Source organism: Ruegeria sp. YKSE079 (assembly GCF_059612845.1).
Window position 1 is genome coordinate 113,770 of sequence record NZ_JBXWRJ010000002.1, and the last position, 55,181, is coordinate 168,950.

The 55,181-nt window shown below is 59.6% G+C and carries 56 protein-coding genes, 1 tRNA gene and 1 pseudogene (2 of these 58 only partly in view); 24 read left to right on the plus strand and 34 right to left on the minus strand.

Features of this window, described 5'->3' with window-relative positions; translation table 11 throughout:
* On the minus strand, positions 1 to 151 hold the 5' portion of the coding sequence (gene fabD, locus AC2FMY_RS02145) for an ACP S-malonyltransferase (RefSeq protein ID WP_496744044.1). It extends 788 nt beyond the left edge of the window; the window shows 151 of its 939 coding nt (coding positions 1-151); the start codon lies at positions 149 to 151; its stop codon lies beyond the left edge, outside the window.
* A gap of 158 nt (positions 152 to 309) precedes the next feature.
* Here fabD and AC2FMY_RS02150 point away from each other — a divergent pair, with 158 nt between their 5' ends.
* A complete protein-coding gene (locus tag AC2FMY_RS02150; RefSeq protein ID WP_496806922.1) occupies positions 310 to 1,527 on the plus strand; it encodes a cytochrome b/b6 domain-containing protein in 1,218 nt (405 codons plus the stop codon).
* 79 nt (positions 1,528 to 1,606) lie between these two features.
* Here the strand turns inward: AC2FMY_RS02150 and AC2FMY_RS02155 are convergent, their stop codons facing one another.
* Together AC2FMY_RS02155 and AC2FMY_RS02160 are read right to left on the minus strand one after the other, a co-directional pair.
* Positions 1,607 to 2,179, minus strand: a complete 573-nt coding sequence (locus tag AC2FMY_RS02155) for a YceI family protein (RefSeq protein WP_480748282.1) — start codon at positions 2,177 to 2,179, stop codon at positions 1,607 to 1,609.
* Positions 2,180 to 2,306: 127 nt separating this feature from the next.
* Positions 2,307 to 2,825, minus strand: a complete 519-nt coding sequence (locus tag AC2FMY_RS02160; RefSeq protein ID WP_480748281.1) for a hypothetical protein — start codon at positions 2,823 to 2,825, stop codon at positions 2,307 to 2,309.
* Between the two features lie 272 nt (positions 2,826 to 3,097).
* Here AC2FMY_RS02160 and rpsF point away from each other — a divergent pair, with 272 nt between their 5' ends.
* From rpsF to AC2FMY_RS02190, 6 genes are all read left to right on the plus strand, one after another.
* Positions 3,098 to 3,451, plus strand: a complete 354-nt coding sequence (rpsF, locus tag AC2FMY_RS02165; RefSeq protein WP_480748280.1) for a 30S ribosomal protein S6 — start codon at positions 3,098 to 3,100, stop codon at positions 3,449 to 3,451.
* A gap of 28 nt (positions 3,452 to 3,479) precedes the next feature.
* Positions 3,480 to 3,707, plus strand: coding sequence for a 30S ribosomal protein S18 (gene rpsR / locus AC2FMY_RS02170; RefSeq protein WP_005608650.1), 228 nt, complete (start codon positions 3,480 to 3,482; stop codon positions 3,705 to 3,707).
* A 13-nt stretch (positions 3,708 to 3,720) separates the two neighbouring features.
* On the plus strand, positions 3,721 to 4,332 hold the full coding sequence (gene rplI / locus AC2FMY_RS02175) for a 50S ribosomal protein L9 (RefSeq protein ID WP_480748279.1): 612 nt from the start codon (positions 3,721 to 3,723) through the stop codon (positions 4,330 to 4,332).
* A gap of 162 nt (positions 4,333 to 4,494) precedes the next feature.
* Positions 4,495 to 4,986: a transglycosylase SLT domain-containing protein gene (locus AC2FMY_RS02180; RefSeq protein WP_496747290.1), complete on the plus strand. Its 492-nt coding sequence runs from the start codon at positions 4,495 to 4,497 to the stop codon at positions 4,984 to 4,986.
* A gap of 268 nt (positions 4,987 to 5,254) precedes the next feature.
* Positions 5,255 to 5,956, plus strand: coding sequence for a helix-turn-helix transcriptional regulator (locus tag AC2FMY_RS02185; RefSeq protein WP_480748277.1), 702 nt, complete (start codon positions 5,255 to 5,257; stop codon positions 5,954 to 5,956).
* Between the two features lie 95 nt (positions 5,957 to 6,051).
* Positions 6,052 to 6,915, plus strand: coding sequence for an acyl-homoserine-lactone synthase (locus AC2FMY_RS02190; RefSeq protein ID WP_496747288.1), 864 nt, complete (start codon positions 6,052 to 6,054; stop codon positions 6,913 to 6,915).
* 385 nt (positions 6,916 to 7,300) lie between these two features.
* On the opposite strand, the gene tig is transcribed toward AC2FMY_RS02190, so the two are convergent.
* From tig to AC2FMY_RS02205, 3 genes are all read right to left on the minus strand, one after another.
* Positions 7,301 to 8,632, minus strand: coding sequence for a trigger factor (gene tig, locus AC2FMY_RS02195; protein WP_496747285.1), 1,332 nt, complete (start codon positions 8,630 to 8,632; stop codon positions 7,301 to 7,303).
* Between the two features lie 190 nt (positions 8,633 to 8,822).
* Complete coding sequence (locus AC2FMY_RS02200) at positions 8,823 to 9,923, minus strand: porin (RefSeq protein WP_496747281.1); 1,101 nt, start codon at positions 9,921 to 9,923, stop codon at positions 8,823 to 8,825.
* 453 nt (positions 9,924 to 10,376) lie between these two features.
* Positions 10,377 to 10,463: transfer RNA gene (locus AC2FMY_RS02205), tRNA-Leu, on the minus strand.
* A gap of 127 nt (positions 10,464 to 10,590) precedes the next feature.
* Here AC2FMY_RS02205 and AC2FMY_RS02210 point away from each other — a divergent pair.
* On the plus strand, positions 10,591 to 11,262 hold the full coding sequence (locus AC2FMY_RS02210) for a DsbA family oxidoreductase (RefSeq protein ID WP_496747277.1): 672 nt from the start codon (positions 10,591 to 10,593) through the stop codon (positions 11,260 to 11,262).
* Between the two features lie 45 nt (positions 11,263 to 11,307).
* Positions 11,308 to 11,991 (plus strand): lipoyl(octanoyl) transferase LipB, encoded by a 684-nt coding sequence (gene lipB, locus AC2FMY_RS02215; protein WP_496747276.1) that lies wholly within the window; start codon positions 11,308 to 11,310, stop codon positions 11,989 to 11,991.
* Between the two features lie 352 nt (positions 11,992 to 12,343).
* Here lipB and AC2FMY_RS02220 read toward each other — a convergent pair whose 3' ends face one another.
* The 4 genes and pseudogenes from AC2FMY_RS02220 to AC2FMY_RS02235 all read right to left on the minus strand — a co-directional run.
* Positions 12,344 to 13,264, minus strand: a complete 921-nt coding sequence (locus AC2FMY_RS02220) for a cation diffusion facilitator family transporter (protein WP_496747274.1) — start codon at positions 13,262 to 13,264, stop codon at positions 12,344 to 12,346.
* Positions 13,265 to 13,344: 80 nt separating this feature from the next.
* On the minus strand, positions 13,345 to 13,761 hold the full coding sequence (locus AC2FMY_RS02225; protein ID WP_496747272.1) for an HIT family protein: 417 nt from the start codon (positions 13,759 to 13,761) through the stop codon (positions 13,345 to 13,347).
* A gap of 164 nt (positions 13,762 to 13,925) precedes the next feature.
* Entirely contained in the window at positions 13,926 to 15,374 is a 1,449-nt protein-coding gene (locus AC2FMY_RS02230; RefSeq protein WP_496806977.1) for a tetratricopeptide repeat protein, read from the minus strand.
* 21 nt (positions 15,375 to 15,395) lie between these two features.
* Positions 15,396 to 15,809 (minus strand): annotated as a pseudogene (locus tag AC2FMY_RS02235) (adenylate/guanylate cyclase domain-containing protein); the annotation flags it as partial.
* A 303-nt stretch (positions 15,810 to 16,112) separates the two neighbouring features.
* Between AC2FMY_RS02235 and ctaD the strand changes: the two are divergent.
* Complete coding sequence (gene ctaD, locus AC2FMY_RS02240) at positions 16,113 to 17,771, plus strand: cytochrome c oxidase subunit I (protein ID WP_496747268.1); 1,659 nt, start codon at positions 16,113 to 16,115, stop codon at positions 17,769 to 17,771.
* Positions 17,772 to 18,170: 399 nt separating this feature from the next.
* Here ctaD and AC2FMY_RS02245 read toward each other — a convergent pair whose 3' ends face one another.
* Positions 18,171 to 18,854: a TetR/AcrR family transcriptional regulator gene (locus AC2FMY_RS02245; protein WP_480748267.1), complete on the minus strand. Its 684-nt coding sequence runs from the start codon at positions 18,852 to 18,854 to the stop codon at positions 18,171 to 18,173.
* A 158-nt stretch (positions 18,855 to 19,012) separates the two neighbouring features.
* Between AC2FMY_RS02245 and AC2FMY_RS02250 the strand changes: the two genes are divergently transcribed.
* Positions 19,013 to 19,621, plus strand: a complete 609-nt coding sequence (locus AC2FMY_RS02250; RefSeq protein ID WP_496806923.1) for a sulfatase-like hydrolase/transferase — start codon at positions 19,013 to 19,015, stop codon at positions 19,619 to 19,621.
* A gap of 84 nt (positions 19,622 to 19,705) precedes the next feature.
* Here AC2FMY_RS02250 and AC2FMY_RS02255 read toward each other — a convergent pair whose 3' ends face one another.
* From AC2FMY_RS02255 to AC2FMY_RS02275, 5 genes are read right to left on the minus strand one after another with little or no spacing between them, the layout of a single operon-like run.
* On the minus strand, positions 19,706 to 20,080 hold the full coding sequence (locus tag AC2FMY_RS02255; protein WP_480748265.1) for a nuclear transport factor 2 family protein: 375 nt from the start codon (positions 20,078 to 20,080) through the stop codon (positions 19,706 to 19,708).
* A complete protein-coding gene (locus AC2FMY_RS02260) occupies positions 20,077 to 20,973 on the minus strand; it encodes an alpha/beta hydrolase (RefSeq protein ID WP_496806924.1) in 897 nt (298 codons plus the stop codon). The genes AC2FMY_RS02255 and AC2FMY_RS02260 overlap by 4 nt, the downstream gene beginning before the upstream one ends.
* Positions 20,970 to 21,452 carry a flavin reductase family protein gene (locus AC2FMY_RS02265; protein ID WP_480748263.1) on the minus strand — a complete coding sequence of 161 codons (483 nt, stop codon included), beginning with the start codon at positions 21,450 to 21,452 and terminating at the stop codon, positions 20,970 to 20,972. Before AC2FMY_RS02265 ends, AC2FMY_RS02260 begins: the two co-directional genes overlap by 4 nt.
* Positions 21,452 to 22,129 carry a glutathione S-transferase family protein gene (locus AC2FMY_RS02270; protein WP_496747255.1) on the minus strand — a complete coding sequence of 226 codons (678 nt, stop codon included), beginning with the start codon at positions 22,127 to 22,129 and terminating at the stop codon, positions 21,452 to 21,454. The genes AC2FMY_RS02265 and AC2FMY_RS02270 overlap by 1 nt, the downstream gene beginning before the upstream one ends.
* Positions 22,122 to 23,312 (minus strand): LLM class flavin-dependent oxidoreductase, encoded by a 1,191-nt coding sequence (locus AC2FMY_RS02275; RefSeq protein ID WP_496747252.1) that lies wholly within the window; start codon positions 23,310 to 23,312, stop codon positions 22,122 to 22,124. The genes AC2FMY_RS02270 and AC2FMY_RS02275 overlap by 8 nt, the downstream gene beginning before the upstream one ends.
* Positions 23,313 to 23,414: 102 nt before the next feature.
* On the opposite strand from AC2FMY_RS02275, the gene AC2FMY_RS02280 reads away from it, so the two are divergent.
* On the plus strand, positions 23,415 to 24,032 hold the full coding sequence (locus AC2FMY_RS02280; RefSeq protein WP_480748260.1) for a helix-turn-helix domain-containing protein: 618 nt from the start codon (positions 23,415 to 23,417) through the stop codon (positions 24,030 to 24,032).
* Positions 24,033 to 24,210: 178 nt separating this feature from the next.
* On the opposite strand, the gene AC2FMY_RS02285 is transcribed toward AC2FMY_RS02280, so the two are convergent.
* Positions 24,211 to 24,681 (minus strand): transposase, encoded by a 471-nt coding sequence (locus tag AC2FMY_RS02285; RefSeq protein WP_496806925.1) that lies wholly within the window; start codon positions 24,679 to 24,681, stop codon positions 24,211 to 24,213.
* Between the two features lie 62 nt (positions 24,682 to 24,743).
* Here AC2FMY_RS02285 and AC2FMY_RS02290 point away from each other — a divergent pair, with 62 nt between their 5' ends.
* Complete coding sequence (locus tag AC2FMY_RS02290; protein ID WP_496747248.1) at positions 24,744 to 25,202, plus strand: transposase; 459 nt, start codon at positions 24,744 to 24,746, stop codon at positions 25,200 to 25,202.
* Positions 25,203 to 25,783: 581 nt separating this feature from the next.
* On the opposite strand, the gene AC2FMY_RS02295 is transcribed toward AC2FMY_RS02290, so the two are convergent.
* The 7 genes from AC2FMY_RS02295 to AC2FMY_RS02325 all read right to left on the minus strand — a co-directional run bounded on the left by AC2FMY_RS02295 (position 25,784) and on the right by AC2FMY_RS02325 (position 34,193).
* Positions 25,784 to 27,136 carry an NAD(P)/FAD-dependent oxidoreductase gene (locus tag AC2FMY_RS02295; RefSeq protein ID WP_496747246.1) on the minus strand — a complete coding sequence of 451 codons (1,353 nt, stop codon included), beginning with the start codon at positions 27,134 to 27,136 and terminating at the stop codon, positions 25,784 to 25,786.
* 27 nt (positions 27,137 to 27,163) lie between these two features.
* Positions 27,164 to 28,579: an aldehyde dehydrogenase family protein gene (locus tag AC2FMY_RS02300; protein ID WP_480748257.1), complete on the minus strand. Its 1,416-nt coding sequence runs from the start codon at positions 28,577 to 28,579 to the stop codon at positions 27,164 to 27,166.
* A 41-nt stretch (positions 28,580 to 28,620) separates the two neighbouring features.
* A complete protein-coding gene (locus tag AC2FMY_RS02305) occupies positions 28,621 to 29,442 on the minus strand; it encodes an ABC transporter permease (RefSeq protein WP_496744656.1) in 822 nt (273 codons plus the stop codon).
* Complete coding sequence (locus AC2FMY_RS02310; RefSeq protein ID WP_480748255.1) at positions 29,439 to 30,335, minus strand: ABC transporter permease subunit; 897 nt, start codon at positions 30,333 to 30,335, stop codon at positions 29,439 to 29,441. The genes AC2FMY_RS02305 and AC2FMY_RS02310 overlap by 4 nt, the downstream gene beginning before the upstream one ends.
* A gap of 10 nt (positions 30,336 to 30,345) precedes the next feature.
* On the minus strand, positions 30,346 to 31,512 hold the full coding sequence (locus tag AC2FMY_RS02315) for an ABC transporter ATP-binding protein (RefSeq protein WP_496806926.1): 1,167 nt from the start codon (positions 31,510 to 31,512) through the stop codon (positions 30,346 to 30,348).
* Between the two features lie 124 nt (positions 31,513 to 31,636).
* Positions 31,637 to 32,728: a polyamine ABC transporter substrate-binding protein gene (locus AC2FMY_RS02320; RefSeq protein WP_496744660.1), complete on the minus strand. Its 1,092-nt coding sequence runs from the start codon at positions 32,726 to 32,728 to the stop codon at positions 31,637 to 31,639.
* A gap of 52 nt (positions 32,729 to 32,780) precedes the next feature.
* Positions 32,781 to 34,193: an aminotransferase gene (locus AC2FMY_RS02325; RefSeq protein WP_496744662.1), complete on the minus strand. Its 1,413-nt coding sequence runs from the start codon at positions 34,191 to 34,193 to the stop codon at positions 32,781 to 32,783.
* 158 nt (positions 34,194 to 34,351) lie between these two features.
* Here AC2FMY_RS02325 and AC2FMY_RS02330 point away from each other — a divergent pair, with 158 nt between their 5' ends.
* A complete protein-coding gene (locus tag AC2FMY_RS02330) occupies positions 34,352 to 34,993 on the plus strand; it encodes a TetR/AcrR family transcriptional regulator (RefSeq protein WP_496806927.1) in 642 nt (213 codons plus the stop codon).
* A 677-nt stretch (positions 34,994 to 35,670) separates the two neighbouring features.
* On the opposite strand, the gene AC2FMY_RS02335 is transcribed toward AC2FMY_RS02330, so the two are convergent.
* Positions 35,671 to 36,606 (minus strand): DMT family transporter, encoded by a 936-nt coding sequence (locus AC2FMY_RS02335; protein ID WP_496744665.1) that lies wholly within the window; start codon positions 36,604 to 36,606, stop codon positions 35,671 to 35,673.
* A 113-nt stretch (positions 36,607 to 36,719) separates the two neighbouring features.
* On the opposite strand from AC2FMY_RS02335, the gene AC2FMY_RS02340 reads away from it, so the two are divergent.
* Positions 36,720 to 37,643, plus strand: a complete 924-nt coding sequence (locus AC2FMY_RS02340; RefSeq protein WP_496744667.1) for a LysR substrate-binding domain-containing protein — start codon at positions 36,720 to 36,722, stop codon at positions 37,641 to 37,643.
* 154 nt (positions 37,644 to 37,797) lie between these two features.
* Here AC2FMY_RS02340 and AC2FMY_RS02345 read toward each other — a convergent pair whose 3' ends face one another.
* Positions 37,798 to 39,453, minus strand: a complete 1,656-nt coding sequence (locus AC2FMY_RS02345) for a BCCT family transporter (RefSeq protein WP_480748248.1) — start codon at positions 39,451 to 39,453, stop codon at positions 37,798 to 37,800.
* 46 nt (positions 39,454 to 39,499) lie between these two features.
* Positions 39,500 to 39,916, minus strand: coding sequence for a universal stress protein (locus AC2FMY_RS02350; RefSeq protein ID WP_480748247.1), 417 nt, complete (start codon positions 39,914 to 39,916; stop codon positions 39,500 to 39,502).
* A 475-nt stretch (positions 39,917 to 40,391) separates the two neighbouring features.
* Between AC2FMY_RS02350 and AC2FMY_RS02355 the strand changes: the two genes are divergently transcribed.
* Together AC2FMY_RS02355 and AC2FMY_RS02360 are read left to right on the plus strand one after the other, a co-directional pair.
* A complete protein-coding gene (locus AC2FMY_RS02355; protein WP_496744669.1) occupies positions 40,392 to 40,991 on the plus strand; it encodes a 2-hydroxychromene-2-carboxylate isomerase in 600 nt (199 codons plus the stop codon).
* Positions 40,992 to 41,047: 56 nt separating this feature from the next.
* Positions 41,048 to 41,536, plus strand: coding sequence for a DUF2244 domain-containing protein (locus AC2FMY_RS02360; RefSeq protein ID WP_480748245.1), 489 nt, complete (start codon positions 41,048 to 41,050; stop codon positions 41,534 to 41,536).
* Positions 41,537 to 41,560: 24 nt separating this feature from the next.
* Here AC2FMY_RS02360 and AC2FMY_RS02365 read toward each other — a convergent pair whose 3' ends face one another.
* Positions 41,561 to 42,043, minus strand: coding sequence for a GatB/YqeY domain-containing protein (locus AC2FMY_RS02365; RefSeq protein WP_496744671.1), 483 nt, complete (start codon positions 42,041 to 42,043; stop codon positions 41,561 to 41,563).
* A gap of 183 nt (positions 42,044 to 42,226) precedes the next feature.
* Here AC2FMY_RS02365 and carA point away from each other — a divergent pair, with 183 nt between their 5' ends.
* Positions 42,227 to 43,393 carry a glutamine-hydrolyzing carbamoyl-phosphate synthase small subunit gene (gene carA, locus AC2FMY_RS02370; RefSeq protein WP_480748243.1) on the plus strand — a complete coding sequence of 389 codons (1,167 nt, stop codon included), beginning with the start codon at positions 42,227 to 42,229 and terminating at the stop codon, positions 43,391 to 43,393.
* 81 nt (positions 43,394 to 43,474) lie between these two features.
* Entirely contained in the window at positions 43,475 to 45,361 is a 1,887-nt protein-coding gene (locus tag AC2FMY_RS02375; RefSeq protein WP_496806928.1) for a glycosyltransferase, read from the plus strand.
* Between the two features lie 3 nt (positions 45,362 to 45,364).
* On the opposite strand, the gene AC2FMY_RS02380 is transcribed toward AC2FMY_RS02375, so the two are convergent.
* Positions 45,365 to 46,015, minus strand: a complete 651-nt coding sequence (locus AC2FMY_RS02380; RefSeq protein ID WP_480748241.1) for a GntR family transcriptional regulator — start codon at positions 46,013 to 46,015, stop codon at positions 45,365 to 45,367.
* Positions 46,016 to 46,110: 95 nt separating this feature from the next.
* On the opposite strand from AC2FMY_RS02380, the gene AC2FMY_RS02385 reads away from it, so the two are divergent.
* Positions 46,111 to 46,755: a pyrimidine 5'-nucleotidase gene (locus AC2FMY_RS02385; protein ID WP_496744675.1), complete on the plus strand. Its 645-nt coding sequence runs from the start codon at positions 46,111 to 46,113 to the stop codon at positions 46,753 to 46,755.
* Between the two features lie 79 nt (positions 46,756 to 46,834).
* Positions 46,835 to 48,031 carry a UbiH/UbiF family hydroxylase gene (locus tag AC2FMY_RS02390; RefSeq protein ID WP_496806929.1) on the plus strand — a complete coding sequence of 399 codons (1,197 nt, stop codon included), beginning with the start codon at positions 46,835 to 46,837 and terminating at the stop codon, positions 48,029 to 48,031.
* A gap of 30 nt (positions 48,032 to 48,061) precedes the next feature.
* On the opposite strand, the gene AC2FMY_RS02395 is transcribed toward AC2FMY_RS02390, so the two are convergent.
* The gene (locus tag AC2FMY_RS02395) at positions 48,062 to 49,189 is read right to left on the minus strand and encodes an aminotransferase class V-fold PLP-dependent enzyme (protein ID WP_496744679.1); all 1,128 of its coding nucleotides are present in this window, start codon (positions 49,187 to 49,189) and stop codon (positions 48,062 to 48,064) included.
* Between the two features lie 233 nt (positions 49,190 to 49,422).
* Between AC2FMY_RS02395 and hutC the strand changes: the two genes are divergently transcribed.
* Positions 49,423 to 50,157 (plus strand): histidine utilization transcriptional repressor HutC, encoded by a 735-nt coding sequence (gene hutC, locus AC2FMY_RS02400; protein WP_496806930.1) that lies wholly within the window; start codon positions 49,423 to 49,425, stop codon positions 50,155 to 50,157.
* A 6-nt stretch (positions 50,158 to 50,163) separates the two neighbouring features.
* On the opposite strand, the gene AC2FMY_RS02405 is transcribed toward hutC, so the two are convergent.
* The gene (locus AC2FMY_RS02405) at positions 50,164 to 50,622 is read right to left on the minus strand and encodes an Lrp/AsnC family transcriptional regulator (protein WP_480748236.1); all 459 of its coding nucleotides are present in this window, start codon (positions 50,620 to 50,622) and stop codon (positions 50,164 to 50,166) included.
* Entirely contained in the window at positions 50,619 to 51,074 is a 456-nt protein-coding gene (locus AC2FMY_RS02410) for an Lrp/AsnC family transcriptional regulator (RefSeq protein WP_496744681.1), read from the minus strand. The genes AC2FMY_RS02405 and AC2FMY_RS02410 overlap by 4 nt, the downstream gene beginning before the upstream one ends.
* 131 nt (positions 51,075 to 51,205) lie before the next feature.
* Here AC2FMY_RS02410 and ilvC point away from each other — a divergent pair, with 131 nt between their 5' ends.
* Complete coding sequence (gene ilvC / locus AC2FMY_RS02415) at positions 51,206 to 52,228, plus strand: ketol-acid reductoisomerase (RefSeq protein WP_480748234.1); 1,023 nt, start codon at positions 51,206 to 51,208, stop codon at positions 52,226 to 52,228.
* A gap of 122 nt (positions 52,229 to 52,350) precedes the next feature.
* Entirely contained in the window at positions 52,351 to 53,274 is a 924-nt protein-coding gene (locus tag AC2FMY_RS02420) for a DMT family transporter (protein WP_496744682.1), read from the plus strand.
* Here AC2FMY_RS02420 and glmM read toward each other — a convergent pair.
* Both glmM and folP read right to left on the minus strand, forming a co-directional pair.
* A complete protein-coding gene (gene glmM / locus AC2FMY_RS02425) occupies positions 53,266 to 54,612 on the minus strand; it encodes a phosphoglucosamine mutase (protein WP_480748232.1) in 1,347 nt (448 codons plus the stop codon). The genes AC2FMY_RS02420 and glmM overlap by 9 nt on opposite strands.
* Positions 54,613 to 54,643: 31 nt before the next feature.
* Positions 54,644 to 55,181: the 3' portion of a dihydropteroate synthase gene (gene folP / locus AC2FMY_RS02430; protein ID WP_496744684.1), read on the minus strand. Its footprint extends 461 nt past the window's final position; 538 of the gene's 999 nt are visible here — the last part of the coding sequence; its start codon lies off the right edge, out of view; its stop codon occupies positions 54,644 to 54,646.

Here is a 55,181-nt window from a genome sequence, read left to right on the forward strand (position 1 = left end):
CGCCTTCCCAGATCAGCGTGCTCAGCTTTTCTCCCAAAGCCTCGTCCACTTCATCAAAGACGGCCCTTGCAGCCGGATAGGCATCAGCCAGCGCCTTGCCCATTCCGATCGTCTGGGCGCCCTGCCCCGGAAAAACGAATGCGATTGTCATTGCGACCTCTTACCTGACGTTGGGTTGCCGCGCGGTGTAAACTGCACAGGCGCGCGGCACAAGCTCTGCATAAAGACACGGAACCTGTGCGCTCTAAACAGTTGCACCTCGAGACGCGTCACATAGGTTTTCCACAAGACTAGCAGGAGAGCCGCACAGTGCCTTTTACCAACTCGTCGAGCCAATATGGAAGTATTGCCAAAACTTTCCACTGGTTGATCGCGTTGATGATTCTGACCGCCATTCCCTTGGGATGGGTCGCAAGCGAAATGGCCAAGGACATCTATGATCCGTCCGTTCAAACCACGATCGAGGACATTAGCCGTACCGTAACCGTGTTTTCCATCCACAAAACGCTGGGCGTATCAATCTTGTTCCTGGCACTCGCGCGAATCTTTTGGGCCTTGACCCAAACCAAGCCAGGCTTGCTGAACGCGGACAACAAGCCCGAAGCTTACGTTGCGGAACTCGTGCATTGGGTACTTTATGGGGCTTTGGTTCTGGTCCCGTTGACCGGCTGGATGCACCACGCCGCCACCGAGGGTTTTGCTCCGATCGTCTGGCCGTTTGGGCAAAACCTGCCATTTGTGCCCAAATCCGAATGGCTTTCCAGCTTGACTGACCGGCTGCATTGGATATTTCAGTGGGTTCTGGTTGTTGCCGTGGGGCTGCATGTGCTTGGCGCTTTCAAGCACCACGTGATCGACCGGGACGGCACATTGCGGCGCATGTTGCCCGGTCGGCCCATCGCCCCCGAACCGCCACAACAATCGCACAGCCTGCTGCCTGCCGCTACTGCTGTAGTCCTTTGGGCGACCGCACTGGGATATGGCGTCTGGAGTGGTGGTCAAGCCGCTGAACCGACGCCCGCCTCGAACCTCGCCCAGGTGCAATCGGACTGGCAGGTCGAAAGCGGGACACTCGGGTTCACGATCACACAGATGGGAAATGCCATCAAAGGCGGGTTCGCCGACTGGAACGCATCCATCACATTTGAAGATCCGGCGCAGTCTGGCCCGGCGGGGACCGTCAACGTGACGGTCTCGATCGCGTCCGTGACCATCGGTTCGGTTACCGACCAGGCAAAAGGCCCCGATTTCTTTGACGCCGCCAACTTCCCGACCGCGACATTCCAAGCCGAATTGTTCAAGACAGAGACTGGCTATGAGGCGCGCGGACCTCTGACAATCCGTGACCAGACTCACGACGTAGTATTGCCGTTCACACTTGATCTAAAGGGCGACCAGGCGACCATGTCCGGGAAACTGGCGCTTGACCGCATGCAGTACGGGGTCGGTTCGAACATCAAAGATGAAGCGTCCCTGAAATTCGAGGTTGATGTAGACATTGAATTGACCGCACACCGTTCGCAGTGACAACACGGCTGAGCCAAGATTGGTTACCTAAAAAACGGAGGCCATGCAGGCCGCCGTTTTTTTTGGAAAGGGTAGATCCTTACTCGACCTTCTGCGCCTCGACCGAAATTTTGATCTCGACTTCATCGCTCACGTAGGGCGCGAACATACCCAGGTTGAAATCCGAGCGCACAACTGTTGTGGTTGCATCGAACCCGGCCCAGGGCTTGCCAGCCACCGGATGCTCACCCAGCTGGTTCAGCGTGGCATCCAGTTCGACCGGTTTGGTGACCCCGTTCATAGTCAGCTCGCCCACAATCTTGGCCGAATTCTCGCCAGTGATTTCAATCCCTGTCGAGTTGAAGGCAATCATGTCACCCTCCTTGGCGCCAAAGAAATCGCCCGACATGAAATGTTCTTCGCGTTTTTCCCATCCAGTAAACATGGACAGGACCGGCATCGAGACCGAAACACTTGATGTTGCGGGGTTTTCGGGGTCGAACAAGATCTCGCCCTCGAACCCCGAGAACATGCCGGTCGTGGTCGAGAACCCCAGGTGGTTGTAAGTGAAAACCACTTGGCTGTGGCTTGCATCCAGAACATATTTGTCGGCAGTCGCCAGCGCCGATGTCGCGGTCAACGCCAAGACGGCGGCAAGAAGGGTCGTTTTCATAAAGTCTGCTCCACGTTAAGACGATGCGACCAATCGGGCCGCCCATCAAACGAAAATGTGCCGCCCCAGGGCGGCACACAATCTTCGAATTTTCACAGAACCTGTTAGAGAATGAACAGAGGCAGACTCACGCAGCGATTGCAATGGATCCGCTCAACTGTCCCTTGAGCGCATTCGCGACTTCTTTCGACGCCAATGGAAGTTTCATCAAAAGGCTACCATCGAGATCGAACAACTCCACCTGCTTGTCCGAAAAGCGGGCGCCGCCCAGTGTTTCATAACCGCGACGCAGCACGGTGTGCGGACGGCCGTTTTCGTTTTTCTGCAGAACCCGCACTTCGCGACGGATCGGATCGAAATATGCGTCGGGGCGATCGTTCACATGCTTCAGGGTCAGCAAGGCTGTTCCCATTGCCAGAACCAGCATCGATGGAACCGCCTTGAAGGGCAACATGTCGGCATCGAAAGTCGAACCCGGCATAAACCAAAGGGCTAGAACACTGACGATCATCAGCAAACCGATCGCCTTGAGCAGCACAATGCGCGCAGGCCAGTTCGGAGCGAATGTGATCTTGACCGGCACGGCTTTGTCAAAGGCCGACACGGTCATCGGCTGCGAGAATGTGTTGGTCTGGGTCGCGGTCATCGGTCTCAAGGTCCTTACAATGCGGTTACTCTTATGCGGTTCAACTCGCGGTAGTCAGAATTTCGACTGAAAAAGCGTCAGCAATTGGGCGCACGCAGGGTATTTGGGCGGCGGGGTGGTGACATTATTCGGGACTTGTCCCTGACGCTCAAACGTGTATATGGGGCCATCCTTTCGCAGTGATTTGTGAACCGCGCAGCCTCTCGTGGCAGGGTCGCGAAAGGGAAATGGCCCCGCCTATGAAATGCGCCTTGATATAAACAGGAGCACACATGCCGTTCTATGAGCATGTCATGATTGCGCGTCAGGACCTTTCCAACGCGCAGGCGGAAAGCCTCGTCGAACATTTCGGCACCGTCCTCGCGGACAACGGCGGCAAGATCGTCGACAGCGAGTACTGGGGCGTCAAGACGATGGCCTACAAGATCAACAAGAACCGCAAGGGGCACTATGCCTTCCTCAAGACCGATGCCCCCGCTGGAGCGGTCCAGGAAATGGAGCGCCTGATGCGCCTTCATGACGACGTCATGCGCGTTCTGACCATCAAGGTCGACGGTCACGAAGACGGCCCGTCGGTTCAGATGCAGAAGCGCGACGAACGCGGCGATCGCCGCGAACGCCGTTGATCAACGCCTGAGGAAAGGACATAAAACCATGGCCGCAAAACCGTTTTTCCGCCGCCGCAAGGTCTGCCCGTTCTCGGGTGAGAACGCGCCCAAGATCGACTACAAGGACACCCGTCTGCTTCAGCGCTACATTTCCGAGCGCGGCAAGATCGTCCCGTCCCGCATCACCGCCGTTTCGGCCAAGAAGCAGCGTGAACTGGCTCGCGCCATCAAGCGCGCCCGCTTCCTCGCCCTGCTGCCCTACGCCGTGAAGTAAGGAGAACAGGATCATGCAAGTTATCCTTCTCGAACGCGTTGCGAAACTGGGCCAGATGGGCGACGTCGTTGACGTCAAGCCCGGCTTTGCCCGCAACTTCCTGCTGCCGCAAGGCAAGGCGCTGACCGCGTCCGAAGCAAACGTTGCTTCTTTCGAATCCCAGAAAGCGCAACTGGAAGCCCGCAACCTTGAAACAAAGAAAGAAGCCGAAACGCTGGCTGAAAAGCTCGACGGCCAGCAGTTCGTCGTGATTCGCTCCGCATCGGATGCCGGTGCGCTTTATGGCTCTGTTACGCCGCGTGACGCGGCGGACGCTGCCACCGAAGCAGGTTTCTCGCTGGACAAGAAACAGGTTGCCCTGGTCGCTCCGATCAAGGAGCTGGGTCTTCACACCGTCGCGGTCATCCTGCACCCGGAGGTTGAAGTGGCAATCAAGCTCAACGTAGCGCGTTCGGCTGAAGAGGCCGAATTGCAGGCTTCGGGCAAGTCGATTCAGGAATTGGCCGCTGAGGAAGAGGCTGCCGCCGAATTCGAGATCTCGGAATTGTTCGACGACATCGGCTCGGCCGCATCCGAGGATGAAGGTCTTTCCGCCGACGAAGAAACTTCTTCCGACGCTTCCTGAGACTGAACTCAAAAAACCTGAGGGCCGCGCATTTATGCGCGGCTTTTCTTTTTCTATATCGGCGGAAAAAGGACGACGTCGGCGGGAAACAGCACACAAACTCACAGAGGTTTGCAGCGACAAAGTCCTCCGCTTATACGGATTCCGATACGGAGGTGCCCGATGACAAACCTGACACGCCGGACAATCCTGTTTGCGTTATGCTCAACTGCATTAACTGCCTGTTCCGGTTCAGATGATCGGCTGAGCACCCGAAACCAGCAATCAAACCCTCCGCTTTATCCGAACGAAACGCCGGAATTACGGGGCCTGATCAATAAATGGGCCGACCATTACGAATTGCCGCGCGAGTTGGTCCACAAGCTTGCGATCCGCGAAAGCACCCACCGTCCTTGGGCGGTCAACAGGCCCTATTACGGCTTGCTGCAAATCTATCCGGCCACGGCCCGTACGATGGGCTATCAGGGGCCACCAAACGGGCTTTTGGATGCCGATACAAATTTGAAGTATGCGGGAAAATACCTGCGTGGCGCCTGGCTGTTGGCAGATGGCGATCAACACCGGGCAATACAGCTTTATGCCAAAGGCTACTACTATGAGGCGAAAAGGCGTGGGATGTTGGTGGAAACAGGGTTGGCCAAACCAAATACATGAAGGGGTGTCGCATAAGGCATTCAAGAAATTGACTTGGTGCGACCAGCCTAACTGACTATTTGGACTCCTTAAGTCTATTGGTATTAGGTGTTTCGGGACACTCCTGTCACAAAATGGACAAAGTGTTGCCGATCAAGCGCGCTTAATTCCTGATTATGATCAACGTACTTGTCTATATGACGCCATTTGACGCAACGTGCGGGCGTGGATATGGTAATAGCCGCAACTTGAACGGACAGATGCACCGTCCGCAGCCGAGGTGTGCAAGGTGAAGTTAATTGACTTAGCAGCGGTCGATCAAAAAGAAACGACCGCAAGTGAAATCATAGACTCCGTCTGTGATTTGCTTGGTTTTGACTTTGCCTCTTATGCGACCATGAATCCGATTCATGGTGATGTTCAGGGGTACGCAAACTATCCCGAAGAATGGAAGCATCACTATGCCCGGCAAGGCTTTCACCATTTGGATCCCACACTCTATCAAGCGGCATTGAGCGTGGCTCCCGTTGATTGGGGGCGTTTCAATCACGACGACAAATTCAACACGGTATTTCGCGACGCGAGTGATTTCGGCATTACAGATCGCGGCCTGACTGTTCCAATCCGCGGCCCCTATGGCGAATGCGGTTTGCTCAGCGTGACGCGCGACTGTTCTGACAGAGAGTGGGAATCCCAGATCAAGGATGTCATGGGAGAGCTGCAGATGGCCGCCGTACATATTCATGACACTGTGATGCGTTCGGGACTTCTGGCAAAGGCACTGTACCTGCCACCGCTGTCATCGCGGGAGAAGGAAATCCTGCAATGGGTCGCCGAGGGCAAATCCCAGCAAGATATCGGTGATATTCTCAGCATCTCGCACCGAACGGTCGAGGTTCACATGCGTTCGGGCCGGGACAAACTTGGTGCGTTGACCACTGCGCAGGCTGTCGGGCGCGCGATAAGTCTGGGCTTAATCTACCCCGGGTAAAAAAAAAGAAATCTACGGGAATCCCCCAATAGATTTCATAGTCAAGTCTCTCTTAACCTAATTGTTACGGACAATAGAGATTAGAGGGGGATGACATGATCATTGTCATTGATGGGCTGAACGCACCAAAGTTCAGCTGTGTTTTGGACGAAATGTTCAAATTGCGCGCTCGCGTCTTCCAGGATCGCCTGGGTTGGGACGTGAAAGTCGAAGATGGGAAAGAGCGGGATAAGTTCGACAACCTGCATCCTGCACATGTTGTAAGCATCAACGATGATGGGGAAGTCGTTGGATGTATGAGATTGCTTCAAACGACCGGGCCACACATGCTGGCGGACGTCTTCAACGACATCCTTGATGGTGAGCCGCCCCTGCGAAGCGCGCAAATCTGGGAAGCGACCCGCTTTTGCGTCGACACCAACAAGTTGGGTCATGGACGTGGCAAGAATACTATTTCATATGTCACGAGCGAAGTTATGATCGGGTCTTTTGAATACGCACAAAAAGCAGGCGTTCTGGACGCTGTCGCTGTGATCGATCCGGTTATCAACCGCGTCCTAAAGCGATCCGGGAATGCTCCATGCGACTATCTCGGAACACCGAAACCAATGGGAAAAGTCACGGCTATGGCCGCCTTGATGGACTGCTCCGACGAACGGATCAACAGCATTAGGGAGTATGCTGGTATAGACCACGACGTCTTCCTAGAAGAAGAAGAGGCACTTACCCTGTTCCATGGTGCAACATCGAAAGATGTTACCAAACAGCATCCGGCGAACCGTGATCACCAACCGCTCAGCGTTCTGGAAAGGTATTTCGTCGAACAAATGAACTCGGCCCGAACCGAAAGTGAAGTCCAGGCAGTGCTCAAGCTCATTGAGGAGCTTTCGGACAAGTTCACACCGGCGCAGAAGGAGGCGCTGCGACGAACACCCCGTGCTTTTGCTCAAAAGGCCTGACCCCCTCACCTTTTGAGACAGAAAGCCACTCAGGCGGAGCTGCCTTCTATACCCGGCGGCTCCGTCCCAAACCCCCCGTGCTTTTGTTGGCAAGACCTGACCCCCTCATCTTGCATATCAGAAGCCACCCAAGCGGAACCGTCGAATTACCGGCGGTTCCGCCCAAATTCCCCGGTGCTTTTGCCTGTGAGGCTCCCCCCTCGCCTCGCGGGATCAGAAGCCACTCATGCGGAGCCGTCTGTTTTTCGACGGCTCCGCCCAATTTCCCCGCGCTTCCGCGAACGAGGACCGACCCCCTCACCTCGGCCTGCGGAAGCTAAAAAAACGGAGCTGCCAGTTTCCCGGCAGCTCCGTTTTTTAGTTTTCACGAGTGCCCAGAAGAGGATTATTCCTCTTCCAGCGCCTCTACGGCCTTTTGCAGATCGTCCTTGCTGACTTCCTTGTCGCTGACGTTGGCCAGTTCAAAGACATAGTCCACAACTTTATCTTCAAAGATTGGCGCGCGCAGCTGTTGTTGCATCTGGGCGTTTTTCTGGATGAATTCAAAGAATTGGCGCTCCTGGCCCGGATATTGGCGCGCCTGCTGCATAATCGCCTGGGTCATTTCGGCGTCGGTCACCTCGACCTCGGCCTTCTGTCCCAAATCCGCCAGCAACAGGCCCAGACGTACGCGACGCTCAGCCAGCTTCACATGTTCGTCGGTTGCTTCAATCTCACCGTGGTTGTGGTCGTGCACATCGGGGTTTTCTTCGTGCCACAACTGATGAGCGATCTGCTTGGCTTCTGAATCGACCAGTGAAGGCGGCAGATCGAAAGAGACGACATCGTCCAGTGCATCCAGCAGGCCGCGCTTCATCACTGCGCGGGCAGCACCAGCATATTCTGCCTCCAGACGTTCCGCGATCTGACCTTTGAGGGCAACCAGATCCTCGGCGCCGAATTTCTTGGCCAGTTCGTCATCAATCTCCGCGGCTACCGGTTCTTTCACCTCTTTGATCGTGCAGGTGAATACCGCTTCTTTTCCAGCCAGGTGCTCGGCGCCGTATTCTTCGGGGAAGGTGACGTTGACGTCTTTTTCCTCTTCGGCCTTCACGCCAACCAGCTGTTCTTCGAAACCGGGAATAAAGCTGTTGGAACCGAGAACCAACGGGTAATCCTCGGCCGAGCCGCCTTCGAATGCCTCGCCATCAACCTTGCCCACGAAATCGATGACAACCTGATCACCGTCCTTGGCTTTGGAGCCCTTGCGGCGTGATTTGAAGTTCTGTGCGGTTTCCGCCAGGTTGGCCAGCGCCTCGTCAATTGCCGTATCGTCCGCCTTGACCACCAGCTTTTCCAGCGCAATCGACTTCAAATCGACTTCGGGGATATTCGGAAGCGCTTCATAGGACATTTCGACATGAACGTCATCGCCTTCTTTCCAGTCCTCGTTGGTCATCTTGACCTCTGGCTGCAGCGCGGGGCGGTCACCGCTGTCCTCAAAATGCTTGTTCATCGCGCCGTCAATGGTTTCCTGCATCGCTTCGCCCAGCAGACGCTGGCCGAACTGCTTTTTCAGCAGCGCCATCGGCACCTTACCCTTGCGGAAGCCCTTCATCTCGATTTCCGGCTGCGCTTCTGTCAGCTTTTCGTTGACCTTATCGTCCAGCTCGGAAGCGGTGACGACGATGTTGTAGCCGCGTTTCAGACCTTCGTTCAGCGTCTCGGTAACCTGCATTATGGTAGTCCCCATAGGATTCGGGGCGCACGAAACCGCGCGCCAGGAAAATTTGATGCCTTCTATTTTGCCCGCCGCCCGCGTGCAAGGGTCATATCCCGAAACGATCCGGTTTCGGCACGATTTCTACCAACAAAAACGCCCCAACCTGGGCCGGGGCGCTAAAAACCTGCATTGTCAGGCTGCTAAATCAGAACTTCCAAAGAGCGCCTAAAACCCATGTTTCGTTCTTCTGGAAACCGGTGGTGCCGTCGTCGAAGTCGTGATTGCGGTATTTCAGGTACACATCGGTGTTGATGCTTTCGACCTTCTGAACCACGGCCACGCCCCAAGCTTTGGTGTCCGAGCCGTCATTTACGAAATCGGCCCCGCTATAATAGTCGACGCCAACACCGGTTTTACCCCAGGACACCCAGTCCCCTTCATAGGCAATCTTGCCATACCAATAACTGGGATCGCTCGCACCGGCGCTTTCGTCATCCCGTGTGCCTGCCGCAGCGGTGAAGCTCAGCCCGCTTGGTAACAGAACGGATGCAGACCCGATCGTATCTTTCCGGTCGCCCGAATTGTCGTCCCGTTCGCGTACGGCATAGGCGACGCCGGCGGAAAACTCGACACCACCAGCAAAGGTGTTTTCATAGTAGACCGCGACGTCGTAGTAATCGTCATCGTCGCTGGACGACAGAATGTTCTGCCCCCAGGCGACACTGGCTGAAATCCCGTTGAAATCCGGAGTGTCATAGCGAATGCGGCCGCGGCGGGAGCCGTCAAAATCATCACTGGTGTCGCCAATCGTGATACCGCTCAGCGCACCGCCCAATTCGCGATAGAAAAAGCCTGAGTTCTCGTCGTTCGTAAAGGAATATAGTGCCGTTCCGACATATGAGAGGTCAACCTCGGCGGCGCCATCCGAAGCCATGCTGCCTTGACCTGCAGACGCCCTGCCCCAGTCGCCTTTGAGCGAAAAGTCGACAAACCGGATATCAGTGCGGGTCCACCCACCGAAATCCGTACCCAATTGGCTCCACTCGGTCGAGTTCGGAAAACCCAAGGCCGATTCAAACCGGAACTGAAAGTCGTTAGCCCCGAATGGTTGGAAAGCACGCAAGCCTACACGACTGTTCGACAGATCGTTGTCCAGCAAGCGGGTATCCGTCTCTTGCCCGTCATCAACGGAAATGATGGCAGGGTGCAGTTGTCCATACAACAGAACATACCCGCCCGAGCCGTTCTCGTATTTCAGTTCAGCCGCAGCCGGAAATGCTGCAGTTGCAGCAACGAGCGCAGCCAATGATGTATTTCTTGAAATATCTAGCATAACCTTCACCATCCAGCGTTTTTGGTTCCTTTGTGTCATTCACTTGTGTGCAGCTGCAGAAAAAACCAGAGCGCGCCCGGAGAGGCTGTTTGAGAATGGCAAATCGGTCACATTCCTGCAGACATTTGCATATGAGTCTCTCGTGTTTTAAGGCGCTTGGTAGAAAAATTCATGTGCATCGAAAACGACCCCAAGAAAATTGTGCCGTATTACACATGCATTGAGCAAATACCAGGTCTGCATAGTTGCACACAAACTGGCGAAATCCCGCCGAGATTTTGACTTCCAACTAGAATTGAGCCAACACCTGAGATTGCGGCGGCGACAATGCAGAACACATATTGAAAGAAGTGTAGGCTTTGCGTGAGCCTGCAAATCAGCAGGCCTTTGAATGTCCGCCTTCACACATTCAGGCAGTATTGCCAATGGTGCGGTCGAGAAGACTCGAACTTCCACGGGAGTTACCCCACAGCGACCTCAACGCTGCGCGTCTACCAATTCCGCCACGACCGCACGCCTGTGACTTGGTGAGGGGCGTATAGACGCTCATGCCAGCGATGTGAAGAGGCAAAAACACTTCAGTTTGATTTCTTGGCAACTTCACATATCTGGTAAGAAACCTGTAATCATACGACCGACAATGGAGCGTCGATTGATAGCTGCAGAAGACCGTCCAGTCATTCAGATCGATATTGTTTCGGATGTCGTCTGCCCGTGGTGCATTGTCGGGTTCAAACAACTTGAGAAAGCGCTTGCCCAGTCGGGTGCCATTGCCCGTCTGCGATGGCACCCGTTCGAATTGAACCCCGATATGGGACCCGAAGGCCAGAACCTGAGGGAACATATCATGGAAAAATACGGCTCGACCGCTGAGCAGAGCCAACAGGCGCGCGACAGACTTGCCGAGCTAGGGGCTGAACTTGGGTTCACCTTCAATTTCAATGAAGAAAGCCGGATCGTGAATACCTTCAAGGCGCACCAGTTGCTGGATTGGGCAGAAGGCGATGGTCAGCAGCATGCTTTGAAAATGGCGTTGTTCAATGCATATTTCACCGACCAAAAGGACGTATCCGAACTGACCATCCTGATCGCTACTGCACAAGCTGCTGGTTTGAACAGTCAAGCCGCCCAAGATGCTTTGGAATCAGGCGGACACAAGGCCCGGGTTCGCGAAAAGCAGCGTTTCTGGTCCAGCAGGGGTATTTCAGGCGTGCCCGCAATGGTGTTCGGAGGAAAATACCTGGTGACAGGCGCGCAAGGTGTAGAAAACTATGGTCGGATCATACAGCGCTGCCTGACCGAAGCGGCCTGATCACTGCCCCTTTTACCCGCGGCCACATCGGGGTATTGATCGGCCATGGAATGGAAGATCTCAGACGGTTTGACCGACTACCGAGAGGCGGTCGAGTTCATGGAGCAACGCTCGTCGGCCATTGCGATGGGCGAAGCAAATGAATGCATCTGGCTGTTGCAACACCCGCCTCTCTACACGGCGGGCACCTCGGCAAGGCGCGAGGATCTTACCGACCCGAACCGTTTTCCGGTCTATGAAAGCAAACGGGGCGGCCAGTACACTTATCACGGACCTGGCCAGAGAGTCGTCTATGTCATGCTGGATGTCGGCAAACGCGGTCATGACGTGCGACAGTTCGTGAAGCAGCTTGAAAACTGGGTCATCTCGGCACTGGCCGAGTTCAATGTAACCGGCGAGATTCGCGACGGACGGGTCGGTGTCTGGGTTCGCCGGAGTGACAAGCCATTGACCGCTACTGGCCAAAACGCTGAAGACAAGATCGCGGCCATCGGGATCCGGTTGCGAAAATGGGTCAGCTTTCATGGCATATCGATCAATGTGGAGCCGGACTTGGAGCATTTCTCGGGAATCGTCCCTTGCGGCATTAGCGAATATGGAGTGACGTCGTTGGTGGATTTGGGCCTGCCGGTCACGATGGCAGACGTGGACAACGCGCTGATAAGGACGTTCGATGACGTTTTTGGCGAGCGTCCGATCCACGTATTCAAAGCGGACGCCGGTCTGTAAAAGCCAATTGACGACAACGTTCGGCACTGGTTCGACTCAGGTTGAGGTATTGCCCAATTCGCACCGAAAACTCCGGTCTGGAAAACAATCTGCAAAATTTGACGGCTATGTTTCGCGACCTGGAGAAAATTTTCCTTTGATATTGTCATCTAACGCGAGTTTTAATCCATTTTTTCAGAATCCCGGTGCGGACGTTCTCAAAATACCTTAGAGTGGAATCACCATTCGAAGAGTGAGTGGGATGTTAAACCGGGATACCTGGATGACCGTCCGAGTTGACCGTTCAGTGTGATTAGTACGAGTCCGCCGCTCCGACCCAAATCGGAGCGGCAATTAATTTTCGACTCAAAACTTAGCCGTGTCCGAACCGATTGGGTTCAATGCAGGCGTGATGGGCGCATTCAGTTTCAAGCGTCGCATGCTCGATGCTGAACCGGTCATGAAGAGTCACTTTAATTTGGCTTTTGATATTGTCGGCCCGCCCCCAATGACCCTGCTCCACGACCACATGAGCTGTTAGCGCTGCTTCGTTCTCCTGCATGCTCCACAGGTGGATGTGGTGTACGCTCTGCACTCCGTCTGTGGCTTCGATGGCCTCGGCCACCTGTTCCGGGTTCAGATCGTGGGGTGTTCCCAGCATCAGAACGCGGATGGTGTCTCCGATTTCGGCCTTTACGTGCCACAAGATGTAGATGGCGATCAGGAGCGTCACGGCGGGGTCGACCCATGTCCAGCCGAACACGATAACCGCGATGCCGGCCACGATGACCGCCACAGACCCCAGGGCATCGGCCACGTTGTGAATGAATGCCGCGCGGATGTTCATGCTTTGCCTGGACATGGTATAGGTCAAAGCCGCAGTGATCAGATCAACCACCAATGCAAAAACTGCAATCCAGACCACCATCCAACCGTTGATCGGTTCAGGCTCAAAGAACCGCATAATACCTTCATAAATAAGGTAAAATGACAGAACGACAAGCGTCGTATAGTTGACCAGCGCGGCGATCACCTCGGCGCGACCATAGCCGAAACTCATCCGCGCGTCCGCTGGTCGGCGAGCGATCTTGCGGGCGAAGAAGGCAATGATCAACGCGATGGCGTCCGAGAAATTGTGCAGCGCGTCGGCGATCAACGCCAGCGATCCCGACAGAATGCCCCCGATGACCTGGGCCAGGGTCAGGATCATGTTGACGGCGATGGCCCAGGCGACTCGGGTGTCGCCGGTTTGGGGGTCTATGTGGTGGTGTTTGTGCGAGTGATCGTGCGGCATGCGGCGGCGCCCCTTTTGTGATGTGTCGCAGTTCCACCTAATTGCTCCAGTAACTGGAGCTTCAAGAGGGGCGGCAAAAATTAACCAATCGCCGCCCGGATTTTTTCCGCGTGACCGGCAATCTCGGCCATGTCCCCCATGTTTCCCGGTGGCCGCAAACGGTCGCCCTCGTGACGCGGGAGGACATGGAAATGCAGGTGAAACACCTCTTGCCCACCCGCGGCCTCGTTGAACTGCTGAACCGTAACCCCTTGAGCATCAAAGGCTTTCATGACGGCGTGACCCATCTTTTGAACCGTCTGCATGACGGCGGACAACTGCGCGGGCGAGGCGTCCAGAACATTGCGGCAAGGGGTTTTCGGTATCACCAGCAGATGCCCGTCGGCGCGCGGCATGATGTCCATGAAGGCCAGCGTGTCGTCATCTTCGTAAACCTTTGACGAGGGAATTTCACCGCGCAGGATCTTGGCGAAGATGTTGTCGGGATCATAATCCATGTGGGCCATCCGTTCTGTGTGGGGCTGTTGCCAGAGTTGTGGTCCACCCACCCCGCCGGGTCAAGCCGCAGGTTTGTACAGCAAACTGTACGAATTGTACCGGTTTTCGAGGGGGGTTGTTCGTTTTGTACTGGTGGATTGCGGATGGATTGCAATCACATCGGTCAGTCGGGAAGTCCACCGGCGCGCATCGCGTCAAAATATCGGTCTTGATCTTCCTTGTGCTGAAACGGCGTATTGCGGTGGGTGGAAATCCTGAAATTCGGGTTGATAGCAAGTAGATTCTCAGCCTCTGCCTGAGCTTCTTCCAGCCGACCCATTTCGGCCAATGTCGCGACAAGGATTCGGCGAGGCGGCAGAGCCTTTGGATAAGTGGCAATTCCTGTCTTTGCCAGAAGGAGAGCCTGATCGTAGTTCTTCACGAAGAAATTCGAAAGCGCCGCGTTGAAGTTATACCAACCGGGATAGCGTGGGTTGACCCTTTTGGCTTTGTTGTTCCATTCGATGGCTTCTGCGGCCTCTCCCATCAACGAGCGCAAGAAACCCATATCGTAAAGGACTTCGGGATCGTTGGGATTGCTAGTCAGCGCACGTTGATAAGCGCTGTACGCCAGTTCGTGATCGTGATCGGCAAACAGGTGAATTTGGCCCAACCGGTGTTGGACCCGGTAGTCCGTCTGATCAAGCTCCAGAGCACGGGCAACATGATGTCGGGCCAGATTCAGCGTCTCTTCGGGGGTGTCTGTTCCATTGAAACGCCAGAGGCCGAGATAGCGAGCGCCCAACTCAATATGCGCGGACAGAAAATCCGGGTCCTGAGCGATGGCTTTCTTCAGTAGATCAATCGCCTCTTGTCGGCCCGCAGTGTTCAGAGAATTGCTCTTTGCTACCGCTCTCAGATAAAGGTCATATGCCTCCAGATTGTCAGTTGGAGTTTCCCTCAGGGCTGCAATCTCTTTTGCTTCGATGACCCCCTTCAGTGTCGTGGTGATTTCCTGAACAAGCGCAGCCTGAGCAGAGAACACATCCTCGACCTTGAACTCATATTGCTCCGACCAGATCGCGTGTTCGTTCTCGGCTTCAATGAGGGTCGCATTGACCGAAAGAATGTCGTCTCGGCTATGAATGCTGCCGACCAACACATATCGAACCCCCAGTTCGCGACCAATATCCCTTGGCCTGCCCGGATCTTCTGCGAAGGTGATCGCCGTTGACCCTGCAATTACCAAAAGTTGAGGAAACTTAGAAAGCTGCGTTGTTAACGCCGTGCCGAACCCTTCGGCGAGATAACCAATGTCAACGTCATCCGACCTGTTTTCAAAAGGTATTATCACTATGGAAGGTTCAGGCGGCAACGGATGAGCCAATACATTTGTGGCAACAACTCCGTTTTCTTGTCTCCACAGCTGCAACAATGCAACAACAACGAGGATCAGAAACGCGCACGCTGCGGAAATAAGCATTCTCCGTCGCATGTGACCGCCGTTTGAGGAAGGCGCTTTCTTTTGAGAAACACCCAGCGCATTGGCTTTGGCATCAAGGACAACTTTGAATGCGCGAACCGGCCTTTCTATGTTTTTGACCTGAATTTCGCCCAGATCCTCAAAATTCAAGTCAAGCTTTCCACTGATCTGATCGTGAACGCTGCGGTGGATGCAGACACCGCCCGGATCCGCCAATCCCTCCAACCGTGCAGCCAGGTTGACCCCGTCACCGTGCAAATCGCCCTTTTCGGCAATAACGTCACCGACATTCACGCCTATCCGAAACACGATACTTTGGTCGCTACCGGCCCCCGCATTCCGTTCATGCATCCCAAGCTGAACCGCCACGGCGAAGCGGACGGCATCAACGGCGCTGGCGAACTCCATCAACGCGCCGTCGCCCATCAATTTGATCGTTTTGCCGCCGTAGAGCAGGGCGCAAGGTTCAATCAATTCTGCACGGTGGGACTTCAGCGCGCGAAGCGTTCGGCTTTCGTCGCGTTCCATAAGGCGCGAATATGCAACTACGTCGATGCTTAGAATTGCGGCAAGTCGGCGCGACATTCATTTCTCCTATTTCGAGAATAGCGGCCCTTTCGCAGCATCGCTATATTTATTCGCCTACACGGAGCTGACGGCAATCGAAGAATGGGAAGCGACGGAAGGCAGCGACGGCACCGCAACGTGAAATCAAGCTTGGCTTGCCATTCTCTCTCCTCCTCTCTTCAAGGGGGGTGCGGCCATTTATCTTGATCCAGATCAAACTCCGCCATTGAAGGCAGGGCCTTCGCATTCTAAAACCAGCAGGAATCCCCGCGCGCCGGAGCGTTTCGGCTGCGCGGTTAAGTTGCAACAGGAGGCACCTAAATGGCAGACGCAGCCATTCACGGTCATGACCATGAAGACCAGCGCGGGTTCTTTACCCGGTGGTTCATGTCGACCAACCACAAGGATATCGGGATTCTGTACCTGATATTCTCGGCGATCGCCGGTCTGATCTCGGTCATGATGACCGTCTACATGCGGCTTGAGCTGATGCATCCGGGCGTTCAGTACATGTGCCTGGAAGGCTTCATGGCCGACCCCTGCACCCCCAACGGGCATGTCTGGAACGTGATGATCACCTATCACGGCGTGCTGATGATGTTCTTTGTGGTCATCCCGGCGCTTTTTGGTGGTTTCGGCAACTATTTCATGCCGTTGCAGATCGGCGCGCCGGATATGGCGTTCCCGCGGATGAACAACCTCAGCCTCTGGCTTTACGTTGCGGGCACCTCGCTGGGTGTTGCGTCGCTGCTGTCTCCGGGTGGCAATGACCAGCTTGGGTCTGGTGTGGGCTGGGTTCTGTACCCGCCGCTGTCGACGACCGAGGGCGGCATGTCGATGGATCTGGCGATCTTTGCCGTGCACGTATCGGGCGCCTCCTCGATCCTCGGCGCGATCAACATGATCACCACCTTCCTGAACATGCGTGCGCCGGGCATGACCCTGTTCAAGGTGCCGCTGTTTTCCTGGTCGATCTTTGTCACCTCGTGGCTGATCCTGCTGAGCCTGCCGGTGCTGGCGGGCGCGATCACCATGCTGTTGATGGACCGCAATTTCGGCTTTACCTTCTTTGATCCGGCCGGTGGCGGCGATCCGATCCTGTATCAGCACATCCTGTGGTTCTTTGGCCACCCGGAAGTGTATATCGTGATCCTGCCCGGGTTCGGCATCATCAGCCATGTCATCGCCACCTTCTCGCGCAAGCCGATCTTTGGCTATCTGCCGATGGTCTGGGCGATCATCGCGATCGGCGTGCTGGGCTTTGTCGTGTGGGCGCACCACATGTACACCGTCGGCATGTCGCTGCGTCAGCAGGCCTATTTCATGCTGGCCACGATGGTCATCGCGGTGCCCACTGGCGTCAAGGTGTTCTCGTGGATCGCGACCATGTGGGGCGGTTCGATCGAGTTCAAGGCCCCGATGATGTTCGCGATGGGGTTCCTGTTCCTGTTCACCGTAGGCGGCGTGACCGGCGTGGTGCTGAGCCAGGCGGGCGTGGACCGGGCCTATCATGACACCTATTACGTGGTGGCGCATTTCCACTATGTGATGAGCCTGGGTGCGGTGTTCGCGATCTTTGCCGGGGTCTACTTCTACTTTGGCAAGATGACCGGGCGGCAGTATTCCGAGTTCTGGGCGAAGATTCATTTCTGGCTGTTCTTCATCGGCGCCAACCTGACCTTCTTCCCGCAGCACTTCCTGGGCCGTCAGGGCATGCCGCGCCGCTATATCGACTATCCCGAAGCGTTCGCGAAGTGGAACCTGGTCTCGTCCTGGGGCGCGTTCATCTCGTTTGCCTCGTTCCTGCTGTTCTTCGGCATCGTGTTCTATGCGCTCAAGCGCGGCGCACGGGTGACCCAGAACAACTATTGGAACGAGTACGCCGATACGCTGGAGTGGACCCTGCCCTCGCCGCCGCCCGAACACACGTTCGAGATCCTGCCCAAGCAGGAAGACTGGGACAAGGGCCACGCGCACTGATCCCTGTCAGGTGAAACAGACAGAAAACCCCGCCGGTTCCGGCGGGGTTTTTCTTTGCGGGGTGTGGCCTGGTGATGCAATTTGACGGTTGGCTGCTTTGAGTCCAACCCGTGAATTTTTTTTCGCCGCGTGCGCACGCGGCACGAATTTTGCTGCGACTGCGTGAACAGGTGTGCGCGCCGCGATGCAAAAAGGCGCCGTTCATGCAAGGCGCGGCAAATCGAAGGGGACCAAATCACAGATTACGGACGAAGCGGACCTGGATCATCTTGACCTCAACTGCCTTCGATACGCCATCAAAGCCATTCGTCCTGGACACCGCTGGGGCCTTGGTCGATCCTTTGACCGGCCTTCGGATCCGGCAAGTCGCATGATCGGCGGCGACATCTGCGATCGATGTCACTCTACAAGCAAGCTGTCGCGCAGAAGTCTGATGATCTCCTCCTCTGGTGCCCTGTAGATACCGGCACTCCTTCGGTCTTGACCAATGAACAGGGTCAGGCCTTCGATCGATGCCGTGATGTGAAGGGCCAGAGCCGAGCAGGCATCGGGATCCCAATCGCGCCGCGTGGCGCCGATCAGGCCCTCTATCAACTGGCGCTCCATCTCATGGAGTTTGTCGGTCCAGATCGCGATGTCTGGATCGTGCAGGGACATCGCCCAGAGCTGCGGAAAGAATGCGATCTCCGGCCGTCGCAAGTCCTGCACCAGCATGACGATGGTCCTTTCGAGCGCGTCCTGCGGGGAGCCCTCGGAAATCTGCAGGAGCGAGAGAATCTCTTGCGCGTAGTCCGCCATCCGGTCGCGCACCATGGACTCAACGAGATCGGACTTGGAAGGGTAGTAATACGTCAGGTTGCCCAGCTTTATGCCGACCTCTGAGGCAAGGTTGCGCATCGTGAATTTCTCCAGCGGAACGCTGATGAACAGCTTGAAGGCGCCGTCGAGTATCCGGCGCTGTGTCCTGATCCCCTTCGCCTCCGATGGATCAGCAAGCGCGATAGGGCGCTGGGCGACCAGATCCTGAAGGAGTTTCGTCGTCCTATCGGGAACGAAAGTAGCGATCCGGTTCTCCAACTTCACAGTTCAGTCCTCTGCCTCGGCTGTCCACGAGCCTTTACAACCATAGCAATCAAATAGTACGATCGTCCTAAAAATTTGCTTTCTGTACGAAAAGCCGCCGTCGATCACGCATGCAGGACTTGCCATTCGACGGGCAAAACGAGACCGGGGAGCAGACAATGCACTTACTTTCATTGCGGGTGTTGGGCGTTGCGGCTGCAGCAGTGCTTACGGCAACGGCGTTAGGTGCTCAAGAGACACAGAAGCCCAACGTCGTTGTCATGATGACCGACAACCTCGGTTGGGGTGAGATCGGGACCTTTGGCGGCGGTATCCTGCGCGGCGCCCAAACACCTCGGCTCGACGGGCTGGCCGAAGAAGGATTGAAGCTTCTCAACTATAATGTCGAGCCCCAATGCACGCCGTCCCGCTCAGCCTTCATGACCGGACGACATCCGATCAGATCAGGCACGACCAAGGTGGTCTGGGGGCTGCCCTATGGCATGGTTGGATGGGAAGTAACGATTGCGGAGCTGTTCTCGCAGGCAGGCTATCGGACGGGCATGTGCGGCAAATGGCATCTCGGCGATCAGCCGGGACGCTTTCCGACCGATCAGGGCTTCGACGTCTGGTACGGCATCCCGAACACCACCGACGAGTCGCAGTATACCAGCCAGTTCGGCTTCGACCCCGAGGTGGTGGAGACGCCGCAAATCGTTCAAGCAAAGCCCTTAGCGGGCTTTCGTATCTTGTTTGCGCGAAACCGGATTGCGCGGAACGAAGTTTGATTGACAGCGCAGCGGTTTGTCAAAGCGATTTGGGTTCCATCCAACAAAACTGCTGCGTGCCTGGCTGTGTCAATGGCTGTCGGATCAGCTTGTTCGTTGCTTGTAATATGTGTCTTTATGAACAATCAGCCCGTCTCGGTAGGTCAAAATATCGACGCTTAGAAACTCTTCTTTCGCGCCATCTTTGTGCATGGCTGTACGGCGATATTCGCAATAGGCCTTGTTTCCGGAAATGGTGCAGTCGAGCGTTTCCCAATGCACGTTCTCGACCTTGTCAAACAAGGCGGCAAAGGCGCTGCGAATGGTCTGGGCGCCCTCAAGGCGCACGCCGTGTTCCTCGGGGCCCACGGCATGATCAAATGTTGCATCCTCAGCGAAGTGCTTCATCACAGCGTCGATGTCGTTGGCATTGAACGCGTTGCCGACAGAGTCGACGAGGGCTCGGGTCACAGCGGTCATGATTGCGGTCCTTTTCCTTGAAGCATATCGCAAGTGTGTTTGAAGAAGGGGCTTGCCGGGTCGACCAGCACATTCAGTTCATCAAAGTGATCGACGTCCGGCACGAAATAGAGGCTCATCTGACGGTTTGGGGTTTCGTATTTTTCGACATACATGCGCGCTTGACGGTGGAATTCGTCCGTCTCCGCGCCGCCGACAACGACCAATTGCGGCGCATTTGTAACCGGGGGATGGTTGGTCATCGGGCTTTCGGCCTCGGCTTCTTCCGGGGTCATCCGGATACCGGAATTGAGCGCCTCAGTCAGGCGCACCGGTTCGAGGTAACTGAGCGGTGACACCGGGATGCCGGATTTGATCAGGTCCGCAGGAAGATCGTCGCCGAAAGCCGACCAGTTGGTCCCCAGCATCATCTGAGTGATATGGCCACCAGCCGAGTGGCCCATCACGGTGATCCGGTCTGGATTGATGCCAAGATCGCCCGCATTGCGCCAAATATATGCCATCGCTTCGCGGATTTCTTCGGAAATACGGGTGATGGTCACCGATGGGCAAAGATCGTAGCCGACGACAACAACATTGAACCCCGCCGTAACAAAGGGCGGCGCAATGAAGCTGTAGATCGATTTGTCGCCGCGCTGCCAATAACCGCCATGCACATACACCAACGTCGGCGCAGTCGCGTCCGGACAGCGGAAGACATCCAGTTTTTGTTTTTCGCCTTCCCCATACCGGATATCGAGGCTGCAATCAGATGCGGCGCGCGCGGCCTCGCTATCGCGGTTCCAGGCGGGAATGACAGTGGCTTCATAGTCCGGTCGCCCGGCCCGCAGATTGTATTGCGCGTCGAACTCATCGGGGCTGAAGCGGGTGTGATATGTCAGGTGATCGCTCATGAAGAAACCTCGGGTTGCGGCGCGGAGAAGAACGCGCCGCGGCAAAAGACAAGTGGCGGAACGGGCGCGTGGGCGTAGTTGACGACGCGGCCCAGAAGGATCTCATGATCGTCTGCATCGACCCTGCTGTGAACCGTGCACTCCAATTGCGCCGAGGCACCGGGGATCAAGGGCGTGGCGGTTCCAGCAGTCCATTCGGTGTCGGTAAACCGGTTTTCGACATCACTGGCGAAGTGCATCGCAAGGTCTTTCTGCTCGGCCGACAGGATGTTGACCGCGAAATGATCCGATTGCGACAGCGTCGGAAAGACCCGGCCAGATTTCGCGACACAGACCGAGATCACCGGCGGCTGCAGTGAGACCGACGTAAATGAATTGGCGGTCAGGCCCCACGGTTCCCCGTCTGCGTCATAGGTGGCTACGATGGTCACCCCCGTCGGAAAGGCACCAAGTGCGCGGCGATAGTCCCGGACGTCCACTATAGCACCCCTTCGCTGGCGCAAGCTTTTTCCAGCGCAGCCCATTCATCAGGGTTTGTCCCGAAAGGGCGCATGACGTGATCCCGATAGGCGGGACGTTCCGCCAGCCGCTGATACCAGGCCTCGACATTGGGCAAGGGCGGGCGGTCGACCTCGACGTTGAAGTAACGATAGGCCACGCAGCCCAACGGAATATCCGCCATGGTAAAGCTGTCGCCGCAGACATAGGCTTTGTCCGCAAGGTGCTGATCAAGAATGGTCAGCGCCTCATGCGCTTCGTCGCGCAGTTTGGCTATTTTCTTCGGGTCGCGCTGATCGGGTTGCGTGCGCACGGTTGCGAAGAACAGGTAGATCACTGGCCCAAAGGCGCGGCTGGCCGACCACTCCATCCATTGATCCGCAATTGCACGGGTCTGAATGTCGGAAGGGCTTAGCGTTCCCGCACCGTACCGGTCACAGAGATACCGCACGATGGCCAGGCTTTCCCATAGCGCAAAATCACCGTCGCGGATCGCCGGAATCATCCGGTTGGGATTGATCTGTGCGTAAAGTTCAGTATCGAGTTTACCAAAGCTGCCCCCGGCAAGTTGCAGGGTGTAGTCCAGCCCAAACTCATTCGCTGTCCAGATGACCGGGATGACGTTCGACGAATAGGGTCGCCCCCAAATCTCAAGCATGTTCCAACATCCTTTTCTGCGCGATAGACTGCGTGCCGAATTTGGGAACGACGCGCTCGAACAGGCGATGCCAGCTGGCCAGAATTTTCTCGTAGGGCACACCGGTGTATTGCTGCATCAGCATAAGGTGATCGAGGCCGATGGTTTCCTGCCGCTCTGCAAACCGGTCCGCGACATATTCGGCATCGCCCACCACGATGATCCCGCGTTTGTTGAGGAAATCGAACCAGTCCATGTCCTCATCTTCGGGGGTCATCTCTTCGCCGACATCCAGATAACCGGCTTTGGTCCATTCACCCTTGGGACGCGACCCGCCGAGGAACTCGTAATAGGCATTGATCGGGCCACGAATGGTATTCACAGCCTCTTCCATGCTTTCACCCACATAAAAAGCCGTGCAGACACCGACACATTCGCCAAGCTTCACCTCGCGCGCTTCGCGTTGCGACAGGGCGTCGCGGTAAGGCTCCCAACAGGCCAGTGTCGCCTTGGCGCCCGCCGCCATAGAGATCACACCCCAACCGCGCTCACCAGCCAGTTTGAACGTGGGCGGGGCATTTGACATCAGCCAGACCGGCGGATGAGGGTTGGAATAGGGGCGTGGATGCACATACATCGCTTTGTATTCACCATCCTCGCCGTGATAACGCGGGTCCAGAGGGTCAAAGAACCGGTTGGTCTCTTTCCAGCCGGGAACCGGGAATTGATAGAACTCGCCGTGATGGGTGAACGCCTCGTTGGTCCAGGCCTTCAGGATAATCTCAAGGCTTTCCTGATAGAGCCGCATGACCTTGGAATTTTCGCGCCGGTCCGCATCCTTGTTGAACTGGATGGTCGAGCGTTCGTTGATACCCTTGGCAACGCCGAAATCGAAACGCCCCTGCGTCATGTTATCAAGCATCGCGGCATCTTCGGCCACGCGCAAAGGATGCCAGTCCGGCAGGATGATTGGCGCCGTGCCCACCCGCAGTTTCTTGCAATGCGCGGCCACATGGGTGCCCATCTGGATCGGGTTGGGCGGCGCATTCATATATCCGTTATGGGCAAAGTGATGCTCGGTGAACCATGCGGTTGTGAAACCCGCCTGCTCGGCCAGTGAACACTGTTCGAGGATCATATCCAGCGTGCGCGCCCAGGGAATCGTCTCGCCAGGGCTAAAATTGGCAATCAAATCAAAGCGCATAGCATCCTCCCAGTCGGTCGAAAATCAGTTGATTATTCCCCACTTTTTCAACTAGGTTGATTTTCACTCGAAAAGTCAACATTAATCATTTATCCCGAATGCATGAATAACGATCTATCTCAGACCGAAGCCCAACGGCTTGGCAGTGAAATTCGCGAAGTGCGCAAGGCTCGAGGGCTTACGTTAAAAGATCTCTCAGAGGTGGTGTCCTGTTCCAAGGCCTACCTCAGCCGTATTGAGTTGGGGTCGGCCAAAGTATCGGCCGAGCTATTGCAGGAAATCAGTACTGCGCTTTCGGTCGATCCCAATTGGTTCTTTCCCAAGCAAACCGGCAATGGCCCGTTAGAGCGCAAACATGTTGTCCGAGGCGAGAATCGCCGGGCCCTGTCGGCCATGTATACGCGCTCGACAGACGAGTTGGGGTTCGAGGATGAGCTACTTTCGAGCACGCTATCCGGCCAATGCTACCTGATACTGTCCCGATTTCGTCCTGGTGCTGGCACCCCCCCTGAACCACTGGAAGGCTATTCCTTTGAAGGGGAACAACATGCAATTGTCCTGAGCGGTGAAGTCGAACTGCGCCTTGGCGATGAAATTATCGTCTTGCGCGAAGGCGACAGTTTTTCCTATCCCTCAATGATCGCGCACCGGTTTCGCAACAGAACAGATGTAGAGGCCATAATGGTCTGGGCGATGTCGCCAATACGGATTACTTGGTGATTGTTGGCCAGCTGTCATTATCGCGAAAACTGCTCTTATTACAAAGCAACGAATGACGGCATATCGAAATATCCACGGATCCGACCTAACTGCTTGGGCCAAAACCAGTCATTTGGCCAATTGAGACGATTGTTGGCTTTGTCCACGTCTCGACGGTCCATCCTAAAGCACCCGACCTTTAACCTGAGACATACCCGGCAGCCTTGAAGTAATTCCAGCACTCTTCTGGTGAGAAGAGTTCACAGATTTCCGTGGGAGCGTGGAACATGTCCGTGAAGAACCGTGTGCCGATCCTGCGCAGGTGCGCTTTGAGTTTCGAGAATGCCATCTCGATCGGGTTGAGATCGGGGCTATAGGGCGGCAGAAACAGGAACCAACATCCGGCTTTGCGCATGGCTTTGGCCGCAGCGGCATTCTTGTGCGTCGCGAGGTTGTCCAGGATCACGACGGTTCCGGGTTCCAGTTCCGAGACCAGCACCATCTCGACGTAGGCTGTGAAGGCCTCGCCATCCATCGCCCCCTTGATGACCCACGGTGCCATCAAAGGACCCAGACGATCAACATGCTCCGTGGGCTGCTGGCGGAGTTCGGCATCGTCTTTGCCCAGGGCGTTGGTCACGCCGTCCGGTTCGCGAAATGCACAGTCCAAGGGCAAGCCCTGGATCTTCCGCCAGTTGCGCTGGACACCATCATCGTCTCGGTGAACAACTCTTGGCCCTGCATGGGCGGGTGCTCTGGTACGGTCGCAAGCTGACACTAGAGGCGAAGTCGGAGCCGCGGATCGCTTTTCTTCAGACGATCCCCGGTATTGGGCCAATCACAGCGTCGGCCATTGTCGCGACGGTTGGCAGCGCGGCACAGTTCAGGTGTGGCAGGGACTTCTCGGCATGGTTGGGCCCGACGCCGATCAACCGTTCGACCGGAGCCAAAGAGCGGTTGGGCCGCATATCAAAGATGGGCGACCGCTACATTCGCCACCTGATGGTCGTTGGCATGACTTCCCGTATGAAACAGATCAAGAGCGCGCCGGAGCGATTTGATCCCTGGTTCGCAGACCTTCTGGAACGAAAACCTGCCAAGCTTGCAGCTGTGGCGATGGCAAACAAAACGGCGCGGATAATCTGGGCGGTGCTCACGCGCAACGAACCCTACAGGATCAGGACAGTCTGACATCGAAAGGAACAGAAACTGAGACAGCAAGACCAATGAAGTGATGGCAAATGAGTCAGCCGCAATCCCAAGATACCCCGGGCTTTGTCCAGGACAATCCATGTCCGTTTGCGAGGATGGGGACTTGGATCGCGTAAACCATCAGGGCCAGCGGTCACGTGCACCGCGTCCAAAGGCCGAAGACAAGACCGCTTCTGACAAAATGCAAATCACCTCAAAAATGTCTCGCTTTGCAGGAGCCATCCACACAGGACAAAGTGAAAATTCGCTGCGAGCTGCTTCAAAGGCAGCAAACTGCCCATATTGCCTACGGCGATCCGTTGAAAGGGAGGGCGGCGGTCGTTCACTCTAGTTGCAAATGCAATGGTGGACGACTGCCGGAGTGGACATTCGTAGTTAGCACTGGTTGCGATGCTCTGTGCAGGCAAGAACTCATGCAGCTATCCGCACCATTGCTCCTGAAGCCAGTGTTCGACAGGCTTAACAATTTTTGAAGCGAAAAATGAATTGAGAGCAGGTCTCACTTGGATCATTCCCATCAAGGGATGGGGAGCATTGTCGGTCGACGGAAATGAGAATCCCTAATGAAGATCCATGACGCCGTAGCAGGTGTACGCTAGGGGCAGGATAAGGCGGCGGAACCCCGGGAGGGGGAAGGTTGCAGGTTCTGCCTGCATTAGCTGCGGCAAGGGGGAACTGCAGGGTTTGCCGGCCGCAAACCCCGCAAGCAGCCGACCGGTATAGGTCGCCATGGCCACGCCACCGCCGTGATAGCCGAAACCGGTCCAGGCGCGCTGCCAGTCTCCGATCTGACCGACATAAGGTGTCAGGCCGCGGGTCAGGCAAACCAGGCCGCTCCAGTGGTATTCGGTTTCCGCTGTGGCCAGGGCCGGGAACATCGCCTCAAAATCCCGGCGAATCTGGCGCTTCATCTGCAGCGTGGAGCCGGGGGTGATGTTGCTGGTGCCGCGCATCCCGAATAGCACCCGGTTGTCCGGCAGCAGGCGGAAGTAGTGCAGCAGGTTGCGAGTGTCATAGGCGATACGCCGGGTGGTCCAGCCCTGTGCCTGTTTCTCGGCTTCGGTGAGGGGGCGCGTCACCATGATGTGCGAAACCACCGGCAGGTAGCGCCCGCGCAGCCAGTCCGGCAGGTTGTCGCTGCTGTAGCCGTTGCTGGCGATGATCAGCTTGTCGGCCTGGACCCGGCCTGATGGCGTTTCAATAATGTAAGTGCCGTCGGGCTCCTCCCGTACCGAGAGCGCCGGGGTGTCACCGTGGATCACGGTGCCGGCCTGCTTCGCCAGGCGGGCTAGTCCGCCCACGTATTTACCCGGATTCAGGCCGAAACCATGGGGCAGCAAAAACCCGCCGTAGAACCCATCGCCGTGAAGGCCTTCCTGGCGCATCTCTTCGGCAGACAGAACCGGGCAGTCCACCCCGGCATAGCGGCTGAGGCCCGCGGCCATTTCCGGCAGGGCGCGCGCCGCGCGGGGGCTGTGGGCCAGGCAGTATTCACCGTCCTCCTGCGCCTCCGCCTCAATGCCGCTGGACGAGGTGAGATCGCGGACCAGCGCAACCGCCTCCTTCTGGGCGCTGTAAAAGGCGCGCAGGCCGCCCTCGCCGAAGCGGCGGATGATGGCGCTGTTGCACAGCATGGCACCGCCGAAGCCGCAGAAGCCGGCATTGCGCCCCGAGGCGCCCCAGCCGGGCTGGGCTGCGTCGATCACCAGCGGCGCGTCGCTATGGTCGCGGGCCAGATGCAGTGCCGCGCTGAGGCCTGTGTAGCCGGCACCAATTATCGCGACACCCACGCGCCGGTCGCCGTCCAGCGCGGGACAGGCAGGGGCGGCGGGCAGCGTGGCCTCCCAGTAGCTGTCGACCGGGACTTCGGTGTCGTAGGCGTGGGCGTCGTAGATGCGGCGGAGGTTCTTCATGGCGCTGGTCCGTTCTTGCGGCCCCAGTCAAGGAGCGGCGATCACCTTGGTTTCGAGGAATTCGAGGATGCCTTCGCGGCCGCCCTCGCGCCCGATCCCCGACATTTTGACCCCGCCGAAGGGGGAGCCTGCGCCAAGGAAAGCGCCGTTCACGTTCACCATGCCGGACTGCAGGGCACGGGCAACGCGGCCTGCGCGGGCGCTGTCACCGGTCTGCACATAGGCCGACAGGCCGTAGGGTGTGTCATTGGCGATGGCGATGGCTTCTTCCTCGCTGTCGAAGGGGATCATCACCAGCACCGGACCAAAAATCTCTTCCTGCGCAATGCGCATTGTGTTGTTCACGTCAGCCAAAACCGTGGGTTGGGCGTAGTAACCGGTCTCGAAGCCTTCCGGCTTGCCGGGGCCGCCGGCCACTAACCGCGCGCCTTCGGCGACGCCTGCCTCGATCATCTCCTGCACGCGGGCGTATTGCTGCGCGCTGGACAGTGGACCCATGTGATCGCCCGGCTCCGTCGGGGTGCCCACGGACATCGTTGCCGCCTTGGCCTGCGCCAACTCCACCGCGCGACCATAGACGCTGCGCTCCACCAGCATCCGGGTGGCGGCGTCGCAACTTTGGCCTGTGTTGATGAAACAGGCCTCCACCCCTTCGGCTATGGCGGTTTCCAGATCGCAGTCGGCAAACACCAGATTGGGGGATTTTCCGCCCAGCTCCAACGCCACCTTCTTGACGGTTTCCGCCGCATCCCGTGTCACCGCGACACCGCCACGGGTGGAGCCGGTGAAGGACATCATGGCGATATCCGGGTGGCGTGACAGCGCGGCGCCCACCACCGGGCCTTCGCCGTGGACCAGGTTGAAGACGCCCGCGGGCACGCCGGCGTCGTGCAGCACCTCGGCATAGAGAATCGCCGACAGCGGTGTCAGTTCGGAGGGTTTCAGCACCATGGTGCAGCCTGCGGCCAGTGCAGGCCCCACTTTCAGCACGATCTGGTTGATTGGCCAGTTCCAGGGCGTGATCAGCCCGCAGACGCCAGCCGGCATCCGCACCAGCGTGTCGCCGTTGGGCAGGGTTTCCTCGAAATCGAGCGTCTTCAGATCGGCGATGATGGCCTCCAGGTGGTCAATGCCGACCTGCGCCTGCATCTCGCGCGACATGGTGATCGGGGCGCCCATCTCCAACGAGATGGCTTCTGCGAATTCATCAACGCGGGCGGTGTAGACCTCCAGCACCCGTTCGAGGAGCGCAATGCGGTCCTCGCGGCTGGTGGCGGCAAAGCCGGGCAGCGCAGCCTTGGCTGCGGCCACGGCGGCATCAACGTCATCTTCGCTGCCAAGCGCGAGTTGGCCAAGGGACTGTTCGGTGGCGGGGTTGATCACGTCAACCGCGCCACTGCCGGCGGGGGCGGTCCAGCTGCCGCCGATATAGAACTGGGACATGTTGTACTGCATTGCCGTATCCAATTTTGTTTGAGTGCGAGTCACTCGGCGGCGGTTGCCGCGCGGTGTTCCTGCTGCTGGCGGCGTTCCTGCCGGCGGTTGACCAGCGAGGCGGTGATGACACCCAGGGTGACGATGCCGATCAGCATGGAGGAGAGCGCGTTGATCTCCGGCGAGACCCCCAGCCGTACGGAGGAATAGAGCTTCATCGGCAGGGTGGTGGAGCCGGGGCCGGAGGTGAAGGTGGCAATCACCAGGTCGTCAAGCGACAGGGTGAACGAAAGCAGCCAGGCCGAGATCACCGCAGGCGCGATCACCGGCAGAGTCACCTGGCGGAAGGCCGAGATCGGGGTGCAGCCGAGGTCCAGCGCCGCATCCTCCAGCGACCGGTCGAAGCTGGCCAGCCGGGACGAGACCACCACCGAGGCATAGCACATGGCAAAGGTCGCATGGGCGATGGTGATGGTCCAGAAGCCGCGGTCGAGGCCGACGGCGACGAACAGCAAGAGGAGTGACAGGCCGGTCACCACCTCCGGCATCACCAGCGGCGCAAAGATCATGCCCGAAAACAGCGTGCGGCCCGGAAAAGATCCCGCACGCACCATGACAACCGCGCTCAGCGTACCCAGCACCGTGGCCAGCGTGGCCGACACAAAGGCGATGCGCAGGGTGATCCAGGCGGCCTCCAGATAGGCGTCGTTGTTCAGAACGATGCCGTACCATCTGGTGCTGAAGCCGCCCCAGACAGTGACCAGGCGGGAGTCGTTGAAGGAATAGATCACCACCAGCAGGAGCGGCAGGTACAGGAAGGCCAGGCCGAAGGTCAGAGAGGTCAGGTTGAACATGTTGAAACGGCGGATCATCCCAGGTCCTCCTGATGTTTCTGCTGGTGGCGCTGGAACAGCACGATGGGCACGATCAGGATGGTCAGCAGCACAATGGCCACCGCCGCCGCAACGCCCCAGTCGCGGTTGGAGAAAAACTCGAGCCACAGGGTCTTGCCGATCATCAGCGTGCCGGAGCCGCCCAGAAGGTCGGGGATCACGAATTCGCCAATCGCCGGGATGAAGACCAGGAAGCAACCGGCAACCACCCCAGGCAGCGACAGCGGCAAGGTGATCTGGCGGAAGGCCGCAAAGGCGCCGCAGCCCAGATCCTCGGCTGCCTCCAGCAGCCGTCCGTCGATCCGTTCCAGCGAGGCGTAAAGCGGCAGGATCATGAACGGCAGGTAGGAATAGACAATGCCGATATAGACCGCGATTTCGGTGTGCATGATCGCCAACGGCTGGCTGATGATGCCAAGCTTCATCAGCGCAAGATTCAGGAAGCCCTCGTTCTTCAGGATGCCGATCCAGGCATAGATGCGGATCAGGAAGCTGGTCCAGAACGGCAAGATGACCAGCAGCAGCAACGTCTTGCGCCAGTCCTGCGGCGCCTTGGCCATGGCATAGGCCACCGGATAGCCGATTGTAAGGGTGAGCAGCGTTGCGATGGCGGCGACCTTCACGCTGTTGAGATAGGCCTTGAGATAGATGCCATCCTCGGCCAGCCAGACGAAATTCTCGAAGTCCAGCGCCGCGAAGGACGCGCGCAGGCCGGCAAGCCCCTCATCGAGGCTGAACGTCGGGGCATAGGGCGGGCTGGCGGTGACCGAGTCCGACAAAGCAATCTTGATGACAATCAGGAAGGGCACCAGGAAGAACAGGCCCAGCCACAGATAGGGCGTCAGGATCAGGAGCTTGCGGGGGGTGTTCATGGCCGGCCCCTCATTCATCCACCAACACGCAGGCGCCTGCGCGCCAGCTGAGCCAGACCCGGTCGTTCCAGTCGATGCCGCGGCGCGAGGTCAGCAGCCGGTTGGCCTCCTGCGCGCGGATCAGCATCCCTCCGTCCAGCCGCACCAGGAAGGTAGAGGCGCTGCCGATATAGGAGATCTCTTCCACCGTGCCCTCAACCATGTTCACATTGAAGGCTTGCTCAGGCTGGTCCTTGGTAACGTGAATCTTCTCCGGGCGCAGCACCAGCGTCTTGCGGGTGCCGGGGATCAGCACATCCTCGGGCTGCGGGCGGATCGCCAGCCGGGTGCCGCCATCCCAGCGGGCCAGCGCCAGTTCGCCCTCCATGCCCGCCAATTCGATATCAATCAGGTTCACGTTGCCAATGAAATCAGCAACATAGCTGGACACCGGATGCTCGTAAATCCGTGTGGGGGTATCGGTTTGCAACAACTTACCCGCCTTCATCACTGCGATACGCGAGGATACGGTCATCGCCTCGTCCTGATCGTGGGTGACGATGATAAAGGTGAGACCCAGCCGGTCCTGCACGTCCATCAGCTGGAACTGGGTTTCCTCGCGCAGCTTTTTGTCGAGCGCGCCCAGCGGCTCGTCCAGCAGCAGCACCTTGGGTTTCTTGGCCAGCGAGCGCGCCAGCGCCACCCGCTGCATTTGGCCGCCGGACAGCTGATGCGGTCTGCGGTCGGCATAGCCTTCGAGCTGTACGAGTGCCAGCATCTCGTCGACCCGGTCCTGGATGTCGCGTTTCTTCCAGCGCTCCTGTTTCAGGCCGAACCCGATGTTCTTCGCCACCGACATATGCGGAAACAGCGCGTAGGACTGGAACATCATGTTGATCGGGCGACGGTTCGCAGGAATGCCGGTCAGGTCCTGCCCGTCCAAAAGGATGCGGCCTGAGGTCACTTCCTCAAACCCGGCCAGCAGCCGCATCATCGTGGTCTTGCCGCATCCGGAAGGACCGAGGAGAGAGAAGAACTCGCGCTCATGAATGTCCAGGTTCAGATCCGAGATTGCGGTGAAGCTGCCAAAGGTCTTGGTTACATTCTCGAAGCGGATCAGCGGCGGGCGGGTGGGTGCCTGCGGACTGGTGGGTTCGACCCGCGCGGCGGCGGCACTGGCCGGATGATGGGAATTCATTGGTGCAAGTTCCCCTGTTGCAAGTCCCTGCCGCGATGTGAGTGTTTGCTGCGGCAGGGCAATTGATGCGCGGCCCAGGCCGCAGCAGGGCTGGAATGGCGCGGCTTGGAAGCCGCGCCGGGGCTTACTGGCCTGTGCGGACCTTTGACCAGGTGCGCGTGTAGAGACGCTCGGTCTTGCGGTCCTGCAGCACCGGAGTTGTCAGCATCTCCATCGTCGCCTCAGTCGGATAGACGGCGGGGTTGCTGATCAGCTCAGGGTCGATCTCAGCCTGAGCGGTGAGGTTGGCGCTGCCGTAGCGGATGAAGTTGGCGTTCTGCGCCGAGACCGCAGGCTGCATCAGGTAGTTCAGGAAGGCATGGGCCTCATCCACGTTCTTGGCATCGGCCAGGATGGCAAGGCCGTCAAAGTCCAGCAGCGTGCCTTCCTCCGGGATGATGTATTCCAGGGTGACGCCATTGCCGGCTTCTTTGGCGCCGTCTGCCGCCCAATAGGCATCGCCGCTCCAGGTCAACCCGAGGCAGGCGTCGCCGTCGGACAGGGCGCCGATCATGCCGTCGGTGGAAATCTGGGCGATATTGCCGCGGATCGCACCGATATGCTCCCCAGCGGCGGTGATCCGGTCCTTGTCGCTGGTATTCGGGTCTTCGCCCATGTCGATAAGCGCGGCGCCGATCACGTCGGTGGGCGAGTCTGCGATCATCACGCTGCAATCGGCCAGCTTGCTGGAAATCTCCGGATCGAACAGCAGGTCCCAGGACTTGGGAAAGCCGGCGCCCAGCCGCTCCTCCAGCTTGCCGGTGTTATAGGCGATGCCGAAGGTCCACCAGTTGTAGGGCACCAGGTATTCGTTGCCGGGGTCGAAGGTCTCGATCAGCCCGGCGATCTTGGGCCAGACGTGCTGCAGGTTGGGGATCTTGGACTTGTCGATCTTCTGCAGCACGCCGGCCGAGATCAGCCGCGCGGTGCCGGTGGAGGAAGGAACGATGATGTCGTAGCCGGAGCTGCCCGCCAGTACTTTGGTCTCCAGCATGGCGTTGGAATCATAGGTGTCATAGGTGACATCGATGCCGGTTTCCGCTTCAAAGGCTTCGATGATCGCCGGATCCAGGTAGTCGCTCCAGTTATAGATCACCAGTTCGCCCTCTGCCGCCGCGGCGGCACCCCAGATTGCAGCCGTTGCGGCCAGCAGGCTGATTGTCAGCTTGGTCTTCATGGTTCCCTCCTGTGTTGGGGTTCTGTCCGTTTCTTTTTGGGGGGCGCGGGCCTCAGGCCCGCATTGTCTCCAGCTCCAGGCCTTGGCCCAGCAGCTCCCGGGTCGCGCGTTCAACGCCTTCGGTAAGAATGTCGAACATGTCGTCGATCTGCGCCTCGGTGATCACCAGCGGCGGCGAGAAGATCGCCATGTTGCCATAGGGGCGGACCATCAGGCCCAGTTCCTGGCAGCGGGCATCAATCACTGAACCGATGGTGGCGTCGATTTCGGGGCTGGGTTTGCCGTTGCGAGTCAGGGTGCATTCGATGCAGCCTACCAGCCCCATGCCGCGCACATCCACGATCAGCGGCAGCTCCAGCAGCTGCTGCAGGCGTTTCTGGAAATGCGGGGTCACCTTGCGGACGTGTTCCAGGATGCCGTCGCGCTCGAAGATCTCGATGTTCTTGAGGCCCGCGGCGGCACAGACCGGGTGGCCGGAATAGGTGTAGCCGCTGGTGAAATAGACGTCCTTGGACACATCGCCCTCGATGTCCTTGAACAGCCGGTCGGAGAAGATCGCGGCCCCCATCGGCGCATAGCCAGAGGTCAACCCCTTGGCGCAGGTGATGATATCGGGGGTGATGCCGAACAGGTCCTCCGATGCGAACCAGTGGCCCAGGCGGCCAAAGCCGGTGACGACCTCGTCGGAGATATAGAGCACGTCATATTTGCGGCAGAGTTCCAGACAGCGGCCATGGTAACCCGCGGGCGGCACGATCACGCCGCCGGAGCCCAGCAGCGGCTCGGCAATGAAGGCGGCGACATTGTCCGCGCCGAGCTCCAGAATGGCGTTTTCCAGATCCGCCACCTTTTCATCCAGGAAGGCTTCGATGCTCATGCCCGCAGGGCGGCGGAAGGCGTTCACGTCTGGCAGGAAATGGGGAATGATCTGGTCGGTGTCGAACCACTGGCGCTCGCTCGGCTTGCCGCTGAGCGAGGCTGTCAGATAGGTGCCGCCGTGATAGGCATGCGCCCGGGTGATGATCCGCTTCTTTAGCGGTTTGCCCAGCAGGTTGTTGCGGAAGTGGACAAAGCGGATGGCGGTATCCACCGCGGTGGAGCCGCCGGTGGTGAAATAGACCCGGTTGAGATCGCCCGGCGCCCGTTCGGCAATTGCGTGGGCAAACTCGGCGCTTACCGACGTGGCCTCGGAGAAGGGGGAGCAATAGGCCATCTTGCGGGCCTGCGCCGCCATCGCATCAGCGATCTCGGTGTTGCCGTAGCCCAGCTGCATGCACCACATGCCGCCCGGCCCGTCGATCACCTTGTTGCCGTGCTCGTCATAGACATAGATGCCTTCGGCATACTCGCTGAACGTCCTGTCGGCTTTTCCGGGACCCTGGACTTCCAGCCCTTCCCATGGATGGAAGTAATTCTCCTTGTCCCAGGTTTTGAAGTTTTCGAAGTCGTTTCCAAGTTTGGTCATCTTGCTCTCTGTCCGGAATAGCTACACACTTTGAATGAACGTTCATACAGTAAGGGCATAAGTGAATGATCGTTCATTGTCGATGGAAATTTGATGCAATTCCGTGCAAAGTGCCGGAACGGCGGCGGGCCAGCCGGCAGCGAAAGAGGGGCAGGCAGATGGCAAATGCAGAAGAAACAAAGAAAAAGCGGAAGGTCGACAAGGACCTGCACCGGGAGGTGCTGCTTGATGCAACCGCTAACGTAATCCTGAAGTATGGGGTCAGCGGCACCACAATCAGCCGTATCCAGGAAGAATCAGGCCTGTCGCGCGGCATGATCAACCTGCACTTCCAGTCCAAGGACAACCTGATTCGCGCGCTCGCCATTCATATGACTCAGGAGTACAATGACGCTTGGCAGAGTTTTACCAGCCAAACATCGCAAGAGGTCAGTACGCCGGAAGATGCAGCAGCCCGTCTGCAGGCGCTGTTTGCGACGGACTTTTCCGAAGCGGTTTTGAACAGACGCAGTGCCCGGCTGACCTTTGCCTTTCGCGCCGAACCTGATTTGCAAGCGCCTGGAACCGGCTATACCGACACCCGCGGAACTGACCTGCACGACCATGTGCGCAGTTGCTGCAAGGTTCTGTGCGAAGTATGCGGCACCCAAGGCGATCCCGAGAAGGTCGCCATGGCCATCATGTCGCTACTGGAAGGGTTATGGACCGACTTTCACGCCCACCCCGACGAGTTCAGCAGGGAAAATGCGGTAGAAATCTGCCGGACCACCGCCCGCGCATTCTTTCCCGGATACTTCTGAACAGAAAGCGCGGGCGGGCCGCCTTTTTTTGCAAAAGGGGGGCAGTACAAGCGAGATTATGAGCTGCAATATGGATACCCAAACGCCTATCTTAACGCCAAAACTCCATCATCCAAAACTTCAAAATGTCCGCTTTGGCGAAGTCGCACCGCCGAAACCCCCTTGGGCGTTGGATGCCCAGTTTGGCCGAAGCCACTTCGGCCAATAGCGGCTTTTCGCGCTTCCTATCCTTTCCTATCTCGCGCAGCATTCGGTAATTTGGGCTCCCTGCCGTCATCTGAGTCTTTCAGTCGGTTACTTCCTGCTTGAAGGGCCGGTTTCGAGCCAATCTCATGGTCTTGTTCCCACCCGCAGCAAATCCTCAGCCGCCGACTCAGTCGATGTGCGACACGGTCGCAAACCGCATATACCAGCCTCTTGAGTGTGAAGACCGACCGGCAGGTCTGTCCGCGGAGCCGCCCTTCCCGAATGCACGTTCGAGATCCTGCCCAAGCAGGCAGACCGGGACAAGGGCCACGCGCACTGATCCCTTTCAGGTGAAACAGACAGAAAATCCCGCCGGTTCTCCGGCGGGGTTTTTCTTTGCTGGGTGTGGCCTGGTAGTGCAATTTGGCGGTTGGCAGCCCAGGACCCAAATCCCCAATGAAGGGTCAAAGGGTCGACCCGAGGCTATGACCCTAGCGCGTCCTTCGCCCGGTGACGATTGACAGCCCGACCCCCGACAGAACCAATATGACCCCGGTCATGAACAAGGGGCCCATACGGTCGCCAAACATTACTGCCGAGGCGCCGACGCCGAATACCGGTTGCAGGAATTGCACACTGGCCGCCACACGGGCCGGAACGGTGCGCAGGAGCCATAGCCAGAGAAACAGGCCGACAGCCGACACGAGCAGGCCAAGATAGATTGCCGCGGCGATGGAGACAGCTGTCACGTTGAAGGGGGTGGTCGCAACTTCCCACGCCGTGAATGGCAGGAGGGCGAGGAACCCGGCCAGCGTGCTCCAGATCACGACCGTGACGGTGCCGTGGCGCGCCGCCAATTCGACGCTCCAGACATAGTACAGGGCTATGACCACTGCCGACAGCAGAACGAGCGCCACGCCTGTCATGGTCGTTTGCGCCGCAGCACCCACACCGTCATTTTGACCGAACGCCACCAGTGCGACACCCGCGAAGGCTGCTACCAGCCCGAACTGCTGCACCATGTTGACCGGCTGGCCAAGCCGCAGTGCCGCGAGGATAACGACAAAGACCGGGATGGTAGCAGAAACGATGGTGCTGACCGAAGCAGAGGTTCCGTAGACGCCGAAGGATTGCGACAGGTTGCCGATCCCGATCCCGACGAACCCGAGCGCCGCGACTTTCGGCAGGGCGGTGAGCGGAATCCTGTGCCGCCCGATGGCGAAGAGAAACAGGAATGGTACGGCGAAGGCGAAGCGCAATGCGGTGAACGCTATTGGCGGCATGGTGTCGAGGCCCAGCTTGGTGATCGGGATCGACAGGCCCCAGAGCACCGCCAGAAGCAACATCCCCCCGACGCTGAGGGGCGAAAGACGGTCGACGAGGGACGCAAGCGGCAGTGCGGGCGTTTCCGGGGTTGTGATCGTCATGTTAGTTTCTTGAAAAAGATTGCTCTCAGATCACTTATTGAATGCGAAGGCTGATGCTGACAAACGAATTGTTTGACGTCTATGATTGAAGGAAATGCAATCATGAGACCGCCATGCCCGTCCGACCCCCACCCTTGCAGACCCTGCGTGCCTTTGAAGCCGCAGGTCGTCTGTTGAGCATGGCGCTGGCGGCGCAGGAGTTGAACCTTACTCCCGGCGCGATCAGCCGACAGATCCAGTCGTTGGAAGACGATCTGAACGTCGCGCTGTTCCGGCGCATGACGCGGCGCATCGCTTTGACCGAGGAAGGAGCGGCGTTCCATCAGGTGGTCAGCCGGGCGCTGGCGGACCTTATCCGCGAAGCAGAACGCTTGCGCACACGGGACGACGCCCCGCGGCTGACGATTAGCACGAGTGTCTCTTTTGCCAGCAAGTGGTTCGCCCCGCGCCTGCACCGGCTGATGGCGCGGCTGCCGGATGTTGATATCCGGCTTGAAGTCAGCGACGTGAATATCGATCTGTCCGACGGCCGTGTGGATGCCGCGCTGCGCTATGGCACCGGAAACTATCCGGGCGCCGCGACAGAGAGGATTCTCGACGAGACCATGAGCCCGGTCTGCAGCCCCGACTATCGGGCGCGCATGGGCGGGCTTTCGATCCCGGCGGATCTGCTCGGTTGCACGTTGCTGAACGAGAGCCGCGTTCTGCACGACGATAGCAGTCTGCCAAATTGGGAACGTTGGTTTGCCGCCGCCGGGGTCGAGGGCGCTCGTGGTCGGGGACCGACATTGAGTCACGGCAGCCTCACCATTGAGGCGGCGCTGCGTGGCGAGGGGGTCGCACTTGGGCGGAGCGTGCTGGTTGCCGAGGACGTCTCTGCCGGCCGGCTGGTGGAACTGTTCCCACAAATCAGCTTGCCGGCCGGGAGAGGTTACGACCTTGTGCATCGGCAAGGCGAAGAGGATGATCCAGGGCTCTCTGCCTTGCGTGAATGGCTGATGGCGGAAGTGGCGGCATCACTTTTGAGCGCACCGTAGCAACCGATCAAATATGCGCCTCGTGCATGTCCACAATATCCGGGCTCTGCTTTGTCAGGCTGGTCATCTCCGGAACACGGTCGCGGTTCTGCCCGCGCTGAAAGGCCGGCCTTTGCGGGCGACCTTCCTTAATTTGTCGCGTGCGGTGCCAGCGTCAGAGCGACTGTCGCTCTTGCACCAGCCCCTTGAAGATTGCCCAGCAGATCAGAAGCAGGATCACGGTGAAGGGCAGACCGGTCGAGATGACCATGGCCTGCAAGGCCCCCAGACCGCCGCCGATCAGCAGCGCGATGGCAACCAGGCCCTCGAACGTGCACCAGAACACCCGTTGGGGGATCGGGGCGTCGATCTTGCCGCCAGCGGTGATCGTGTCGATCACCAGCGAGCCGGAATCGGACGAGGTGACAAAGAACACGATGACCAGCACGATGCCAATGACCGAGGTGATCCCCGCCATCGGCAGGCTTCCCAGCATCGCGAACAGTGACAACGGCGGGTTATAGCTGTCGATCACCTGGGCCTTGACGGCGCTGCCGGCCGGGTCGGCGATGACCTGTTCGATGGCCGCGCCGCCGAATACCGCCATCCAGAACATGCAGACAAAGGACGGGATCAGCAGCACGCAGATCACGAATTCGCGTACCGTGCGGCCACGGCTGACGCGGGCGATGAACATGCCGACAAACGGCGACCACGAAATCCACCATGCCCAGTAGAAGGCTGTCCAGCCCTGCAGGTATCCGGTGTCTTCGCGCCCGTGCGGGTTCGACAGCGGGATGACCTCCTGAAAATAGGCCACGACGCCCTTGCCGAACTCGGACACGATCGACCCCACTCCGGCGGCGAACAGCACGAACAGCAACAGCAGAAGCGCGATGACCATGTTGATCTCGGAGAGCACCTTGACGCCGCCGTCGAGGCCGCGAAGCACCGAGCCAAGGGCGACGAGCGTGATCACGATGATCAGGATCACCTGAACCGTCACGCTGTTGGGGAAACCGAACACGTATTCGAGCCCGGCATTGGCCTGTTGCGCGCCGAAGCCGAGGGATGTGGCGAGACCAAAGAGCGTGGCAAACACCGCAAGCGTGTCGATGATATGCCCCACCCAGCCCCAGACGCGTTCTCCGAAGATCGGATAGAAGGCCGACCGGATCGTCAGCGGCAGGCCCTTGTTATAGGTGAACAGCGCCAGCGCAAGTGCAACCACCGCGTAGATCGCCCAGGGGTGCAGCGCCCAGTGATAGGAGGTCGCCGCAAGCGCCATGCGCCGCGCGGCCTCGACATTTTCCGGGATCAGGACGCCATTTTCGTCGAAGGGGCGCACGACCCCAAGCGGTTCGTCACCCCAGGGAGTGCCGAAATAATAGACCGGCTCCAGCACTCCGAAGAACATCAGGCCGATCCCCATGCCGGCGGCAAAGAGCATCGCGAACCAGCCCGGATAGCCATAATCCGGTGTTGCGTCCTTGCCGCCAAGGCGGACCGAGCCATAAGGCGTCACGATCAGCATCAGGCAGAACAGCACGAAGATATTGGCCGACCACAGGAAAAACCAATCGAAGGTCGAGGTCAGCGCTGGCCGCAGCCAGCCGAAAAAGTCGCCTGCCTGGGTCGGTGCCACCAATGCGTAGGCCACGAAGGCCACGATGGACAGGCCCGAAATCAGGAATACCGGGTTGTGAATGTCGAGCCCGATCGGCCCGATTGTCGTTTCAATGTTGTCCTGACCGATTTCATAATCGGTCTCGATGATGTGGGATGACCCTTCGGGTGCGGGAATCCCTTGATTGGCGCTTTCGTCGGTCATGTGCGACCTCCCATGTTCCTTTCGTTTCGTGACCGGGTCATGCCGCTCAAGCGCGTATGACCATCACGGAGCATTTTGCGTGCTCGGCCAGCTTTCCGCCGTTCGACGGCCAGATATAGTCGATGACGTTCGGCACGTGGCTGGCCATGACGACAAGGTCGGACCCCGTGTCGTCGATGGCCCGGATCAGTGCGTCATCCACGTCGATGGCAGGATCATGCGAAACAACCGGGTGCGCGGCGACGGCGATGCCGTGCCTGTCGGCCTGGCCTTGCGCAAAGGCTGTCAGCTTTTGCCCGAACTCTGCGGGATTATGCGCAACAGAGCTTGGCGCCGAGGACGTCACGCCGACATAAGAAATGGGCACGTTGTAATGTTTGGCGAGATCAGCGGCGCAATCCAGTGCGGGCGCCAACCCCTCGATATGCGCCAGATCCACCGGCGCCATAATTCGCTTGAACAAGTCTTCCTCTCCCTTCTGCGCGGGTCGGGTGAGACCTTGGCTTTTGAAAACGGCGCCCGCGCGTCATCTGCCAAATTCGGCGGTTTTGTGGCCCACCGATTCCCCAAGCATAGAACAACTTGGGCGGGTCTGACAAAAACCGGCCCCCCGAGCCGGGTTCAAGGCAGACATGGACGGGCTGTTTGTGCGTGCCAATACGCCGGATACCCGGTTGATATCGCGACAATATATTCGCGTTTTCCAGTCGCGCCGGGATCAGGCTTACATCCGGGTCGCCGGCTGATTGTGTAAACCCTTTGTTTGCTCTCTGTCGCTATCAGTCCTGCGCAGGCTGGTCGTGACGGCAGAAAACCGCGATGCCGTCCTACGGGGTTTCGCTGTGCGCAGGGTTTTGGCAGGCGCACATGAAATAGCCAGAGAGGCGAAAATCGGGTATTCTGCCCTTGGCCGCATGCTTCGTTCAGGAGGTTTGCTCATGCCCGAGATTGATTTTTGGTATTCCATTGGAAGTACATACACATTTCTGACGGTGACCCGCCTGCCGGAGTGGTGCCGGGAACACGATGCCACGGTTCGATGGCGTCCGTTCAATGTGCGCAAGGTCATGACCGATCAGCAGAACGTGCCTTTTGCGGGTAAACCGGCCAAATCGGCCTATATGTGGCGCGATATCGAGCGCAGGACCGCCAAGTACGGCCTGCATGCGCACCTGCCCGCCCCCTACCCGATCTCGGATCTGGCGCTGGCCAATCAGGTCGCGCTTTTGGGCATGTCCGAGGGCTGGGGCGAGCGGTTCACCGAAAACCTCTATCGCATCTGGTTCGAGGACGGCGTGGAGGCGGGAAGCGAGGCCGCGCTGTCTGAGGCGCTGTACCGTTGCGATCAGGACCCGATGCCGGTTCTGGCGCGAGCGCGCGCGCCGGAGGCGGTCGCGGCGCTGGACCGGGAAACCGAGACAGCCGTTTCGCAGGGCGTGTTCGGCGCGCCAAGCTTTGTTGTGCGGGGTGAGCTGTTCTGGGGCGACGACCGTCTGGACGACGCGTTTTCCTGGGCGCGGGTGGGTCACGTGACCTGATCCCCGGCGCGCTGGAATGCTCTCGACTGGCGGGCTTGAAATGCTATTTCTTATGTATGCCTTATCGCTGGAAACAGAACTCGGAATCGGTGCAGGAGCTGCATCTGTGGCCGCATAATTCACTGCCGCCGCGCGGTGCGATCGCGATCGTCCTGAGCATCTTTGCGATGGGGCTGATCCCTTTGCTGGCGGTTCTGGGGTCGGTTCTGTTGTGGGGATTGCTGCCGTTCACGCTGTTGGTGGTGCTGGGGCTGTGGCTGGCGCTGGAAGTGAACTATCGGCAGCGGCGCATGCTGGAAGTGCTGACCCTGACGCCCAGCCTGGCCCGGCTGGTGCGGCACAATCCGCGCGGGCGGGCGCAGGAATGGCATTGCAACCGCTATTGGGCGCGCCCCGAGATGCACCGGCACGGCGGACCGGTGCCGAACTATGTAACCCTGAAAGGCGGCGGGCGCGAGGTGGAAATCGGCGCGTTTCTGTCCGAGGACGAACGCGTCGCGCTGTACGACGATCTGCTGGTGAAACTGAGCAGCGACCGGGGCTGAGCCTGCCCCGGAACAAGCCGGTCGTCAGCAATCGCCGTTCGAGGCGCAGAGCTGGTCCTTGACCATGGGGCCGACCTTGCCGAAATCCATCTGGCCGGTATAGCGCGCCTTGAGCTCGCCCATGACCTTGCCCATGTCGCGGATCGAACCCGCGCCGGTGGCGGTGATCGCGGCATTGATGGCCTGTGTCACCTCGTCATCGTCCAGCTGCTTGGGCAGGAATTCCTCGATCACCTCGATTTCCTGGCGCTCGCGCTCGGCCAGATCCAGTCGCCCGCCCTCTTCATAGGCGCGCGCGCTTTCCTTGCGCTGCTTGGTCATTTTCCCAAGGATTTCAAGCACGTCCGCGTCACCACATCCCTGCGCCTCGTCATTGACCGAGCCGCGCGTGGCGATATCCCTGTCCTTGATTGCCGCGTTGATCAGACGAAGCGTCGACAATCGGTCGGTCGCCTTGTCCTTCATTGCCTGCTTAAGGGCCGTGTTCACCCTTGATCGCATATCCATATGTTCTGCCCATCCCCATGGATCCGGAACTCTGACCATATAGAAACAGAATGAATGAGACAACAGGGGGTGAATACAGCTAAGCCATTGAAATCTATGAATACCGCAAAAATTGAACGGACTTGACCCGACGACGCAACACCCTTAGGTATGCGCCGATTTACCCAGCAGGAGAGTCGCGCCATGGCCCAGAACGCCACGTCCAAGCCCACCGCATGTCTGGCACTGGCCGATGGAACGCTGTTTTACGGGCACGGGTTCGGAGCGACAGGCCAGACCGTGGCCGAGCTGTGCTTCAACACCGCGATGACCGGTTATCAGGAGATCATGACCGACCCGTCTTATGCCGGGCAGATCGTGACCTTTACCTTTCCGCATATCGGCAATGTCGGCGTGAACTCCGAGGATGACGAGACCGGCGATCCGGTGGCCGAAGGGATGGTGGTGAAATGGGACCCGACCGAGGCGTCGAACTGGCGCGCGGCAGAAGAGCTCAAGACATGGCTGGAGCGCCGGGGCCGGATCGCCATCGGTGGCGTCGACACCCGCCGCCTGACCCGCGCGATCCGCCAGCAGGGCGCGCCGCATGTGGCGCTGGCGCATGATCCCGACGGTCAGTTCGATATCTCGGCGCTGATCGCTGCCGCGCGCGGTTTTGCCGGGCTGGAAGGCATGGACCTGGCCAGGAAGGTCACCTGCGCCCAAAGCTATCGCTGGGACGAGATGCGCTGGGCCTGGCCCGATGGCTATTCCCGTCAGGAAGCGCCCAAGCACAAGGTCGTGGCGCTGGATTACGGTGCAAAGCGCAATATCCTGCGCTGTCTGGCCTCGGCCGGGTGCGACGTCACCGTTCTGCCCGCCACCGCCACCGCGGCGGAGGTTCTGGCGCATGATCCAGACGGCGTGTTCCTGTCGAACGGCCCCGGCGACCCGGCAGCGACCGGCGAATACGCGGTGCCGATGATCAAGCAGATCCTGGACACCACCGATCTGCCGGTGTTCGGCATCTGTCTGGGCCATCAGATGCTGGCGCTGGCGCTGGGCGGCCAGACCATAAAGATGAACCACGGCCATCATGGCGCCAACCATCCGGTCAAGGATCTGGAAACCGGCAAGGTCGAGATCACCTCGATGAACCACGGCTTTGCGGTGGATGCGCAGACCCTGCCCGAGGGCGTGGTCGAAACCCATCGGTCGCTGTTCGACGGTTCGAACTGCGGTATCCGCATGGCGGAGCGGCCTGTTTATTCGGTGCAGTACCACCCCGAAGCCTCGCCCGGTCCGCAGGACAGTTTTTACCTGTTCGAGCGCTTCGCCACCGCCATGACTGCCCGCAAGACCGCAGAATAAGCGCGAGCGAAAACAAGCTTAACCGCGCATTAACCTTGTTCCTTCAACCCTGATGCCTGACGCCTGCATCGGGGTTGAGGAATGAGTGAACAGAACCTGCAAAGATTGTCGGAGGCGCTTCCCGTCGCCGGGACGCGGGCAAGGCAGCCGCTGGGCCGGTATCTGGTCGAAAGCGGCGCAATCACCGAAAGCCAGCTTGTTCATGCCCTGACGCTTCAGGAACGGCTGGACGCCCCCATCGGGGAAATCCTGATTGCCGAGGGTTTTGCGGAAACGCGCGATGTTCTGGCGGCGCTGTCAACGCAATATGGTCTGCAGGTCGCAGCGCTGGATGCGCCCGCCCCCACTGCTGCGCTTTGTGCGCTGATGCCCACCGAGTTCTGGCTGGAATACAATCTGGTTCCGTGGATGCGGCTGGGTCCGCTGGTACTGGTCGCGACGGCGCGCCCGGACCTGTTTGACGCGCCACGCGCCCGGCTGGCGGCGGCGGGTGTGACGGCGATCCCGGTTCTGGCCTGGAGAGATGAGATCGACCGCGCCATTGCGCGCCAGTTCGCGGACAGTCTGGCCAAGGCGGCGGAAACGCGCGTCGAACCTGCGCAAAGCTGCCGCAACTGGGATGCCGTTTCGAGATTGCCATCTGTCCTGGTCGCGCTTTTGCTGGTCGCCGTCATGGTGGCGTCGCCGCTGCCCGCATTCGCCGCCTTGACAGTGGCGGCGGTTGTGACGCTGGCCCTGTTCACCGCGCTGCGCGTGGTAGGTATTCTGGGGCAATTGGCCGGGCATGCGCTGGTGAACGCGCCGGAGTCTACAGGCCACAGGCCCGGCCCCGAATCCCGGCTGCCGCGCGTGTCGGTTCTGGTGCCGCTGTACAAGGAGCGTGAAATCGTCGGCGACCTGATCCCGCGCCTGAACCGACTGACCTATCCCAAGGCCCTGCTGGATGTCATTCTGGTGCTGGAGGAAAAGGACCGGATCACCCGGGACACACTGGCACAGGCACAGCTGCCGCCGTGGATGCGGGTGATCGAGGTGCCCGACAGCCACGGCCTGACCACCAAGCCGCGCGCGATGAACTATGCGCTGGATTTCTGCCGAGGCGATATCGTGGGGGTCTGGGATGCCGAGGACGCGCCGGTCGCGGACCAGATCGAGCATGTGGTCGCCCGCTTTGCGCAGGCGCCCGAGGATGTGGTGTGCCTGCAGGGGATACTGGATTACTATAATCCGCGCACCAATTGGCGGTCGCGTTGTTTCACCATCGAGTATTGCAGCTGGTTCCGGGTTGTCCTGCCTGGCATGGCTCGATTTGGGCTGGTGATCCCACTGGGCGGCACCACGCTGTTTTTTCGCCGCAAGGCACTGGAGGCGCTGGGCGGCTGGGACGCGCATAACGTGACCGAGGATGCCGATCTGGGCGTCCGGCTGTGCCGCGCCGGATACCGGACCGAAGTGTTCGACACGGTGACCTATGAAGAGGCCAATTTCCGCCTCTGGCCTTGGGTTCGCCAACGTTCGCGCTGGCTGAAAGGGTTCATGGTGACCTATCTTGTGCACATGCGCGCGCCGCGCAAGCTGTTGGGCGAGCTCGGGTTGAAACGGTTTCTGGGGGTTCAGGCGTTTTTTCTGGGCACGGTGGGTCAGTTCCTGCTGGCGCCGGTTCTGTGGTCGTTCTGGCTGATGCTGTTCGGGCTGCCGCATCCGCTGGCCGGGGTGTTTCCCGCAGGCATCATCACCGCCATGATCGGGTTCTTCATCTTTGCCGAAGCCGTCAACCTGATTGTCGGACTGACCGCCGTGTCATCCGAGCGCCGACGGTTCCTGATGCCGTGGGTACCGACGATGGTGTTGTATTTCCCGTTCGGCGTGATCGCCGCATACAAGGCGCTGTGGGAACTGGCGATCAAGCCCTATTTCTGGGACAAGACCCAGCACGGACAAGCCGGAGAGGAATGCGTGCCCGGTTGAGACCTATTGACGCTCGCGCTTGTCGGCGTCCTGCTTGAGCCGGGTCATGAAGGCGATGGAGATATGTTCCTTGAGCGCCAGCTGCGCCGCATCCTCGTCGCGCGCGGCAATCGCCTCGACAATGCCCTTGTGTTCGCTTTGCGCCACCTCGCCGCGCCCTTGCGCGGCCAGCGACGTGGTGGCCATCAACGCCATGGTGCGATGCACCAGGTCCAGCTGCTGCACCAGATAGCGATTGTGCGAGGCCAGGTGGATCTGTTCGTGAAACCTCCGGTTCGCCCGTGACAGCGCCGAAGGGTCGTTGACCAGCGCGTCATCCTCCTGAACCATGTCGCGCAGCACCCGGATCTCTTCGTCGGTGGCATGCTTGGCGGCAAGGCGCGCGGCCAGCCCCTCGAGCTCGCGGCGCACCACGTAAAGCTCGGCCATCTGATTGTGATCCAGCGAGGCCACGATCAGCGAGCGCCCGTCGCGTTCCAGCAGTGATTGGGTTTCCAGCCGTTGCAGGGCTTCGCGAATGGGCGTGCGTGACACACCGAACCGGTCGGCCAGTTCGCTTTCGACCAGACGGTCACCGGGTTTGTAGATGCCTACGTCGATCGCTTCGAGGATCAGGCTGTAGGCGTCGGTGTTGGACTGGCGGCTCTGGCTCATGGTGTCATCTGGCTCCCTGTTCGGACCTGTCTATCCGCCGGGTGTGCCTGCAATCAAGATTGAAATCCGACCATGTCCAGCCTAAACCGGCACGCATGGTGAAGCCTGCATTCTCTCATGTCACGCAATGGGTGTTCGATCTGGACAACACCCTTTATCCGCCGCACATGCGCCTGTTCGACCAGATCGAGGTGCTGATGACGCAATATGTCATGGATGCGCTGAGGGTGGACCGGGCCGAGGCAGACCGGCTGCGGTCGCAATACTGGCGGCAATACGGCACCACGCTGGCCGGTCTGATGGCGGAACATGACCTGGACCCCGATCCTTATCTGGTTGCGGTGCATCAGGTCGACATGAGCCATATGGAGGCGGATACCGCCCTTGCCAACCATATCCGGTCGCTGCCGGGGCGCCGGATCGTCTATACCAACGGCAGCGCGCCCTATGCCGAACGGGTGCTGGCGGCGCGCGGGCTGAGCGGGCTGTTCGACGCGATCTATGGCGTCGAACATGCCGGATACCGGCCCAAGCCCGAGCGGGCGGCGTTCGAGGCGATATTCGCCCGTGACGGCATCGACGCCGCGCAGGCCGCGATGTTCGAGGATGACGCCCGAAACCTGGCCGCGCCGCACGAGATGGGGATGCGCACGGTACATGTGGCGCCCGAGCATCATCCGGCAGATCATATCCATCATCACACCGCCGATCTGACCGCGTTCCTGTCGCGGCTGGTCTGAGACACGCGCACGGGACAGGATGTCACTTGGCACCGGGTTGCGAAACCGCCTAGGGTCCGGCCGGAACGGAGATTTTGCCATGAAGACCAGCTGTGACATCCTGATTTCCGGTGGCGGCATCGCCGGGCTGACGGCGGCGGCCGCATTTGGTGCCGCCGGATTCGATGTGGTCTGCGTCGACCCTGCCCTGCCAGTGACAGAGCGCGACGCCGAAGGGTCGGACCTGCGCACCACGGCGTTTCTGCAGCCCGCGCGCGGCCTGCTGGAGCAATGCGGGCTTTGGGCGCGACTGGCCGAGCATGCCGCGCCGCTGCAAATCATGCGCATCGTCGACGCCGGCGGCGAGGTGCCCGAACCCCGCGTGGTGCGCGATTTCAATGCTGCCGACATCTCGGACCAGCCATTCGGGTGGAACCTGCCCAACTGGCTGCTCAGGCGCGAGATGGTGGCCCGGTTGACCGAATTGCCAAATGTCGATTTCCGCCCCGGAACCGCAACCACCAGCCTGTTCACCCGGATGGCTCAGGCCCGTGTCGGCCTGAGCGATGGCAACCGCGTGACATGCAAGCTGGTGCTTGCGGCAGACGGGCGCAACTCGCCCATGCGCGAGGCGGCGGGCATTGGCGTGCACACCACCCGCTATGGTCAGAAGGCGCTGGCCTTTGCGGTGACCCACCCGATCCCGCACGACAATGTCTCGACCGAGATCCACCGCTCGGGCGGGCCGTTCACGCTGGTGCCGCTGCCGGACTGGCAGAGCCAGCCGTCATCGGCGATCGTCTGGATGGAACGGGGACCAAAAGCGCTGGACCTGATGCAGATGAAGCCCGAGGCGTTCGAGGCGGCGATGACCGAGCGGTCGTGCGGATTGTTCGGACCGCTGAAACTGGCCTCGCGCCGCACCATCTGGCCCATCATCAGCCAGTCGGCAGAGCGGCTGGCGGGTGAGCGGGTGGCGCTGATGGCCGAAGCCGCGCATGTGGTGCCGCCCATCGGAGCGCAGGGGCTGAACATGTCGCTGGGCGATCTGCGGTCGCTGCTGGATCTGGCGCAGGCGCGGCCCGAGGGATTGGGCGATGCGGACATGCTGGAGGCCTATCACAAGGCGCGGCACAACGAGATCGCGGCGAGGGTCAGGGGGATCGACCTGCTGAACCGCGCCTCGATGATGGAAGCGCGCCCCTTGCGGGATGCGCGGGCGCTGGGGCTGAGCGCGCTTTACTCGCTGGCCCCGGTGCGCAAGACGCTGATGCAGATGGGGCTTGGCGTGCGGTGACGCGCGGGCGGGCCGAAGCCCGCCAGCCGTTCAGAGCACCTGATCCAGAACCCGTTTCAACCGACCGATCGTGCCATCGACGTCATAAAGCTTGTCGAGGCCGAACAGGCCGAGGCGGAAGGTGCTGAACCCCTGCGGTTCATCACATTGCAGCGGCACCCCGGCGGCGATCTGCATGCCCAGCGCGGCGAATTTCCTGCCGTTCTGCACCTCGGGATCGCTGGTATAGCTGACCACCACGCCCGGCGCGCCAAAGCCTTCGGCGGCCACGGACGTGATGCCCTTGTCCTTCAGCATCGCCCGCACGCCGTTGCCCAGCGCCCATTGCGCATCGCGCAGCCTGTCGAAACCGTATTCGCGGGTTTCGGCCATGGTGTCGCGGAAGGCGCGCAACGCATCCGTGGGCATGGTGGCGTGATAGGCATGCCCGCCGCCCTCGTAGGCTTTCATGATGTCGCGCCATTTCCTGAGGTCGATGGCGAAACTGTCCGAGGTGGTCTCGGCCAACCGGGTCTCGGCCCGTTCCGACAGCATCACGAGACCGGCACAGGGCGAGGCGCTCCAGCCCTTTTGCGGGGCCGAGATCAGGACATCGACGCCGGTGGCTTTCATGTCGACCCAGACGCAGCCCGAGGCGATGCAATCCAGCACCATCAGCGCGCCGACCTCGTGCGCCGCGGCCGCCATGGCGGTGATGTAGTCATCCGGAAGAATCACCCCGGCGGCGGTTTCCACATGCGGGGCAAAGACGATATCCGGCTTTTGCTCGCGGATGGTGGCCACGACCTCTTCAATCGGTGCGGGGGCAAAGGGAGACGGTGTGGCGTTGCCGGTCTGACGCGCCTTCATCACCGTCGTGCTGGCGGTGAGGCCACCGGTTTCGAAAATCTGGCTCCAGCGATAGGAGAACCAGCCGTTGCGCACCACCAGAACGTTGGCACCGCGCGCGAACTGCCGGGCCACCGCCTCCATCCCATAGGTGCCGCCGCCGGGGATCACCGCGACGGCATCGGCATTGTAGACGTCGCGCAGCGTGGCCGAAATGTCCCGCATGACCTGCTGAAAGGTCGCGGACATGTGATTCAGGGAGCGGTCGGTGAAAACCACGGAGAATTCTTCGAGACCTTCGGGGTCAACGGTATCAAGCAGCGCGGGCATGTTCTGTCCTTTCTGACGCGGTCCCCCTTTTCTGACCTCGGCCTGACGACAGGTAAAGCAGGAATTCGTCAGAAAACCGCGATTATCGACACCTGGGGCGATTTCACGGTCACCACAATTTGATAACCGCCTGATGGCAAAGAAATATTAACGTTTGATAACGAGAGATTACAGAAATGGCACCATACAGTGTCACCATGCCTTTACACTTAGACGTGTTTCTGAACAGATGTATGCAGCCAGAACATGAATGTACGGAGTTACCAGTGACGGCGCAAAAACGCATTAGTTTTCAACTTATTAGAGATGAAGTTAAACGCAGGATTGAATATCGCATTTGGCCGCAGGGGGCGATCCTGCCGACGGAAGCGGAACTGGCCGAAGAGTTCGGCTGCGCCCGGGCAACCGTCAACCGCGCATTGCGGGAACTGGCCGAACTGGGGTTTGTCGAGCGCAAGCGAAAAAGCGGCACAAGGGTCAAGCGATCACCCGCGAAACAGGCCCGGCTGGAAATCGCGCTGGCCCGCCAGACGGTCGAAGATCGAAATTCCCAATACCGATATGCGCTGGTGGAGAGGAAAGTGCTGACCAGCCCCGCCTGGCTGGCCTCGCAACTGGGCTTGCCCAATGATGCCCCGGTGCTGCACCTGTTGTGCATGCATTACGCCGACAACCGCCCGTTTCAACTGGAAGAACGCTGGATCAACATCGCGGCGGTGCCCGATGTGGAACAGGCCGACTTCAGCCGCTCCGGCCCGCATGAGTGGTTGCTGAACGCCGCCCCGTTCGCCGAGGCGACTGTCACCTTTTCCGCCATCGGAACCGACGGGCGCCTTGCCGAATTCATGGGCACCACGCCCGGCGCACCGGTGCTGCAGACCGAGCGCATGACCTGGCTGAACGGCACGCCGGTGACCTTTGCCCGGATGACCCATCATCCCGGGTTCAGGATCAGCAGCCAGTATTGAGGCCATCTATCCGATCGGTCCGGGCAGCCGCTCCTCGCTCAGCAGGACGTTGGCCTCGACATCGCCGGCGCCGGGCAGCGTCATGATCCGCCGCCGCAGGACGCGTTCGAAATCCGACAGGTCCCGCGCCACGACGCGCAGGCGATAGTCGTAGAGCCCCAGCACATGCTCCACGGTCTGCACTTCGGGGATGGCGCTGACGGCGCGTTCGAAATCTTCCAGGCTGACCTGCCCCTTGCGCGCCAGTTTGACACCCAGAAACACCGTCACGCCGAATCCCAGCGCCTCGGCGTTCAGGCGCAGACGGCGGCCCTTGATCACCCCCGCCTCTTCCAGCCGCCTGATCCGCCGCCATGTGGCGGGTTGCGACAGGCCAAGGCGGCGGCCCAGCGCGCCAGCACTTTGGGTGGCGTCCTGGGCCAGCGCCCGCAGCAGCTTGCGGTCGATTTCGTCCAGCTCGATCATACCGGCAGCACCTCGTCACGCTTTACCCGAGCGATATGCATCAGCGCCTCGATGTCGGCGATATGCGGCAGGGTCAGGATGCGGTCGCGATAGAGTTGCTGATAATGGGGCATGTCGCGGGCGATCACTGACAGGCGCACATCGACCCGGCCCAGAAAGGTCTGGATCTCGATCGCCTCGGGTACCTGCCGCGCCGCTGCGATGAACTCGTCAAAGGCGCGTGGCTGGGTCTTGTCGAGCGTGACGCGCAAGCTGACCTCGACCGCATAGCCCAGCGCCCGCCAGTCGATCACCGCCTCCTGCCCCTGGATGATACCGGCAGCCTGCATCTTTTCGATCCGCCGCCAGCACACGCCCGAAGTGATGCGGCTGCGCTCGGCCAGTTCGGCGGTCGAGAGGCTTGGATCGGCCTGATAATGGCGCAGAATCCGGCGGTCGATATCGTCAAGCATGTTTTTATCGCAATCTTTTATTTTGACGAATAGTTCTTCGCCTTTTTCACAAATACTCAATCCCAGCGCTCTCGCCAATACCCGAAACTGGCGGTAAAAGCGCAGCAATCAAAACAGAAAGGACCGGCATCATGCGCGTCTATTACGATCGCGATTGCGACATCAACCTGATCAAGGACAAGAAAGTGGCCATCCTGGGCTATGGCAGCCAGGGCCACGCCCATGCGCTGAACCTGCGCGACTCGGGCGCCAAGAACCTGGTCGTCGCGCTGCGCGAAGGCTCGGCATCCGCCAAGAAGGCCGAAGCCGAAGGTCTGCAGGTGATGGGCATCGCCGAAGCGGCGGCCTGGTGCGACGTCATCATGTTCACCATGCCCGACGAACTGCAGGCCGAGACCTACAAGAAATACGTGCATGACAACATCCGTCCGGGTGCCGCCATCGCGTTTGCCCACGGCCTGAACGTGCATTTCGGCCTGATCGAGCCGAAAGAGGGCGTGGACGTCATCATGATGGCGCCCAAGGGCCCCGGCCACACCGTGCGCGGCGAATATGTCAAGGGCGGCGGCGTGCCCTGTCTGGTTGCGGTTCACACCGACGCCACCGGCAAGGCGCTGGAGACCGGCTTGTCCTATTGCTCCGCCATCGGCGGCGGCCGCTCGGGCATCATCGAGACCAACTTCCGCGAGGAATGCGAAACCGACCTGTTCGGCGAACAGGCGGTTCTGTGCGGTGGTCTGGTCGAACTGATCCGCTGCGGTTTCGAGACGCTGGTCGAGGCGGGCTATGCCCCCGAGATGGCCTATTTCGAATGTCTGCACGAAGTGAAGCTGATCGTTGACCTGATCTATGAAGGCGGCATTGCCAACATGGACTACTCGATCTCGAACACCGCCGAATACGGCCAGTATGTCACCGGCCCGCGCATCCTGCCCTATGAGCAGACCAAGAAGGCCATGAAAGAAGTTCTGAACGACATCCAGCAGGGCAAGTTCGTCCGCGATTTCATGCTGGAGAATGCGGTTGGCCAGCCGACGATCAAGGCATCGCGCCGAGCCAATGACGAGCATCAGATCGAACAGGTCGGCGAAAAGCTGCGCGGCATGATGCCGTGGATCTCGGCCGGCAAGATGGTCGACAAGTCGAAGAACTGATCACGGTTCCGACGCAAGACAAAGGGCGCCCAGCGGCGCCCTTTTTTGTTTCCGGGCGAGATGAAATCCGTTGACATGGGATTGCGGCGCCTGTCTGGTCTCGCTCGAGTATTGAGGGGCCTATGGACCAACGACCTGAGATCACGACGAAAAGCTGGTTGATGGTCGCCACGCTGGGTTTTGTCTGGGGCGGGACGTTCCTGATCATCGAGCTGGTGCTGGAACAGATGACGCCATTCTGGCTGGCGGCCTTTCGCATCGGTTTTGGCGCGGTGCTGAGCCTTGCGGTCTGGCAGGCCCTGGGCGGCAGGCTGTTCCGCGAACCGCTGGGCAGGGAGGGCCTGATTTCCCTGATTGGCATCGCCCTGCTCAATTCGGCCATTCCGTTTTCATTGATCTCGTGGGGGCAGCAATATGTCACCTCGGGCTTTACCGGGGTTTCGATGGCCTCGATCGCGCTGATGGTGGTCCCGCTGGCGCATTTCTTTGTCCCCGGCGAACGGATGACCCTGCGGCGCAGCTTGGGCTTTGTTATCGGTTTTGCCGGGGTGGCGCTGTTGATCGGGTCGCAGGCGTTCGAAAGCTCGGGCGATGTGCGCGAGTTGCCGGGGCGGCTGGCCTGCCTGACGGCTGCGGCCTGTTATGCGGTGGCCTCGATCCTGCTGCGGCGGTTGCCGCCGGTCGATCCGATCGGCCTGTCCACGGTTCTGTTGCTGATTGGCGCGGTGGCGATCGTGCCGATGGCCTGGGCGGTGGACGGGCCACCCGTGCTGCCGGATCAGCGCACGCTGTGGCTGGCGGCGTTTCTGGGTTTGGTGCCGACGGCGGCGGCCAATATCCTGCGGGTGACTGTGGTGCGCACCGCCGGGCCGGTTTTCATGAGCCTGACGAACTATCAGGTGCCGGTCTGGGCTGTTGTTCTGGGGGCCGTATTTCTGGGGGAGCCAATGCCCCCGACCCTGATTTGGGCACTGTTGCTGATCCTGTCGGGGGTCGGCCTCAGCCAGTATGGCGCGCTGAGGCGGCTGTTCGGGCGGTCAGGCTGAGACCGCCCCCGAAACCGCGTTCACCACCGAATCCACCGTTTGCTCCAGCAGGCCCTCGTCTTCGCATTCCGCCATCACGCGGATCAGCGGTTCGGTGCCGGATTTACGGATCAAGAGGCGCCCCTTGCCGTTCAGCGCCCCTTCGGCATCGGCAATTGCACGCTGCACTTCGGGCAGGTCAAGGGGAGTCTGGCCCGCGTCAAAGCGCACGTTTTTCAGAAGCTGCGGCACCGGTGTGAACTGACGTGCCAGTTCCGAGGCGCGACGGCCCGACGCCACCATTTCGGCCAGGAAATGCAGCCCCGCCATCAACCCGTCGCCGGTGGTGGCATAATCGCTCATGACGATATGGCCAGATTGCTCGCCGCCCAGGTTGAAGCCGCCTTCGCGCATCCGCTCGACCACATAGCGGTCGCCCACGGCGGTGCGCTCCAGCCGCAAGCCCTGACTGCCAAGGTGGCGTTCGAGGCCAAGGTTGGACATGACGGTCGCCACAAGCGCGCCGCCGCTGAGTTGGCCCTCGGCGGCCCAGCGTGTGGCGAGCAGCGCCATCAGCTGATCGCCATCGGCCACCGCGCCAGTTTCGTCAATGACGACAACACGGTCGGCATCGCCATCAAGACAAATGCCGACGTCGGCACCATGTGCGACCACCGTTTCGGCGGCGACGCGAGGCTGGGTGGAGCCGCAGCCCAGGTTGATGTTCTTGCCGTCGGGCGCAACCCCCACCGGGATGACATCGGCCCCAAGTTCCCACAACACTTCGGGCGCGGTGCGGTGAGCCGCGCCGTTGGCGCAGTCGATCACCACTTTCAGGCCATCGAGCCGCAGATCCCGCGGCAGCGAGGATTTCACCCGCTCGCCATAGCGGAACCGGGCGTCATCGACCCGGCGCGCGCGGCCGATGTTGTGCGCCTGCGCCGGCCTCACACCTTCTTCGATCAGCCGTTCGATTTCGATTTCAGCCTGATCGGAAAGCTTGAAGCCATCGGGGCCGAAAAACTTGATCCCGTTGTCCTGGGCCGGGTTGTGGCTGGCCGAGATCATCACGCCCAGATCGGCCCGCATCGAGCGGGTCATCAGCCCGACGGCGGGTGTCGGCACCGGCCCCAGCAGCAGCACGTTCATGCCGGTCGAGGTCAGCCCCGCGGTCAGCGCGTTTTCGAACATGTAACCCGACAGGCGGGTATCCTTGCCAATCACGACCCGGTGCACACCCGAGGCGTCGCGGCGGAAATACCGCCCCACCGCCGCGCCCATGCGCAAGGCCAGTTCCGCCGTCATCGGATAGGTATTGGCAGTTCCCCGCACCCCGTCGGTGCCGAACAACTTGCGCATCATGTGCCTCCGTTAGCTGCTGGCGACAGGATTACCGGACTGCGGCCCAAAGGCGCAAGGCCTGCGCGGTTTCCCTGACGTCATGCACGCGGATTATCTGAACCCCCTGCGCCAACCCGGCCAGCGCCACGGCGATAGAACCCGGTGCGCGGGCGTCGGCGCGCGGTTCCTTGCCGATCCGCCCGATGAAGCCCTTGCGGGACACGCCCAACAGGATCGGGCAGCCCAGACCGTGAAACAGGCTGAGATTGCGCAGCAGGGTCAGGTTGTGCGCCTCGGTCTTGCCAAAACCGATCCCCGGATCGACCACGATGTTCGACCGTGAAAGGCCCTGAGCCTCAAGTCGGGAAACCTGAGACTCAAGAAAATCGTACACGTCGAGCAGCACATTGTCATAGTGTGGCTCGTCCTGCATTGTCGCCGGATCGCCCTGCATGTGCATGACACAGACCGGCAGCTGATGCGCGGCGCAATAGGGCGCGAGATCAGGATCGAACACGAAACCCGAAACGTCATTGACGAGCGTGGCCCCCGCCGCAACAGCGGCCTGCGCCACAGCCGTCTTGCGG

What these genes read in the sequence shown, in the direction of transcription:
- AC2FMY_RS02155 (WP_480748282.1), bottom strand. Translation starts at nt 2,179, where the DNA reads ATGAAAACGACCCTTCTTGCCGCCGTCTTGGCGTTGACCGCGACATCG.
- AC2FMY_RS02160 (WP_480748281.1), bottom strand. Translation starts at nt 2,825, where the DNA reads ATGACCGCGACCCAGACCAACACATTCTCGCAGCCGATGACCGTGTCG.
- rpsF (WP_480748280.1), top strand. Translation starts at nt 3,098, where the DNA reads ATGCCGTTCTATGAGCATGTCATGATTGCGCGTCAGGACCTTTCCAAC.
- rpsR (WP_005608650.1), top strand. Translation starts at nt 3,480, where the DNA reads ATGGCCGCAAAACCGTTTTTCCGCCGCCGCAAGGTCTGCCCGTTCTCG.
- rplI (WP_480748279.1), top strand. Translation starts at nt 3,721, where the DNA reads ATGCAAGTTATCCTTCTCGAACGCGTTGCGAAACTGGGCCAGATGGGC.
- AC2FMY_RS02180 (WP_496747290.1), top strand. Translation starts at nt 4,495, where the DNA reads ATGACAAACCTGACACGCCGGACAATCCTGTTTGCGTTATGCTCAACT.
- AC2FMY_RS02190 (WP_496747288.1), top strand. Translation starts at nt 6,052, where the DNA reads ATGATCATTGTCATTGATGGGCTGAACGCACCAAAGTTCAGCTGTGTT.
- tig (WP_496747285.1), bottom strand. Translation starts at nt 8,632, where the DNA reads ATGCAGGTTACCGAGACGCTGAACGAAGGTCTGAAACGCGGCTACAAC.
- AC2FMY_RS02210 (WP_496747277.1), top strand. Translation starts at nt 10,591, where the DNA reads ATGGAGCGTCGATTGATAGCTGCAGAAGACCGTCCAGTCATTCAGATC.
- lipB (WP_496747276.1), top strand. Translation starts at nt 11,308, where the DNA reads ATGGAATGGAAGATCTCAGACGGTTTGACCGACTACCGAGAGGCGGTC.
- AC2FMY_RS02220 (WP_496747274.1), bottom strand. Translation starts at nt 13,264, where the DNA reads ATGCCGCACGATCACTCGCACAAACACCACCACATAGACCCCCAAACC.
- AC2FMY_RS02225 (WP_496747272.1), bottom strand. Translation starts at nt 13,761, where the DNA reads ATGGATTATGATCCCGACAACATCTTCGCCAAGATCCTGCGCGGTGAA.
- ctaD (WP_496747268.1), top strand. Translation starts at nt 16,113, where the DNA reads ATGGCAGACGCAGCCATTCACGGTCATGACCATGAAGACCAGCGCGGG.
- AC2FMY_RS02250 (WP_496806923.1), top strand. Translation starts at nt 19,013, where the DNA reads ATGCACTTACTTTCATTGCGGGTGTTGGGCGTTGCGGCTGCAGCAGTG.
- AC2FMY_RS02255 (WP_480748265.1), bottom strand. Translation starts at nt 20,080, where the DNA reads ATGACCGCTGTGACCCGAGCCCTCGTCGACTCTGTCGGCAACGCGTTC.
- AC2FMY_RS02260 (WP_496806924.1), bottom strand. Translation starts at nt 20,973, where the DNA reads ATGAGCGATCACCTGACATATCACACCCGCTTCAGCCCCGATGAGTTC.
- AC2FMY_RS02270 (WP_496747255.1), bottom strand. Translation starts at nt 22,129, where the DNA reads ATGCTTGAGATTTGGGGGCGACCCTATTCGTCGAACGTCATCCCGGTC.
- AC2FMY_RS02275 (WP_496747252.1), bottom strand. Translation starts at nt 23,312, where the DNA reads ATGCGCTTTGATTTGATTGCCAATTTTAGCCCTGGCGAGACGATTCCC.
- AC2FMY_RS02280 (WP_480748260.1), top strand. Translation starts at nt 23,415, where the DNA reads ATGAATAACGATCTATCTCAGACCGAAGCCCAACGGCTTGGCAGTGAA.
- AC2FMY_RS02295 (WP_496747246.1), bottom strand. Translation starts at nt 27,136, where the DNA reads ATGAAGAACCTCCGCCGCATCTACGACGCCCACGCCTACGACACCGAA.
- AC2FMY_RS02300 (WP_480748257.1), bottom strand. Translation starts at nt 28,579, where the DNA reads ATGTCCCAGTTCTATATCGGCGGCAGCTGGACCGCCCCCGCCGGCAGT.
- AC2FMY_RS02305 (WP_496744656.1), bottom strand. Translation starts at nt 29,442, where the DNA reads ATGATCCGCCGTTTCAACATGTTCAACCTGACCTCTCTGACCTTCGGC.
- AC2FMY_RS02310 (WP_480748255.1), bottom strand. Translation starts at nt 30,335, where the DNA reads ATGAACACCCCCCGCAAGCTCCTGATCCTGACGCCCTATCTGTGGCTG.
- AC2FMY_RS02315 (WP_496806926.1), bottom strand. Translation starts at nt 31,512, where the DNA reads ATGAATTCCCATCATCCGGCCAGTGCCGCCGCCGCGCGGGTCGAACCC.
- AC2FMY_RS02320 (WP_496744660.1), bottom strand. Translation starts at nt 32,728, where the DNA reads ATGAAGACCAAGCTGACAATCAGCCTGCTGGCCGCAACGGCTGCAATC.
- AC2FMY_RS02325 (WP_496744662.1), bottom strand. Translation starts at nt 34,193, where the DNA reads ATGACCAAACTTGGAAACGACTTCGAAAACTTCAAAACCTGGGACAAG.
- AC2FMY_RS02330 (WP_496806927.1), top strand. Translation starts at nt 34,352, where the DNA reads ATGGCAAATGCAGAAGAAACAAAGAAAAAGCGGAAGGTCGACAAGGAC.
- AC2FMY_RS02335 (WP_496744665.1), bottom strand. Translation starts at nt 36,606, where the DNA reads ATGACGATCACAACCCCGGAAACGCCCGCACTGCCGCTTGCGTCCCTC.
- AC2FMY_RS02340 (WP_496744667.1), top strand. Translation starts at nt 36,720, where the DNA reads ATGCCCGTCCGACCCCCACCCTTGCAGACCCTGCGTGCCTTTGAAGCC.
- AC2FMY_RS02345 (WP_480748248.1), bottom strand. Translation starts at nt 39,453, where the DNA reads ATGACCGACGAAAGCGCCAATCAAGGGATTCCCGCACCCGAAGGGTCA.
- AC2FMY_RS02355 (WP_496744669.1), top strand. Translation starts at nt 40,392, where the DNA reads ATGCCCGAGATTGATTTTTGGTATTCCATTGGAAGTACATACACATTT.
- AC2FMY_RS02360 (WP_480748245.1), top strand. Translation starts at nt 41,048, where the DNA reads ATGCCTTATCGCTGGAAACAGAACTCGGAATCGGTGCAGGAGCTGCAT.
- AC2FMY_RS02365 (WP_496744671.1), bottom strand. Translation starts at nt 42,043, where the DNA reads ATGGATATGCGATCAAGGGTGAACACGGCCCTTAAGCAGGCAATGAAG.
- carA (WP_480748243.1), top strand. Translation starts at nt 42,227, where the DNA reads ATGGCCCAGAACGCCACGTCCAAGCCCACCGCATGTCTGGCACTGGCC.
- AC2FMY_RS02375 (WP_496806928.1), top strand. Translation starts at nt 43,475, where the DNA reads ATGAGTGAACAGAACCTGCAAAGATTGTCGGAGGCGCTTCCCGTCGCC.
- AC2FMY_RS02380 (WP_480748241.1), bottom strand. Translation starts at nt 46,015, where the DNA reads ATGAGCCAGAGCCGCCAGTCCAACACCGACGCCTACAGCCTGATCCTC.
- AC2FMY_RS02385 (WP_496744675.1), top strand. Translation starts at nt 46,111, where the DNA reads ATGGTGAAGCCTGCATTCTCTCATGTCACGCAATGGGTGTTCGATCTG.
- AC2FMY_RS02390 (WP_496806929.1), top strand. Translation starts at nt 46,835, where the DNA reads ATGAAGACCAGCTGTGACATCCTGATTTCCGGTGGCGGCATCGCCGGG.
- AC2FMY_RS02395 (WP_496744679.1), bottom strand. Translation starts at nt 49,189, where the DNA reads ATGCCCGCGCTGCTTGATACCGTTGACCCCGAAGGTCTCGAAGAATTC.
- hutC (WP_496806930.1), top strand. Translation starts at nt 49,423, where the DNA reads ATGCAGCCAGAACATGAATGTACGGAGTTACCAGTGACGGCGCAAAAA.
- AC2FMY_RS02405 (WP_480748236.1), bottom strand. Translation starts at nt 50,622, where the DNA reads ATGATCGAGCTGGACGAAATCGACCGCAAGCTGCTGCGGGCGCTGGCC.
- AC2FMY_RS02410 (WP_496744681.1), bottom strand. Translation starts at nt 51,074, where the DNA reads ATGCTTGACGATATCGACCGCCGGATTCTGCGCCATTATCAGGCCGAT.
- ilvC (WP_480748234.1), top strand. Translation starts at nt 51,206, where the DNA reads ATGCGCGTCTATTACGATCGCGATTGCGACATCAACCTGATCAAGGAC.
- AC2FMY_RS02420 (WP_496744682.1), top strand. Translation starts at nt 52,351, where the DNA reads ATGGACCAACGACCTGAGATCACGACGAAAAGCTGGTTGATGGTCGCC.
- glmM (WP_480748232.1), bottom strand. Translation starts at nt 54,612, where the DNA reads ATGCGCAAGTTGTTCGGCACCGACGGGGTGCGGGGAACTGCCAATACC.